Consider the following 57,671-nt stretch of genomic DNA (forward strand, 5'->3'; position numbering starts at 1 on the left):
CGATACTGCATTTGGTCCCCAGCTGCCGTAACCATATCCGCCTGTCGATTCTGGGCCAACATTAGCAGGTGATACTGCCTGATGTCCCCAACCGTAATTGCCATAACCGCCAAGAGCTACAGGCATCATGCCAGGCGGGCATATCGAAGGGCCAATGTTCGACGGACCAATGTTCGATGGACCAATGTTCGACGGACCGATGTTCGACGGACCGATGTTCGACGGGCCGATGTTCGATGGACCAATGTTCGATGGACCAATGTTCGATGGACCAATGTTCGATGGACCAATGTTCGACGGACCAATGTTCGACGGGCCGATGTTCGACGGACCGATGTTTGAATTTGCAACTGGCATAATTCCGTTGCCGTAGCCATACCCCGTATGGACTGGCGAAACATGCTCACCGTGACCATATCCATAATTGCCAAAAATCGGACTCGTGTTAGAAGAAGCTTCTATAGCCGGAATGTTACTTTGTTTGAACAAGTCGACACTTGGCTTCAGCTCTTTCTGGATCGGCAGCGCTTTTTTACCAGCCTTTTCTGCTTTTTCAGCCTTAAGAGGCTTTTCAACCGGAAGCGGCTTATTTGGCTTTACTGCAGCCGGTTGAGGAGCTGGAATGTTAGCGGGTTCCACAGGCTTCACAATAGGAGCTGTCGGTTTTTTATCTATAACCGGACCTGTAGGCTGCTTGATCGGAGCAACCGGGGCAACTTGCGCTGGCGCTATTGGTGCCGTATTCGTTTTCCCTTGAATCGGACCGGTCGGCTTTTTACCGCCCACCAAGTTTTGAACGCCCTGCACGATTGACATCGGATGCAGCGGATGATGAGCTGAACCGGTGCCTGCGGCCGGCAATTCAACCGATGCATGGCCTGCTTTCGGAATGTTGACGATCTCGCCGGTCAGCAGCACATTCGGATTTTTCAGCTGCGGGTTGGCTTTGATCATATCAGCCAGCGGCACACCCCATGCTTTGGACAGCTTCCAGAGCGTATCGCCTTGCTTCACGACATGCTGATGCATAATGTCCCCAACACCTCCGCCATGCGAGGACGGAATTTTCAGCTTCGTACCAACGTCCAGTGCATCCGGGTTCGTTATCGTTGGATTCAGTTTCAAAATCTCTTCAATCGACACATTATGTTTCTGGCTAATAAAATACAATGTATCGCCTTGCTTCACGACATAAATTTTCACTCGCCGAAAACCTCCTGTCACGTTCTTTGTACCACAGTCAAGGCTAATGCCCCGCTAATCATTACATCCTATGCAGAACATGGGCAGGTGTCTCCAACTTATTCGAAAAAAAATAGCTGAATCTTCGTAAATACGAAAAAATACAAAAATATGGCTTGCATCTTCATAAAAAAAGGCACCCCGCGCACAGCGGAGCACCTTCTCATATATTTCATCGGTTTATTGCAGCAACATGTAAAAGTACATTTTGAGCAAAAATGGCTGCTAGCTCAACTGCTCATACGTAAAGCTTGGGTAACTGCCGAGAATGCGAACCTGGCAGCCCAGCGCCTCAATCTCCTCAAGCGCCGATGGCAGCAGCACCGTATCCAGTGCCATGTCGATATCGATGTAAAAATAATACGTACCGAGCTGCCGTTTTGTTGGACGGGACTCGATTTTGGATAAGTTGATTTTCCGCCAAGCGAACGCAGACAGCACCCGGTGAAGCGCACCCGGAAAATCATCGGGCAGCGTAATCAGAATACTCGTCTTCCGTGTAGCCGATTCCCTTGCCGTGAACGGTTCGTTGCCGACAAGCAGAAAACGGGTAAAGTTATTGTTATGGTCGGTAATTTCACTGGCAAGCACATCGAGCTGCTGATTCGCAGCCGCCGTTGCCGTGCCGATAGCCGCCCAGCCGTTCTCGGGATTGTCGCGAACAATGCGGACTCCCTCGGAGGTGCTGCCTACCGTCTCCTTCTCTGCCTGCGGCATCTCCGCACGCAGAAACTGAAGACATTGGGCGATTGCAACCGGATGGCTGAACACTTTTTTGATTTTGCTCAAATCGAGCTCGCCATCCGCACCGGTCAACTCAGAACGTCGGCCGATCAAATTTTGAATAGACGGGTACACCCACTCCGCCTGAATCGGCAAATCAACCTCATGCACGAGCCAATCCATATGCAGGCTGACCGAGCCCTCGATCGTGTTCTCGATCGGAATAATGCTGTATTGACTAACGTTATTGACCGTAGACAGGAACACGTCAGCGATCAAACGATGATGATTCCAAGTTACCTTTTCATTGCCGAACAGCTTTTTCGCCGCTTCATCGGAGACGGAGCCCGCTGGCAATAGCGCGATGCTCGTATTCATTGAACAACCTCTCCTTTAATTCGCGACATTAACGTCGTTCCGTCATTTACACTGTCGGCATTCGTTTCCTCAACTCGAACTTCCGTCCCTGACACAGACGGCTTCAGCCACATCGTCTCTGCCGACACGCCTTCGCGCTGCAGCGTCTCCACCAGAAAACGCTCCAGCTCCGCTTTGCGCGGGCTGTCCGCTTCCACGAACGCGATCAGCGTCGGTCCAGCTCCGCTGAGCGCAGCACCAAGCGCGCCATTATCGGCAGCGCACTCCAAAATAGCCGTCATGCCGGGAATAAGCGCTGCCCGGTAAGGCTGGTGCAGCCGATCGCGCATCGCATGACGGATCAGACCAAGCTCGCCGCTAGCCAAAGCGGCGACGAGCAGTGAACTGCGGCCGACGTTGAAGACAGCGTCGGCCATACTTACTTGAGAAGGCAGCGCATGGCGTGCCTTCTCTGTGGACAATTGAAACGCTGGAATAGCAACCAGCGTCTCCAGCTTCGGATGCGGAGCAAGCCGTACATAATCGGCTTGCTCGCCATCCCAGGCAGAGACAACGATGCCGCCGAATAGAGAAGCGCCAACGTTGTCGGGATGTCCTTCAAGTGAAGTCGCGATTTGAAAAAGCTTGTCTTCGCTTAACGGACTGCCGATTAGCGCATTAGCCGCAACCAAAGACCCGACGATTGCAGACGCGCTGCTGCCAAGACCTCTCGTTAACGGAATTTCGCTGTACATTTCAATATGAAGCTCAGGCATTTGCACGCCCGCTTCCTTGAACACCAGCTGTGCCACTTTATAGAGCAGATTGGTTTTATCAGTTGGCAGTCCTTGCATCTGCTCGCCATGCAGGCGGAACGTCGTTTCTTTCGCCGGCGACATCTCGATCCATGCATAGAGGGAGAGTGCCATGCCCAATGTATCAAAGCCGGGACCCAGGTTAGCTGTGCTTGCCGGCACTTTTACTAATACTCGTTTCATAGCGGGTAAAGCTCCTTTTGCCTCGATTAGATTTGTATTAGCCTTCTACGCGATAGACGCTCTTCACCTTGCGGATCACATCAAGCGATTCAAATTTCTGCAGCACTTTATTGATGGCCGCTTTGTTCGCATCATGCGTAATCACGATAATTTCGGCTTCCGGATTCGATGGGTTTGGCTGCTGAAGAACGGACTCCAAGCTTACCTCGAAATCAGCGAACACTTGTGTAATACGGGCCAATACGCCCGCCCGGTCGTCTACATGCAGCAGCAGAAAATATTTCGAAGAAATTTGCTCGTCAGATTTCAGCTTTTTCTCCTTAAAGGCCACTACGCCTTGCTTGCCGTTCACGCCTAGCTTCAAGTTTTTAACAACGGCAACGAGGTCGGCTACAATGGACGTGGCTGTCGGCAGCTCGCCCGCTCCCGGACCGTAGAACATCGTCTCGCCTACCGCTTCGCCATACACATACACCGCGTTGTATACGCCGTTGACGGAAGCAATCGGATGAGATTTCTTCACCATAGTCGGCTGTACGCTAATGCTGAATTCATCATCCTGACGCTCCGCGATACCCAGAAGCTTCACTTCATAGCCAAGGCGCTTCGCATACAGAATGTCGTCTTTGCTCACTTTGGACATTCCCTGTACCGAAACATCGTTCAGATCCACGTTCGCGCGGAAGCCAAGCGTCGACAAAATCGTCATTTTACGGGCAGCATCCAGCCCTTCCACGTCGGAGGTTGGATCAGCTTCCGCGTAGCCAAGCTCCTGCGCCTCTTTCAGCACATCGTCATACGATGCGCCTTCTTGGCTCATTTTGGTCAAAATATAGTTGGTTGTACCGTTCACAATGCCCATAATTTTCGTAATGCGATCGGAAGAAAAGCCATCAATCAGCGTTCGAATAATCGGGATGCCTCCGGCAACGCTAGCTTCATAGAAAACGTCGCAGTTATGTTCATGCGCCTTCGCCAGAATCTCTTTGCCGTGCAGCGCCATTAAATCTTTGTTCGCCGTCACGACATGCTTGCCGCTGGCCAGCGCTTCCATAATATATTCCTTCGTATGTGCAATGCCGCCCATGACTTCAACGATAACGTCAATGTCGGGATGGTGGATAATTTCCCACGGATCCTCGGTCAGCTTAGACGAATCGATTGAAATGCTGCGCGCTTTATTTTTGTTATGAACGAGTACTTTCTCAATGACGATCGGGGATCCGACCTGACCTTGCAAATCCTCTTGATGTCCTTCCACGATCCGTACGACGCCGGTCCCAACCGTACCAAGACCAAGCAATCCAACTTTAACTGGCTTCATGACATTCCCTCCACAAATCAATCGTCTCGTATATTGTTTATTATTGCATTAACCCTGCCCGATTACGGAAGCTTTGCGCACCCCTTGCTGGCTGCGAATGACTTCGATGAGCGAGGATAGATCTCCCGTTACTTGCGAAATGTCGACCGAAATCACCACATTCGCGTAGCCTTGCAGCGGAATGCTCTGATTCATCGTCAACACGTTACCCTCAAGTCCCGCCACCAGGCTAAGTACCTTGGACAATACGCCCGACCGATGCTCCAAATCCATCGATATCGTGACGATGCGTTCCCGTTCAAGCTCATGCAGCGCGTATACGCCATCTTTATACTTATAAAAAGCGCTTCGGCTTAAGCCTACCCGCTCAACAGCCTCATGCACCGTGGCGGCTTCGCCCCGCCCGAGCATCTCTTTTACCTGGATCGTCTTCATAATCGCCTCAGGCAGCATATCTTCCCGAACGACATAATAACGTTGCGTCACTATTCGTCCTCCCTACAAAGACAAATGTTCTTCTATAATGGACATTATATCGGAATCTTTCCCCTGCGGCAATAGGTTTATTGCTTGCCTCTCTATAAATCCGCTACAGTGAGCTCTACCTTTTTCCCGCCTAAAATAGAAGCCCCTCATCCGCCCACAAACTAGTTTCAGCTGCGCTAACAGAGAAACAAAATGCAAAAGTGCATTTTGTTTGGCCTCAAAAGCTCCCAAATTACGCTCAAAATGCAAAAGTACATTTTAAAATCGTCAAAGTCGCCCCATTCATGCCTTTTAGACTAATCAGCCTGCACTTTTACATTTTGATGCGCTAAATCGTCGAAAATCAGGCTGACAAACTGTATTTTTACATTTTGAGGAAAGGCCGTGATATCTATATCAGTTGGAATGTTGCTAATCTGCCAACATACAAAAAAAGAGACGGCTTTTCGCCGTCTCCTTCAATGAAACCTTTAGCTGCCGTACACTTCAAAATTCCATAACGAGTATCCGAAAGCCGTTGCACGTTCTGTACCGTACATCCGAACATAACGTCCGCTGCCGTTAACCGTCAACTGCTCGGCTCCTCCGTTCCCATTTGTTGTAGCATATAAATCAGTCCACGTCGTGCCATTCGAAGATACCTGGATTTGATAGGATTTGGCGTGTGCAGTCTCCCATTCCAGCTTAACGCCCGTTATTTGACGGGATTGCCCCAGGTCGACCATAATCCACTGCGGATCGGCACCTGTTGCCGAACCCCAGCGAGTGCCCGGATCTCCGTCAAAAGCAGACACTGCTGCAAAAGGCTCCTGAACGGTCGATGCAGAAGCCGCTTTGTTAAGCGACAACAAAGTAGACGGTGCCGTTGTTGTTTGTCCATAAACCTCAACTTCATACAGCGAATAGCCGTAAATTGTTCCTCTTTCCGTCATATTGACGCGTACATACCGGCCGCTTCCGTTTACCGTCAATTCATCGATGCCTCCGTCACCGGTAGTCGTGGAATAAAGATCAGTCCACGTCGTGCCATTATCGGAAGCTTGAATTTGATACGACTTGCCAAACGCCGTTTCCCAATTCAGCTTCACTTTGCCGATCGGCTGTGACGTTCCGAGATCGATAGTCAGCCATTGCGGGTCAACCCCAGCCTCGGATGCCCATCTCGTTTCCGCGCTGCCGTCAACCGCATTAGCCCCTGCAAACGGCACCTGAGTCGAGGAAACCGTTACCGTCTTCCCTTGTCCAATATTAGTTCCAGGAGCTCCAGGACCTCCGCCTTCACCGCCTTCGCCTCCACCTCCACCTTCTTCCCCGCCTTCTCCAATTTCAGCCCAATCATCGGAAACGTTGGAATTAGTCAGTGGATTGACAGTGACGAGCGACTTAGCGCCCACGACTGCCATGCCCGTTGTGCCGCCGGAAGCATTTTTAAACGTTACCGTAACGGGTTGAGATGTCGGATTCCAGACGACAGCTTTATACGCATTTCCTTTTTTGTACACGGTTGCGCTGCTCCAGCCTGTTGCGTACACCTCTTTCGTACGCTCTTCAAGCGAAGCCATATTATGAACGAACCAATACGTATTGAAAATTTCATTTTTCTGCATCGTCGAAGCATTCCACTTGGCAATTACCGCTTGCGGATTGCTGAGTGCTTGAATCGGCCACACAATGTGCTGCCATTCCGTCTCCGGACCGCCATTATCCGTTACAAATCCGTTGTATAGCGATGCCGCTTTGCCCGGATTCAAGGCGTAGCTCGTTAAATATTCCGATGTCGGAAGCCAGTGGATCCCATAGATATGAACCGGCAATCCGCTGAAAAACGTTCCATAGAAATACGAAGAACCATACACTTGTCCAACCGATTTATGCGACCATTCCGGCAGCCAGTTGTCACCGTCATAGTTGAACCAGTATTGCTCAACGGCCTTTAATTCAGTCGTAAAGCCGTAGATCGACGCATCGCGGAATGCTGTATCACCGGTCAGCAAACTCCACATATATTGGCCTACCCAGCCAAACAACGATTCTCCGGCCGCTTCCTGATTGTTGCCGCTGTCGTTGTCTGCATACCCGCCGGCCCATGAATGGCCTTGATACGGGTCAAAGCTGCGGAAGAACGGATACTGCGAATCTGTACGGGACGGGTTCGCGTAATCGCGAATCAGATGATTAACCATTTCACCGTATTGCGTGCGGAAGCTGTCATCGAATGTGGCCAGCACCGCCGAAGCAAATACGAAATATCCATACGTAAAATGATGATCCGTAATGCCGCTATTCGCTCCAAATTCACTCGTCTTGTAGTATGTTGTGCCCCAATCCGAGTTGTAATAGAAGAAGTAGTCCGGCTCGCCTTGCGTATACGTATACCAGTCTTCCAATATCGTACGCATACGGGCCAAAAATTTATCCCGGTACGCCGTTTCTCCCATTTCGTTCGCAGCCAATACGCCCATAGCCAGCGGATGCAATCTCTTTCCTTGCCAGTAAGCATCTGCCGCCATCAGGTTGCCTGACGTTTCTTCATCTAGATTTTTCAAATACGAGACCATTTGCGTCCGGTTGTATTCCGGATTGTCCGGCTGTGTAAATTGCGGCACGATGCCATAGAACCGGTCAACGGTCGTAAAGGAATTGCCCTCTCTTACTTTAAGCGTACCGCGGATCGAAGGATACGTGAGCGCCGTAAGCGGCGAAGTCGTCACCTTCCATTGATGCGGGTAAAGTGCCAATAGCGTCTGATTCGAGAAACCTGTCCGCTTAAGCTCGGTCGTCACGTTGAAATTCGTTGTAACCAGCGAAGTCGTATCATTGTAGTCATAGCTCACTTGAGTTCCCGTTACGAACGCGTAAGCATGCTGGTAATAGTAATTCAAATCGGCGGCGGAAGGAAGCGAAGCTACCGATAAATAATTTTGACCGCTGCCCAGCTGAATTTTGATTTTAGCCCCTGCTTTCGTAAATACAGTGCCCGGAGGGGCGAAAATGCCGTATTCACGCGTTTGCGGCGTTCCGCTAGGACGGCCATCTGTATTTACAACCGTGACGCGCAGATGGTCGGTTGTAACGGTTGAGCCGTCAGCAGCAAGCACCGCTGCGCCGCTGGAATTGTATACGCCCGTAATGAGCGGCGAGTAAATTTCCGCCGAGCTCGGATCACTGAAGGTACTGTAGACATAAGGCGATCCTTTGACGATCGTCGTTTTCATTTTATCCGTGGCGTTATCGCTAATAACTGCATCAACGGACCAGTCGGTGTAGCCCGTTACGCGATTGGCCATTTTGGACGAATCGATATTGCCGGCCATGACGTACAGATCAGGATTGCCGTCTGCATTTACGGCTGAGCCGTCGCCGTTCATCCAGCCTGTGCCAGGGTTCAGAATACCAAGGCCTTGCGGGAAGTATTTCATTTTCAAAGGCAATGTAATGAGATAATCGCCAAAAGGCTTAATGAGCATCGACTGCCACCAGTCATTGGATTGAATCGGTGTATTGACATTCGAAGACTTGTAAGTCGGAAATTTCGGCTGCGGCATTTTAATATCATTGATTAAATAGCTGCCTTGTCCAACTTGAACAGTCGAAGGTGTCGGCAGCGACGGAATCGTATACGTCGGCTGCGGATGGCCCGGAATGTAATCATAAACCTCAAATTCCAGAAGCGAATAACCGAAGCTTGTCGCCCGCGCAATACCGTTCATTCGGACATAACGTCCGCTCGTATACACTTGAATGTCCTGCTTGCCGCCCGCGCCCTTCAACTCCCGGTAGACGGTTGTCCATTGCGAGCCGTTAGGTGAAACCTGAATATCAAAGGCGCGTCCTGCAGCAGCTTCCCAGTTGAGCACAATGCGCCCAATCGTGTGGGATGCTCCAAGGTCTACCGTAAACCATTCGTTATCCGTATGATTGGATCCCCACCGTGTTCCCGGATTGCCGTCGACGGCATTCGCAGGCAGTGTGGAGCCCGGCGGCAAGTAACCCGATTCCTCAAATGAGGAAGCCGTTACCGCCTTACCCTGTGCAATGTTAGGACCGTACTCCAACGGCGGTGTACCCGCGCCTCCTGTGCCGTAAATCTCCAGCTCCAGAATGGAGTAGCCATAAGCAGGCAAAGCCCGCTCCGTGCCGTAAATACGGACGTACCGGCCATTGCCGGATACCGGAATATCATCTATGCCGCCGTCTCCCGTCGTCGTACTGTACAGATCAGTCCAAGTCATCTCATTATTGGACACTTGGATTTTATAAGACTTGGCGTAAGCACCTTCCCACTGGATCTTGACCCGGTCAACGGCAGCAGCCGCCCCGAGATCGATATAAATCCATTGCGGATCTTCGCCCCACTTGCTTCCCCAACGCGTTCCGGTGCTGCCGTCTACGGCAAGATGGGCTGCGTTAGCACCCTCCACCGATGATGCATAGGCTGTCCGGTTTAATGACAACAGATAGGAGCCCGCGGCGTGAGCCTGCCTCTCCGTCAAGGCCGACACCAGCGTTAGCAAAAGAGCCGTAACTAGCAATTGTGCCAGCAGCCTCTTCCCCGCCGTTCGTTTTCTTTCACTCCAATAAACAGATTCCATTATTTCATTCCTCCCAAATTAGGTTTGGTTTGATGCGGTCCTGCGTTGCTGCAACGTTTTTTACAAAAGACACGCCTTCCCCGAAAAAATGACAATAAGTTTAAATCCCTCCTTTATTTAGTAAGCGCTTCCATGGTCTTCCGCTTCTTAGTATAAAAGCTTTGAAGTGTGTCAGGACATGCCGAGAATTTGCGTTTTATGCCAGAATATCGTCACAATTTTTCCCACCCCCTTTTTCGCACCGCGTGCGCCTCCCGGAACACGATGCGGAGTTCAACACAAAAAAAGCCTGGAAACGACGCACTGAGGCGTGTTCCAGACTTTTTGAACGGTACATTGCCGTTTAACCCAAATAATCATTTCCTTCAAAAAACTCAAAGGTGAAGTCGGCGATTTGCACCGTATCCCCATCCTTCGCGCCTTTTTTCCGAAGAGCCGCGTCAACGCCCATTTTACGCATAATTTGCGCAAAACGCATAATCGCGTCGTAAGAGTTCATATTCATACGCTTCAGATAGCCTTCGATCGATTTGCCTTCAACGACGTAAATTTCGTCTTCTCTGCGAATCGTAAACGATGAATCTTCGCGTTTCTCGAAGCTGAATACTTTCCGTTCCGCGACATCCTTCACTTCTTCGATATCTAGCTCCAGAGGTACGGTGTCCAGCGTATCTGCCGCTTTGTAAAGCAACTCTTGAATACCTTGCTTCGTGAGCGAGGAAATCGGTACGATGATATATTCCCGCTCGCCGCGAACCTCATCAAGCTGCTGCTTAAACAGCTCGAGATTGTCCGCCGCTTCCGGCATATCCATTTTGTTCGCAGCAATAATTTGCGGGCGGTCCTTCAGCTTCTCATTGTAGAGGCTAAGCTCCTCGTTGATCTTCTGCCAATCCTCGAAAGGATCGCGGCCTTCCGAGCCCGCCATATCAATAACGTGGATAATTACCCGCGTCCGCTCGACATGTCGAAGAAACTCGTGGCCAAGTCCCACGCCTTCGCTGGCCCCTTCAATAAGACCAGGCAAATCGGCCATTACGAAGCTTCGGTCATCACCAACGTCAACAACACCTAGATTAGGCGTAATCGTCGTAAAATGATAGGCGCCGATCTTCGGCTTCGCGCCGGATACGACCGACAGAAGCGTCGATTTCCCTACGCTTGGAAACCCGACAAGACCAACATCCGCCATTACCTTCAGCTCCAGAACGACCCAGCGCTCTTCGCCTTCTTCGCCGTTCTCGCAAATATCCGGCGCCGGATTGTTAATCGTAGCGAAGCGGGTATTGCCCCGTCCGCCGCGTCCGCCGCGGGCAACGATTATTTCTTGGCCATGGCGCGTCATGTCGGCGATAATTTGTTGCGTATCGTCATCGACAATAACAGTGCCCGGCGGAATCCGGACGATCATATCGTCTGCGCTGGCGCCATGCATGCTTTTTACTTTGCCCCGCTCACCGGCCGGACCTTTGAAATGCTTCTGGTAGCGAAAATCCATCAACGTGCGCAAACCTTCATCTACACGGAAAATAACGTTGCCGCCTTTTCCTCCGTCGCCGCCTGCTGGTCCGCCCTCAGGTACGTATTTCTCACGGCGGTAAGAGACGATGCCATTGCCCCCGTCGCCGCCTTTTACAAATATTTTCGCTTTATCGACAAACATGCTGTGCCTCCGTTCAAGCGCTCAATTCCGCCTTTAGCACAATTTTCTCCTGCGGACGGTCCAATTCGACCGGCTGCAGCAGCGCGCCTTCCAACTGCTTTTTTATTTGATCAGCCAAATGCTGTTCCCCGTTGATCTCGCCTGCATAATAGAAGGAAGCGTATAAGACGCCATCCTCGTTCCGCGTCAGCTCGATTGTCAAAACCGCTGCGTCTCCGTAGCCTGTTTTGACTGCCAGCCGATAGGCGCTAATTAGCTTGATCAGCGTATCTGCAATCGGCTGTCCACCATCGGGCCATTCATTCAACTGAATATTCTGCTCGTTTTTCACTTGCAATTGCAAGGAATTCGTAATGGTGCGGAACGATTGGATATAGCTGACCAGTGATGGAACCCCAAGCTTCGCAATGTTGCTCTCAGCTACCATTCTGTCCTTTATCTTCTCCACGTAGTCCGCGGTTCTATCCAGCTTCTGCATTCGGATATAGCCGTACAATACCTGCAAATCATTCATCCAGTCATGCCGGTGATGATTCAGCGTTCGAATACCGGACGCCTGCAGACTATGTATCGTTTGAGTCATCCGCTCGGAATGTCCTCTCCGTTCAGCCCATACCCATAAAACAGCGGCTCCCGTCAGCCAACCGAGAAATAGCGCAAGCAACCAATACTGATGAGGCCAAATAAGGACGGCGGCCGCTGGCAGCAATATGGATGCCGCAGCACACCGCTTCGCAATAGATAAGCGATCCATGTGTGATCCCACTTTCTGCTCGTTTCCTATATTATCCAGTATAGCATGATGGCGCCTTCCGCTGAAATAGTTGACCGGCAACTGCCGATTCAACGACTCTCTAGACTAACCCCGAAGCGCAAAAACAATCAAAAAAACCCGGCCTATCATTCAGGCCGGGCCACTTGCTGCTATTAGGCTTCTACTGCTGCGGCTACCGGAGCCAAGTCAACTGGATATACGCTCACTTTTTTGCGATCGCGTCCCCAACGCTCGAACTTAACGACGCCTTCCACTTTCGCGAACAACGTGTCATCTTTGCCGATACCCACATTGTTGCCTGGGTGAATTTTTGTTCCGCGTTGACGGAACAAAATGCTGCCCGCAGATACGACTTGACCGTCCGCACGTTTAGCGCCAAGGCGCTTCGATTGGCTGTCGCGACCGTTCTTTGTGGAACCTACACCTTTCTTCGAAGCGAAAAGCTGAAGATTCAGTTTCAACATGGTGTTTCCCTCCTTCATGAAAGAAGTTCGCCAATTACGACATTTCTGCCGTAAGATTCAGCGATTGTTGCCAGCATAACTGCCATAGCTTCCAGCAGCAGCTGAATTTTGTCGTCCGTCTCCCGATCGGGGTGCACCGGAATATCCGATGACAACCAGCCGTTCTTCATGGAGCACGGCAATTCGACTTGCGTCAACGCCTCAATGGCATTGACCGTACCGACCGAGACGGCCGATACGCCAGCACAGACAATGTCTTTGCCGGGCTTGGCATATTTCGCATGTCCTTCGACAGCGAAAGATATAATCCGTCTGTCAACGGCATTTCGTACAAATGTAACGTTTATCATCTAGAAATCCTCTTACGCTTGGATTTTCTCGATCGTTACTTTTGTGTACGGTTGACGATGACCTTGTTTGCGACGGTAGTTCTTTTTGGCTTTGTATTTGTATACGATGATCTTTTGGCCTCTGCCTTGTTTCTCGACTTTGCCGGAAACCGTAGCGCCAGAAACAACTGGAGCTCCAGTAACCAGACCGTCGCCTTTGGACACAGCCAAGACACGATCAAACGTTACGTTTTCGCCTGCGGTTTGGTCCAATTTCTCGATGTAGATAACATCGCCTTCTTGAACTTTGTATTGCTTGCCGCCAGTTTCGATGATTGCGAACATAGATAGTGCACCTCCTTATTGTCGAAGACTCGCCTGACCCAGGTGGCATGGACTTATGATCCACACGCTTGTACCCGACCGGAGCGGTATCTGCATATCTGTACTGTATAACAGCCTAATCAGACATACTAGAACATTCTAGCATAAAAGATAGTTTAGATCAACTATTGCCTGTTTTATCCGATCCCAACCGTTATCTTGCCGCTTCCCCCGCAAGCCTCACAGCGTACGGTCAACTGCTGCGTTGCGTTTTCCCTCGCTTTTTTACGTGTCAGCTCCAGCAAGCCAAGCCTTGTCCAGCCCAGAACGGCACATTTCGTCCGGTCCCGCTTCGCCCACTCTGACATGCGCGACATAACGCGCTCCCGGTTGCCCTCGTCCTCCATATCGATAAAATCAATAATGATGATTCCGCCGACGTCCCGGACGGCCAAAAGCCTCGCGATCTCATCCGCTGCTTCCATATTTGCCTTGAATACAGTGTCCTCCAAATCATTATCACCGGTGAATTTCCCCGTATTCACATCAATGACGGTCAGCGCTTCCGTTTCTTCCCATATGAGCAGTCCGCCACTCGAGAGCCTTATTCGCCTCTGAAAATCGGCATTTGCCTGCTCCGTTACTCCAAAAGCTTCGAATAACGGCTTATCAGGGGTACGCTCGTATAGTTTCAGGCGCTGCTCCAGCTGCGGCGTCATCTCCCGCAAAAGCGCCTGCAATTCGGAATGCCTCGACGAATCGTCAATCCACACCTCATCGATAGCATGTGTCATCGCATCTCTGACAATGCGCCGCAGCAGTCCTGCTTCACGATGCAGCTCGGAGGGCACCGGCGCCTTGGCAGCCCGCTCGGAAATACTGTTCCATTGCTGCCTGAGCTGCTCCACGTCTGCCGCAAGCGCCTGCTCGCTTTCGTCTTCTGCAGCGGTGCGCAAAATAATGCCTTCCTCGCCTTGGAGCAGCCGCTCTCCTATGAGCCTGAGTCTGGTCCGCTCGCTTTCCTTGCCCACTCTTTTGGACACGCCCACATAGCCGGCCGCCGGCATATAAACGAGCCATCTGCCAGGCAGGGTAAAATGTGTCGTTACCCTTGCGCCTTTCCCGCCAAGCGGTTCTTTCATCACCTGCACGATCAGCTCTTGTCCCGGCCGAACAAGCTGCTGAATGGCGGGTTTTTGCGCCGCTTGTTTTTCCAAATGCGGATGCAGCAAATCATCTATGTACAAAAAAGCATTTTTACTCAGTCCGATATCGACGAATGCCGCTTGCATGCCCGGAAGCACATTCACGACCCGCCCCTTATACACATTCCCGACTAACCCGCTATTCTCCGACCTCTCCATATAAAATTCAATTAAGCGCCCGTCCTCAAGCACCGCTGTCTGCAGCAGCTCTCCGTGTCCGTGCATTAACAATTGCTTCATTCCCCAACATCACCGCCATGCCTTTTTTTCTAATATTTTAACACATAACAATGACTTCGCGTTCGCCATAGAGTAGAAATATTCACAATCAGCCTCCAAAAAGCACTCCCTTGCTCCAATGGATGTAAGCTTACCTAGCACTGACCGAGGTACTGCTCATCTACTATTCGCTGTTTCATTCTTCGCTAGTGTCTGCTCTGCTGCTCTGCTGCTCTGTTGTTCTTCTGCTCTTTGTTCTGTTGCTCTTTGTTCTGTTGCTCTTTGTTCTGTTGCTCTTCGGTTTTAGTAAATGGAATTTTCTTCAATCATACTTACCTTACGAATTCAACTGCGCGAATGTTGCTCTCACCCCAAACTTAATTTAACTCTCGTTGCACACCAGCTTTTTCTACACTCACTTTGTCATTTCAGCGCAACCAATTCTCTATGCCAACCTTTCATTCACCACCACTATTCACTTTCACTATTGCTAGCTCCTCACTCGACATATCATTGCATCGCGCTACAGAACTCTCTATGACCAACTAACTTTCTTCTTTTCTTTTTCTTTTTCTTTTTCTCTATCTTTTTCTTCTTCTTTTTCATTTTCGTTTTCGTTTTCTTCTTCTTTTTCTCAATGCGGAAACCAGTTTCTCTAGGATTACCAGATTCAATATTCGCTCCCCCAGCTCAACGCTCGACTTACCACAGTCGCACCATGCGCCTTATTTCCTCCACTAACTTTCTCTCCAGCGAACCAGCTTCGCTATCTAGCGAAGCTAAACTCGCTACAGCAATCCCTATCGGCTGCGACGACAAAAAGAACGAACCTAATTTCGTTATCCGAGAACCTAGGTTCTCGAGTAGCGAAATTAGGTTCGCTCCACAATTTTTAGTCTTTATTAATTTCACTTTAGCGAAATTGCATTCTCTAAATAACGAACCTGCTTCGTTAAATCGAATTAACAAAAGCTATACAGTAAATTAGCATAATGAGCGGGTATTGACCTTCCCCACCAGACGGAGTAGTTTCGAGTTCAGGATGACTTTTCGATGGTTGCCTTTTCGATCGAGTTAGCGATCGTTATTCAACCAAGAACGGCAGCATGAACCGAAACTACGGAGTCCCATGAACCGAAACTACGGAGTCCGAACGGCAGCATGGACCGAAACTACGGAGTCACATGAACCGAAACTACGGAGTCCGCAACCACGCAGTCATATCAGCTCCATCACCGCCCGATGAGGGTCGCGCTCGGTCAAGTAGCGGTCGATGAGCCGCTCCTCCGGAACGACTCTGGCCCCTTGGCCGCCTGGATCCATCACGTAGACGAGATGGTATTGCTCCCGCCACAGCATACGCATAACCGAGCCGATCGGCTGCTTGCCGCTCACAAACAGCGGCCGCGCATAGGCGCCGCGCGCGGCTGCCCGGGCCGCGACCCGGTCGCGGTGCATCAAAAAACGTACGAATAAATAGGGAATGTTGCGGTAGTACGTCCAGTTAGTCAGCAGCAAGAAAATGCCGATCGCCAGCAGATTCAACTGAATGCCTCCGTTTGGCCGGAAAGCAATCAACAGCGAGAAAACAATCATCATTGCGCTTAGCGCGATGCTGATGCGGGCCGTCCATTTCATCATCGCAAAATAATTAAAGCCATAGCTGAAAGCCGCTTGCAGCAGCTTGCCCCCATCGAGCGGGTAGATCGGCAGCAGATTAAAAAGTCCAATCATCATATTGGCCTTCCATACGTACTCCGCCCATTCGGCATCCCACCAGCCAAGCTGGCCGCATCCCCATGCTGCCAGCCCCATCCATAAGTTTTGCAGCGGTCCAGCTATCGCCACCAGCGCTTCTTGGCCTGCAGGGAGCCCGCTTGCGTCATCGACTTCAACAACTCCGCCGAATGGCAGCAGCTTTACTTCCCGCACGGTCCAGCCGAAAGCCCTAGCTGTAATAACATGACCCGCTTCATGAACAAGTACGATCAGAAACAAAGTAAGAAGCTCTGAGAAAAAGCCGGTCGCGAGAGAGGCAATCATAACGAGCACAAACAGCGGATGAAACGACCAGCGGATGCCCAGCCATTTAATCAATCGGTATCACGCTCACTGGATCGATATAACGGTCATTTTGCTTCACTTTAAAATAAAGCAGGTTAGGCTCGTCCCCGCTCAATTCGCCCAGCGTACCGATTACGTCGCCCGCCTCTACCCAATCATTCACCTTCACACCCGCTGCCCCAAGCTTCGCATATATGCTCGTTCTTTGGTTCGCATGCTCAATTACAACCGTAACGCCCGTTTTGCTATCCTCCGTTACAAGCAGCACACGCCCCGTTTCAACAGCGGCGACCTTTTCTTTGGGCGTACCGGCAAGCTCAATCCCATCCAGCAGTTCAGCGAATGTCTTCACAAGCGCACCGTCAGGAAGCGGAGAAACGACCGGCAATTGCACAGCCCCCTCAGCAGATTGTGCCGGCTTCGTCTCGTCACCAAATATCGGAATGAAAGACGGCGCACCGGCAAAGGTCTGCTTGTACCACGCTGCTACGGCTGCAAAATCCATTTCCTCCGTCAAAGCAGCCTTCACGAAACCACGGCCTTCGATCGTCCAATCGGCATCATATTGGTACATCCCCCATATCCCTGCAAACAAAAGCGCCGCAGCGATAACCTTCCACTTCAGCTCATTGCGAAAACCATTCCAGCCGCCGCTATTCCAATTCTCATCCCGGTCCCGTTGGCTGCCGCCCCGGCCGCCCTCCTCTTCGACTCCCCAACCAAGCCAAGGAGTCGGATTGGTTTTCCATTGCCTCTCCGGGTCCAACTCATGCGTTATCCGTTCCTCCGCTCGAATCGGCCGTCCAACCGGCGGGCTCACCGGAAAATCTCCAATCCCAGACGTTCTATAATCACTCCGGTCATTTCTTGGCTGTACGGCTTGCTGCTGGAGCAATTGCTTAATTTTCTCCTGTCTACGCTGGCGTATACCGTCCTTCGCATTCATCGCAGTTCCTCCCTCTCCCCGGCATGCAGCGAACGTGCCTGCTGCGAGAGCTTGTTCATTTACTCATATCTATGAGCAGAATGAGACAAGTATTCGGGTGAGCTAAAGGGAAAAAGCAAAAAGCGTCCGCTCCTCCGTAAGAGGTGCGAACGCCCGTGATTAATCGGCAAGCTCGTATTTTTCCTGATGCGCTTTGATACTGAAAACAATACCGATCGAAATCATATTTAGAAGCAGCGATGTGCCGCCGTAGCTTATAAAAGGTAAGGTAATACCGGTAATCGGCATTAACCCGATCATCATCCCGATGTTCTGGAAAATTTGAAACACGAACATCGTCGCAATACCGATTACGATAAATGAAGCCTTTTGATCGTAACACTTGAAGGCGATGATAATCATCCTATATATAAGCAGGAAATACAATAGCAGCAGCACCGCTGAGCCCTGGAACCCGAATTCCTCCCCAACGACAACAAAAATTGAATCCGAATACGGATACGGGATAAATTTGCCCTTCAGCATATCACCCTGCATATAGCCGTCGCCGCTCAATCCCCCGGAGCCAATAGCGATTCTCGCGTTGACAGATTGATGCTTGTCGTCTTGTGACGCCTGCTCCGGATTTATGAATGTGTTGATCCGCTGGTACCAGTGCTTCTTTTTGTGAAGATCGAGATAGTCGTAAATTTGCGAGTTAAACGTATTGAATAGGGACACGAACAATATAACTGCGGCGATAACTGTCGCCATACCAACAAGCACATGCGTATATTTAACGTTGCCGATCCAGAGCATACCCAGAACGATAACTAAATAAATAATCGCATTGCCAAGGTCCGGCTGAATCATAACGAGCATGAACGGCAGAAAAGAAAATGCCGCTACCGGCACCAAATCTTTCGTGAACGTCAGCTTGTCGCCTTGCCGTCTGCCCATAATATAGGCGATGCCTATAATGATGATGATCTTCATAATTTCGGCCGGTTGAAACAAAAAACCCGGAAGCTGAAACCAGCCCTTGGCGCCGTTTATTTCCGAACCGAAAAAATAAACCAAAATCAGCAACGTTACACCAATGCCATACAGCACATGCCAGCCCTTCAGCAAAATGCGGTAATCGAAAACAGTCGCAATAATTGCGATGCAAAACCCGATTCCATAGTAGATAAGCGTCTTTACATCGTAGTTATGATACAAGGCGTTGTTATGCGTAGCACTGCGGACGAGAATCGTGCTGATAAACATCAGGCAGACGAGGATAGCAATAATGCCCCAGTCGATTTTTTTCAGTTTGTTAAGCACAAGGCAATCATCCTATTCCAAGAAACTTGCGGAACCGCTTGAAGGCGCCAGCTTTCTCATCGAGCAGCATCAAAGGAACCATATCGCCCAATATCCGGCGGGCAACGTTGCGATAGGCAATCGCCGCACGCGAAGAAGGATCCATAACCGTCGGCTCGCCAGCGTTGGCAGCCTTGATTACCTTCTCATCATCCGGTACGATACCGATCAAATCAACCGCCAATACTTGGCAAATCTCGTCGATATCCAACATATCTCCGGTTTTCACCATATTATTCCGAATCCGGTTAATAATAATTTTCGAAGCGATCTTCTCTTTATCGAGAAGTCCGATGACACGGTCAGCGTCACGAACTGCCGCATTCTCCGGTGTGGTCACAACGATTGCGCGGTCTGCACCTGCAATAGCGTTGCGGAAGCCTTGCTCGATGCCTGCCGGGCAATCAATGATGACATAATCGAAATCCTGCTTTAGCTCCAGGACGATTTGCTTCACTTGATCGGGCTGAACATCATTTTTATCCTTCGTCTGAGCGGCCGGGAGCATGTACAGCTCATCAAAGCGCTTATCTTTAATCAGCGCCTGATTCAACCGGCAACGACCATCGGCCACGTCGATCAGGTCATAAATAATACGGTTCTCAAGCCCCATGACAACATCCAGATTGCGCAAGCCGATATCCGTATCGACCATGCAAACTTTTTTGCCGAGCAGAGCGAGCGCCGTACCTAAATTTGCCGATGTCGTCGTCTTGCCGACTCCGCCTTTACCGGACGTAATTACGATTGCCTCTCCCATACGTTACACACCCCTCTTCACACTCTTCACATAATCGGATTATTGCGTAAACGGAACAGCTGCGTGATCTTGTCAATCTGCATGCTGCCGTCCTGCAAATAAGCGAATTCCATTGCGGCATCGCCGCTCATCCATTCCTCCGGCGGTCTGCTGATCACTTCCGCAATCCGCAGCTGCGTCGGGCGCATAAGCGAGGCGGCGATAATAACATCTGTCCGCCCTCCAACACCTGCATGGGCAACTCCCCTTAATGCGCCAAGCACATAAATATCGCCCGTGCATAAAATCGTGCCCCCGGGATTCACATCGCCTGTCAGCAGCAAATCTCCGTCATGCTCGACCATTTGCCCGGAACGGATCATGCCTGTGATGACACGGGGTCCGGTCGGGCCCTCTATTTTATCGGCCGGCTGCACTTCTGATTCGACCGATTGCACGATCAAATTTCCTTGTGCCCGGATTACCGAACGAATCCGCTCTTTATCTTCGTCGACGAGCTGCCTCGTCCCCAGCTTCACATGAACGTGAACCAAAGGCCCGGTCAACAGCTGCTGATGCGTTTTTTCAAGCTTGTATTGCAATTCATCCATTAAGACGGCGAACTCGCACTGGTCGTCGAGAAGGAAAACGAGACCTTCCTTTACGCCTTTTATCATGATATGCTGCTTCTCGGTCACGTCTGTCCCTCCCAACGTATTCCATTCTTTTCGCAACGCCCGAATTCCTGCTTATAGCCGTTTTTTTTATTCTTCTTCCTTTTCGGAACCGCGCGACCAATTACTCTCGCACAGCTTCCGGGCCGGCACATAGCAGACCAGAGCGAAGACCAGCTGCAGGAACAGACTTGGCAGAATGTGATCCAGAAGCGCCCAAGCATAAGATTCATTCGTAATGCGGAATGCCTTGTAAATAAAATAAACGAACGTGTCATTGACCAGACAAGCAAGGCCGATGACCGATAGAGCCGTCAGCAGCGTACTGCGTTTGCGCTCCAGCAGCAATCCGGCAAAATATCCGATAAGTCCCATAACAAAGGCATGTACGCCCATCAAATGTCCGAAAAAGACGACATCCTGCAGCATGCCGAAGCCAATTCCCAGCAGCAAGGCAGTATGGCGGCTGCTGTATAAAGAAGCATACATGACGAATACAAACGTAAAGTGAGGAACGATTCTTCCAGCCAAATCAATCGGTATAATCCAAGGCATAATCGTGCCTTCAATGATAAATAGCAGCAACATCACGCCGATGAGTCGATTGATGCTCATCCCGTTCATTCCGCGGCATCCTCGATATCTTGAACTTCAACGACAAAAACCTCGGTCAAATGGTCAAATTTTGCTGCGAGCTTAACCGATGCGGTATATGTAAGACCAAAATCGCCTACCTGCTTGTTCTCTACCGTACCGATGACCAGTCCACGCGGATATACATTGCCAAGTCCTGACGTAATGACGACATCGTCGACAATCATTTTGTCTTTCTCATCGATTTTCGTCATCATGAGACGATCCGTTTCTTGATTATAGCTGCTTATGATACCAAAAGAATCGATTTTGCCTAAAATTGTCGCTGCAATTAAATTGGAATTCGGAGATTTCTCGTCCAGCTCAGTAATTGGCATAACGGTACTCGTAAACGGGCGAACCTCACTAACAAGACCAATCAAGCCATCTACCGTCGTGACCGCCATATTTTTCTTAATGCCATTCTTGGAGCCCAGATTAATGACCATCGTCCGGTTGGATGTATCGTTATTCACTGCAACAACCTGTGCAATTCGATATTTATAATTGTACAGCTGTTCTTGTCGTTCCGTGAAATCCAACTCTTCTTTAAAACGCTTATTTTCCTGCTCGATGAAATTATAATTAATTTTGTCGCGCGCATAAGCGGCTGCCATCAGTTTCAGCTGTTCGTTTTCCTCATGAATCGTGCGCAAGTTTCGGATATCCTCAAAGAAGCCCGCTATAATTCCAGCGGGCTTGTAGAATAGACTCTGCGCAAAACCAACGGAATCGCCAAGAAACTTTTCTGGCATTGTCAGTTCTTTACGGTCGCTTAACGAAAAACCGATGACCGCAATGAACAGTATAAAGCCGAACATAAGCATGAACATCCGCTTATTTCTAAACAGCTTAAACAGCTCAATCACCTGCCTATTTCATTTACAATTCCGTTTGGCATTCGCTGCCAGATTATCGTCTCGAACGTGACGAGCTTCTGTTTTTGAACAAGTGAATATGGTCAAGCGAACGACCTGTCCCAATAGCTACGCAATCAAGCGGGTTGTCGGCTACGATTACAGGCATACCTGTCTCGCGAGCCAGCAGTTTGTCCAGATTGCGAAGCAGCGCTCCGCCACCCGTCAATACGATGCCGCGATCCATAATGTCTGCCGAAAGCTCCGGCGGGCATTTTTCAAGTGTGATTTTTACCGCATCAACTATAGCATTGACTGTATCCATCAACGCTTCTGTAACTTCCTCAGCCGTAATCGGCAACGTCTTCGGCAAGCCTGTCACAAGGTCACGGCCGCGAATTTCAATCGATTCAGGCGCATCAAGCGGCAACGCGGAGCCGATTTCCATTTTCAGCTGCTCCGACGTTCTTTCACCGATCATCAAATTGTAGAAGCGTTTGATATACTGGATGATCGATTCATCCATTTCATCGCCGGCTACACGGATGGAACGGCTCGTTACGATACCGCCCAGGGAAATAACAGCAACTTCAGTTGTACCGCCGCCAATATCGACAACCATGCTGCCTGTAGGCTCCCATACAGGGAGATCAGCGCCGATAGCCGCTGCGAAAGGCTCTTCAATCGTATAAGCTTCACGCGCGCCAGCTTGCTTTGCCGCATCCTCAACCGCGCGTTTCTCAACAGCTGTAATGCCGGAAGGAACACAAACCATAACGTTCGGGTGACGCGGGAAAAGCGACTTTTGCTTTTGTGCTGAACGAATGAAATATTTAATCATTGTAGCAGTCGTCTCGAAATCAGCGATTACGCCGTCTTTCATCGGACGTACAGCGCGAATGTTGCCCGGCGTTCTGCCGATCATTTTTTTCGCCTGCTCGCCTACTGCTTCAATTGTTTTTGTATCCGTACGAAGGGCCACAACCGACGGCTCCCTCACTACAATTCCTTTTCCTTTAACAAAAACCAGCGTGTTCGCCGTTCCTAAGTCGATACCCAGATCTTTCGAAAAACCACCAAACATGTTAATGCTCCCTTCTAATTGCGACAATCCCACTTATTATATTACAAATAACCTTGTTCCTTCAAACTGATAAACCTTCCATCTCCAATAACCAGATGATCCAGCACTTCAATGCCTACTAATTCCCCCGCTTCCATCAGACGCTTCGTTAGCGAGATATCTTCGGGGCTAGGCTGCGGATCGCCGCTTGGATGGTTATGAACGCAAATTAGAGATGCGCTGCTGCATTTGATCGCCGCGCGGAACACTTCCCGCGGATGGACAAGCGAGGCATTCAACGTGCCGATCGATAATGTTTCCCGGGCAATAATGTGGTTTTTCGTATTTAGAAACAAGCAGACGAAATGCTCCTTATTCAAGTAACGGAGATCCTCCATTACATAATCGGCGGCATCCTGAGGCTTGCGTACCGTGACCGTTTCGCCATGACGGCTGCGGGTAATTCGGCGTCCGAGCTCAATGCCCGCACGCAATTGCACCGCTTTAGCCGGTCCGATCCCTCTTATTCTCGTCAACTCGTCCATGCTCATATCAACCAAATTGCGTAAATTGCCGCATTCCTTCAAAATTTTTCCAGCCAAATGAACGGCCGATTCCCGCTTCGTACCCGTACGCAGCAGGATGGCTAGCAGTTCCGTATGGCTAAGTGCTTCGGCCCCATATCGCATCATGCGCTCTCTTGGACGTTCATCATGGGGGACATTGCGCAATAGCTCGCCTTGCGACTCCATGTCCATCCCTTCCCTCAACTCTTAATAACAATCGTTTTCAATCATACCTGTTAATTTCAATAGTTAGTTACTGCTGTCTCTTGCCGGACGTTTAGGATTCAAATACATCAATGCCGAATTCAAGAAGCATGTCCGACAAAAGCGATATCGGCAAACCGACGACGTTGAAATAGCAGCCTTCGATACGGTCGACATTCGCCGCCCCGTAACCTTGGATGCCGTATGCGCCAGCCTTGTCATCCGATTCTCCCGTTGCGATATATTTGAGGATTCTTTCATCGCCCAGCGGCTTCATATAGACCTTGGTCATACGATGCTTGACGACAGCCTGTCCATTCCCGGTCGGCAAACAGGCAACTCCCGTATAGACTTCATGGGAACGCCCTTGCAGTCTCTTCAACATCCCAAAGGCGTCATTGCGGTCCTTAGGCTTGCCGAGCACATCGCCGTCGACGACGACAATCGTATCAGCGCCGACGACGATGGAGGATGACTCCTCCTGCCTCTCGCTCAAAATCGCCGCTGTAGCCCGCGCTTTGCGCAGACTCAGCTGCTCCACGATATGCCCCGGGGTCCAATCCTCAGGCACAGACTCGTCAGCGTCAGAGGGCAAAATATAAACCGGCAAGGAAAGGCCCAGCGATGCGACCAGTTCCTTCCGGCGCGGAGACGACGATGCCAGCACGAGCTGACTAATCGGTTGCATTTGCACTTCGTTGGCATGTTTCGGTTTCAACTGTCCCGTTACTCTCCTTTATTGCTTACCGCATGGGCTAGCTGCCCGCTGCGGTTCATATTTTGCGATATAGCCAAATAGCTACGACAACTCCAATGATGCTAAGCAAGCTGATCTGAAGGTGGATGGAGAGATCCAGGCGGAGAGCGTAAAGATCGACGGCAGGAGACCAAGAGGTTTGAATGGTTTTGGTCAAAAAGGATAATCCGGATACCGGTTCAAGCCAGCGCGCAAGCAATGCGCCTGCCAGCAATCCGAGTACGAGGAAAAGCAATAAAATCCAGCCGTTTTTCTTCATGATTCAACGCCTCTCGCCATTAATTGACACCTGTTTCTATTATACTTAGGTTTGATTTTCATTACAATGCGCTGACAGACTCAAACCATTGCTTTTGTGTCAGAATCGTTTCCATCAAAGCGCTTTGAACAGCCTGCAAATGCGATTGTGACGGCTTTTTATCGTATTCCTCAAGTCCTTTGGCAGCGGAATTAAGGGATTGAATTAATTTTATGAGAAATGCCTGTCCTTCTTTGTCCTTTACTCCGGCTTCCATCGCCTTCACACTCTCCGTCCAGCTTTGGTGAGAAGCCGACCAAGCTTTAGATGCCGCCGGACTGAGCGAAGATAATTGCGGCTGTTCCAATTGCGTCAGTGTAAGCTTATCCAGCATCGATACCAGCTCGGCCGTCCGGCTGAGAAACGTCTCCGCCGCTGCGGCATCGCCGCTGAACGGAAATTGCTGCGGCACTTCAACGTCCACCTGTTTCACATAAAGCTCCATGCCGCTTAACAATTTGCCAAGAGAAACCGCCTGCGCACGGTCCCCAGCCAGCCCTGTGTAGGCTCTATAATCTGTACCTGTATAAAATCCTGCCGCCGCATTCCCGCGGCCCTGCAAATCGGCTATGGCCGCCTGGAGTCCCTCTGCATTGCTGAATACGCCGTATTGCAGCATATAGTAGGTTTGTACGGGGAGGGAAAGATTTGCAAAGGCGCTTCCTTTGCCCGTTACCTCTCCCGCTGCTACAGTTCCGTTGCCTGAGATTGTGCCATTCCCTTTGCCTGCCGAAGCTTTGCCCCCACCCTGTCCAGGGTCGACAATCGCTCCATCAACCGGTTTATTTGCACCGCCTGTGCCTTCACCAGGCCAGACTGGCGTACCCGTAAACAAATTAAGCAGCAAATAACCGAATAATGCCCCTGTTGCAAGTGCAGCCGCCACAGACAGAAAAACTTTCATCCAGGAAGGCGGAGCGGTATAGCGTTTGACCGTCCATTCATGCTTGCCCCCGGCATCAATGTGGTCGATTTCCTCTGGAAATTCTTCAGGGTAATAGACTGCACCTGATTGCGCATCTCCCTTACGCTCGATCTCCAGCTCCGGATTGGAAGGATCGATTGACGCATCATCCATAGCAGCTCTGCGATTTACCGCTTTAGGCTTGGCTGGCCGCTGCACAGCTTCCGATTGAATTTCTGGCATACGGCTTCGGTTTTCCCTGATTTTCGAATCGTCCGTATCGCGTATAAGCTGCTCAAGTGCGCCGACATCCTCTTGGAACGCTGTATTCCATGGCGTGAATTCCCCGCTCATGCTATAAGAATCATAGCTTTCTTTATAAATCGGAATCACTTTCGAAGCTGTCTTGGACGATGAAACCGCGGCTGGATGGCTGCTATCATTATCATCAGCAATCCAAGAATCAGGAACGCCTGCCTGCGCTCTTGCACCGTTCTTCTTCATCTCTTGGCGATCGCTATCGTTCAGTGGCTGCCCGCTGCGGTCAAAACGGTAGGTAATGCGGTTGTTAGATTTCATGTCAACTCTCTCCTTGTCCCATTCTTCTATTGCTAGTTTATGAGAGTGTTAAGAGAATTATGAACAGGAAACCGCCAGAGCTTTGCTGCAAAAAAAAGACGCCCTAACCGGCGTATTTCCGGTTGGGCATCCCTGTTTCTGTTATGCTTTTTCTTTCAACAATTTCGCAAGCGAATCGGCAACCTTCCAAATATCGCCGGCACCCATCGTAATAATGAGATCGCCCGGCGCAACTTTAGCCGTCAAATACTCCAACACTTCTTCCTTCGTCGGAATGTAGGTTGTATTCGCATTGCTGTTGCTTTGGATCAGCTCTACAAGCTTGCGTGAATTAACGCCTTCAATCTGCTGTTCACCGGCCGGTGAGTAGATATCGGTAATAACAACCTCATCTGCTTCCGGAAATGCCCGGCTAAATTGATCCAGCAGGAAAAACGTCCGTGTATAGCGCTGGGGCTGGAATACGGCAACAATACGCTTGCCGGTCGCTTTCGCTGCGCTGATTGTCGCCTGAATTTCCGTCGGATGATGCGCATAATCGTCAATAACGAGAATATCATTGATCTCGCCGAGCACTTGGAAACGGCGCTTCGCTCCCCGGAATTCATGAATGGCATCGGCAACTTCCTGGAACGGCAAGCCCGCTTCCAAACAGGTAATTATCGTCGCCATCGCATTATAAACATTATGTCTGCCCGGAACGGACAGGTTCACCGTACCAAGCTTAGTCCCGCCCTTGCTCATAACGAAAGTAACCTTGCGGTCGCCAAGCGTAATGTTCTCCGCCTTGTATTCCACATCGCCGTCAATACCGTACGTAATGAGCCGGCCGCGCGCGTCAGCGTCCAGCCGCGGCAATATTTCCATGACGTTCTCATCATCCGCGCATACGATCGCCTTGCCGTCTTCCTTAACCTGCGACAAAAATTGGACGTAAGCGGTTTTGAGCTTTTCGAAATCCCCGTCATAGTTTTCAAGATGATCCGGCTCGATATTCGTAACGATTGCAATGGCAGGATGATATTGAAGGAAAGAGCCATCGCTTTCATCCGCTTCAGCCACCACGTACTCGCCTTTTCCGGCTTTTGCGTTCGTGCCGACGTTGACAATCTCGCCGCCGATAATATAAGTAGGATCGGCCTTGCAAGATTCCATAACGAGCGCGATCATCGAGGAAGTCGTCGTCTTGCCGTGTGCACCGGCAACCGCCACTCCTTTGCCTGCATTCATCAGGCGAGCCAGCATCTGGGCGCGGTGCAGCACCGGAATGTTCAGAGCTTCCGCCGCCACCCGCTCTACGTTGTCTCTTGATAGAGCGGTCGAATAGACGACTAGATCAGCCCCGTTGATATGCTCCGGTTCATGACCGATATAGATTTGTGCTCCCTTGGCAGCGAGCTTCTCCGTCAATTCCTGACGGGCAACGTCTGATCCCGTTACGGTATAGCCCATTTCGAGCATGACGCGGGCTATTGCACTCATGCCATAGCCGCCGATTCCAATGAAATGAACATGTTCTGCTGTATTCAAAGACGGTTCACCAACCTTTTTCAGATTCCGAGTTGTACAGGATGCGGGAGCGAACGTCAGCGATTAAGTATAGCGATCCGGACACAACACCCAGGTCATCATCACCGGTCAATTGCTGCAGCTTGTCAAGCGCTGCCCGCCAATCCGGTTCCACGATGAGCTCAAAAGTTTGTGATTCGGACCGTTCGCTGCGAATCAGGTCAGCAAGCGAGCCGGCCTCGCATTTATTGCGGAAATCAGGCTCGGTCACGATAAGCGTATCCACTATTGGCAGTATATGCTTTATGACATCGCTATGATTCTTATTCTCCAGCATGCCCATCATTAGATGTAAACGATCATAGCGATAAGTCGTTTGCAAAGCCGAAACGAGCGTTTCCGCTCCTTCGGGATTATGAGCGCCATCAAGCAAAATACGCGGCGTACGGGATACCATTTCCAGGCGTCCAGGCCAGGCAGCAAGACGAAGTCCTTCTTCAAGCGCATCGTCGTCGACGATCAGCGCGTAATACTGGCGAAGCACCTCCAGCGTCATGACTGCCACGGCGGCGTTAGTCATTTGATGAGCACCGTTAAGCGAAATCGTCAGCTTCTCAATCGGACGGAAAAGTCCTTCAAAGCTGAAGCTCTGCTCATCCTCTTGAACAGACAGGCTATTGAATTTGAACTGCTCGCCCAGCAAATAGAGCGTGCTTTTCTTATCCGCCGCTGTCTGCTTCATTACTTCGACGAGCTCAGGCTGCGTAACCGCGCTGACCACCGGAACACCGGCTTTAATAATGCCGGCTTTCTCCTTGGCTACTTCAGTCAACGTGCCGCCAAGACGATCCATATGGTCATGGCCGACATTCGTGATGACGGAAATAACCGGCGTAACGATATTCGTGACGTCCAGGCGGCCGCCAAGGCCCGTCTCCCATACGACGTAATCCGGAAACTTAACCTTCGCGTAGAAGAGAATTGCAAGCGAGGTCGCCACTTCAAACATCGTCGGCGAGCCGAGCTCCGTTGCCGAAATCTCTTCCACAAACGGCTTTAACTCGTTCGCCAGCGCAAGCAGCGTCTCTTCTTCGATATCTTCGCCATTGTATTGGAACCGGTTCGTAAACTTCGTGATATAAGGAGAAGTAAACGTACCGACATCATAACCGCTTTTTATTAAAATGCTTGTCAAAAAAGCGCATGTGGAGCCTTTGCCGTTCGTACCTGCAATATGAATGAATTTCAGCCGGCGCTGCGGATTGCCCACAAGCTCCAGCAGCTTGGCAATACGTTCCAGACCGGGACGGATACCGAACGGGATCAGCCCGTTAATCCAATCAACAGCCTCGGCATAGGTGCGGAGCTCAGCGCCCTGCACCTCTTGTTTATGGTTATCGTTCATGGTTGTCTTTCCTTCTTCCATCTCGATTCATGAACCGCTAAGGCTTATATTAGCCGCGCAGCTCCGCTATTCTAGCCACCACTTTACTGCGTTTGTCTGCATAATCAGCCATTTTTGCCCGCTCTTCCTCAATGACCTTAGCTGGCGCCTTCGCTACGAAGCCTTCATTGCCGAGCTTCTTCTCGATACGCTCTACTTCATTGTTCAGAGTAGCAAGCTCTTTCTCCAACCGGGCGATTTCTTGCGAAATATCGAGTAAGCCAGCGAGCGGCAAGTACAGCTCTGCTCCCGTTACGATCGCAGTCATCGCTTTGTCCGGAGCTGCCAGAGACAGTCCGATTTCCAGCTTGGACGTACCGCAGAAACGGACGATAAACTCCTCATTGCGCTGCAGCAGCGCTTCTGCCGCCGCATCCGAAGGCTTGATCAGCAGCTCGATCTTTTTGCTCATCGGTACATTTACTTCCGCGCGAACGTTACGTACGGACCGGATAAGATCCATCAGCAGCTCCATCTCCTTGACAGCGTCAGGAGCTTCCAGCGCAGCCTCGTATACCGGCCATGGAGCAACCGTAATCGACTCGCCCTCGTGCGGAAGATGCTGCCAAATCTCTTCACTGATGAACGGCATGAACGGGTGAATCAGACGCTGCGTGCGGTCAAGCACATAAGCGAGCACGGATTGCGTTGCGCGTTTTTTCGCTTCATCGCTGCCGTACAGATTAAGTTTCGCGAACTCAATATACCAGTCGCAAAGGTCATCCCAGATGAAATTGTACAGCAGGCGGCCGGTTTCCCCGAAGTCGTAGCCATCGATCAGGCGGGTAACCTCGCGTACCGTCTCGTTCAGACGGTGAAGAATCCAGCGATCCGCAGTGCCCAGCTCTACATTAATGTTGATATCCTCGGCTTTGAAGCCTTCCAGATTCATCAGCGCAAACCGCGATGCGTTCCAGATTTTGTTCGCAAAGTTGCGGGCCTGCTCAACCTTCTCCCAGCGGAAACGCAAGTCCTGGCCTGGCGTACTGCCCGTCGAGATCATAAAGCGCATCGCGTCAGCGCCATATTTCTCAATCACTTCGAGCGGATCAACCCCGTTGCCAAGCGACTTGGACATTTTGCGGCCTTCGGAGTCGCGAACGAGACCATGCATCAATACATCCTTGAACGGAATTTGATCGGTAAACTCCAGACCCGTAAAGATCATGCGGGCAACCCAGAAGTAGATAATGTCATAGCCCGTTACAAGTACATTCGTAGGATAGAACCGTTTATAGTCCTCCGTTTGCTCTGGCCAGCCCAAAGTCGAGAACGGCCACAGTCCGGAGCTGAACCACGTATCGAGTACGTCGTTGTCTTGAGACAGATCGGAGCTGCCGCAAGACGGACAAGCCGTAATGTCTTCACGCGCCACATGCATTTCACCGCAAGCGCCGCAATACCAAGCCGGAATACGGTGGCCCCACCACAGCTGGCGGGAAATACACCAGTCGCGTACATTTTCGATCCATTGCAGATACGTTTTGTCGAACCGGTCCGGTACGAAATGAACCCCTTTGCCCGACTTCTGTACTTCAATGGCACGATCAGCAAGCGGCTTCATCGCCACAAACCATTGCGTGGACAAGTACGGTTCAATAACCGCGCCGCTCCGCTCGCTATGGCCAACCTGATGCACATGATCCTCAATGCGGACGCAAACGCCTTGCTCTTGCAAGTCCTTCACAAGCTGCTTGCGGCACTCGAAACGATCCAAGCCGGCATAAGGCCCTGCTTCTTCGTTCATAACACCTGTTTCGTCCATCACGATAATTTGCGGCAGGTCATGGCGCAGACCTACTTCAAAGTCATTCGGGTCATGGGCAGGCGTAATTTTTACCGCACCTGATCCGAATTCTTTTTCCGCATAATCATCGGCAATAATAGGAATCTCACGGCCGGTTATCGGCAATACGATCAGCTCGCCGATCATGTCGGCGTAACGCTCATCCTCTGGATTAACTGCAACCGCACTATCACCCAGCATCGTCTCTGGACGAGTCGTTGCTACCGTAATAAAGCCTTTGCCGTTCTTAAGCGGGTATTGCAGGTGATACAGATGGCCGTTCAGCTCTTTATATTCAACCTCAATATCCGACAGCGCGGTGCGTGCGGCCGGATCCCAGTTAATAATTTTTTTGCCGCGGTAAATCAGGCCTTTCTCGTAAAAGCTGACAAACACTTCACGAACTGCTTGGGACAATCCTTCATCGAGAGTAAACCGCTCGCGGGAGTAGTCAAGAGACAAGCCCATCTTCGCCCATTGATCGCGGATCGTATTGGCATACTGATCTTTCCACTCCCATACTTTCTCCAGGAAAGCTTCGCGTCCCAGATCATAACGGGTAATGCCTTGCTCGCGAAGCTTCTGCTCCACTTTCGTTTGCGTTGCGATACCCGCATGGTCCGTACCCGGAAGCCAAAGCGCGTCATAACCCTGCATCCGCTTGGTGCGAATGAGAATATCCTGCAGCGTGAAGTCCAGTGCATGGCCAATATGAAGCATTCCCGTTACGTTCGGCGGGGGAATAACAATCGTATACGGTTCCGCATCAGGACGGTTGCCCGCTTTGAAAAATTGTCCCTGCTTCCAAAAGTCATACCACTTTTGCTCAGCGGTTTTCGGATCGTAGGTCGTCGGCATTGCCGGCGTCGTTTGGTTGTCGGCCATTAATTTCCATCCTCCTAATTATAAAGGCTTTGCCAGGCAAAGCCGGCTTAACAAATTGAATCGTAAGCGGTGGTCCAAAACAGGCAAACATGCAAAAAAACCTTCCGCCCTTATAGCAAAGGACGAAAGGTTCAGCTTCCGTGGTACCACCTTTGTTCCGTGCAAAACTGCACACGGCACTCGAACAGATAACGGCTGTGGCCGGCTTGAATTGACGGTAGCCGTCTTGCCTATAGCTTCCCGGGTCGTTCAAGCAACTCCAGGGCGACTGGTAGCAGTAACTTCCTACGGAACCTCTCAGCGCTACGGCTCCGCTCTCTGATGGCTTGGCTGCTAGCTCTTCCCCTTCAACGTCGATAAAGATAGATATACAATATTCTACCCGAATCGACTATAGAAAGTCAACGTTCACAGCCTTTATTTCACGTTCGCTAACGGAGCTAATCCGTTAGTGACCGCCCATCATCATCTGCACTTCCGGTTTCTCCGCGCCATCCGCATCCGAACGCTTCGGCTTCGTCAAGAGGAAGCCGAACAAAACGCCGGCTACGCCGATGCAAGTTAGAATGAGGAATGTGTCGCCGTAAGCCGATGACATGACATCCAGCGGGTTCGTGCTAGTTGCCGCATAGTGTACACTACGGCGGGCAAGGATGGTAGCAAGGCCTGCTACGGCGAACGATGTCATAACCTGTTGAGCAGCGCCTGTCAGGGAAGTGACGCGGCTGACCAGCTCAGGAGGCGCTGATTGAATAATATGCGTGTTCAGCGGCATCATGGACAAGCCCATGCCTGCACCGAGCAAAATCAGCGGTACGATAAAGGAGCCAACGCCGGCTGTCGCCGAAATCGAGGAGAGCAGGAACGCTCCCACAGTGACGAAAGCAAGGCCCGTGATGACCAGCGGTCTTGCCCCAACTTTATCAAACAGCCTGCCGCCAATCGGCATGCAAATGGCTGCAGCAAGCGCCTGAGGCAGCAGGATCAAGCCTGTTTCCAAAGCCGAATAGCCTTTAGCCGTTTGCAGGAACAGCGGGAACAGGAACAATGTGCCGAACAGCGCAATTTGCGATACCCACTGCACGATAACACCGCGGGAGAAGTTGCCTGACTTGAACACCCGAAGCTCCAGCAGCGGCTGTTTGCGGCTCAATTCTACAATGATGAAGATGATAAGCGATACGCCGCCGACGATCAAGCCTGTAAGCGTCTTGGCGGAGCCCCAGTCGGAGCCGCCCTCGCTGACACCGTATGCCAGACCGGCAAAGGCCAGCGGTGCAAAAATCATACCGAGAATATCAAGCTGCGGTACGGATTGACGTTGAATGACCGGCAGCGTGCGAATGCCGATAATAACGGCTACAACGCCGATCGGCAGATTGATCAGGAAAATCCAGTGCCAGCTTACATATTCGACAAGCCAGCCGGACAGAACCGGACCAAGGGCCGGAGCGAGCAGCATCGGAATGCCGATCATCCCCATTACCGCACCTTGCTTGCCCGGAGGGCTGAGACGGTAAGTGAAGGCCATCGCGATTGGAGCGACCATACCGCCTCCAAGACCTTGAATAATACGGTATACGATCAATTGTTCAGCGGTAGTCGCCAATGCGCAAAGCGCAGAGCCGATTGTAAACAAAATGACTGATACTAGAAAAATTTGCTTGGCGCCGAAACGGTCGGACAGCCAGCCTGCTAACGGAATGACGGCGGATTGCGCCAAGGCATAACCGGTAACGGTCCATTGCACGAGTGTAAAGGATGCGCCGTTGAAGTCCTCACTCAGTTTGGGAAGCGCGACATTCATCGCCGTCCCGTCCAGGATTACCATGAACATCCCGACTATAATGGCGAGCAGTGGCGCGATAATCGAGCGAATCGACAGGTTCGCGCTGTTTGTTGTTGCTGACATGCTTCTCTTCTCCTCCCAAATGCTTTGTCTCACAGGCTTGCGCTCTGCGGCAAAGTTCTTATATCTATAAGCGCATGCCTTGACCTCTCCCCGCTGCAAATATACAATGTAGTTGTCGAGAGACAAGATTGCTTATGTTTGCGGACAATTGTCCGCTGTTCGATATTACCGGACAATTGTCCGCATGTCAATATACGAATACGCTATCAATCATTAAATAATTATTAACGCACTCAAAATGTTGAAAAGGAGGGTCATGCCCATGCCTGCAACTAGAAAGAAAAAGGACGCATTGGAAGTCAGCAAAACGATACTCCATACCGCAAAACAGTTGTTTGCCGAACATGGGGTCGAGTCTGTCAGTATGCATCAAGTAGCAAAGGCTGCCAATATCGGACAAGGAACGCTTTATCGCCGCTACGCTAATAAGTCAGATCTGTGCATGGATTTGATGAAAGACAATTTCTCGACATTTGCCGCGAACATTGACAAACTGCTTCACGATCAAAAAGATTCCCCTGTACAGGAGCGTTTCAATCTGACCGTCTTTCATTTAATGCGATTTTTTGATGATAAATTCGATTGGATCAGTGTGATTCAGATTCCGAGGCATTGCGAGCCGGATCAAGCGACATTTTTCAACTCACCGCCCTATATGTTTCTGTACGACACCTATCATTCGCTTCTGCTGGAAGCACAGGAAAAGCACGAGCTGATCGAGCTGGATATCGAATTTACGACGCATCTGCTCATTACCAGTTTCTCGCCGGAATCGTTTATGTATTTGAAAAAAATTAAAGGCTATCCTATCGAGAAAATTGCCGCTTGTTTTTGCCAAACATCCATTAATCCGCTATTTTTGCCAAAATAAAAGCGTCCGCCCTCTCTCCAAATGACGAGGAGACGGCAGACGCTTGACTTATACATACGCCGCACGTTACAGCTTTGGCGCTTTCGACCAGTCGGCAGCGAATTTTTCCATGCCTTGATCCGTCAAGGGATGTCTGGTCAGTTGTTCGATGACACTGAAAGGAATCGTCGCGATATGCGCGCCTGCCATTGCAACGCGGGTCACATGATCCGGGTGGCGAACCGATGCGGCAATAATTTGGGCATCCAGCTTGTGTATACGGAACAGCTCGGCAATCTTGGACACCAGCAGCACCCCGTCTTCAGAGATATCATCCAAGCGGCCTAGAAAAGGCGACACATACGTTGCACCTGCTCGAGCCGCAAGCAGCGCCTGGTTAACGGTGAATATGAGCGTAATATTCGTTTTAACTCCTTTTCTAGTCAGGTAGCGGCAAGCCTCCAAACCCGCCAGTGTCATCGGAAGCTTAATTGTAATTTTATTGTCGCCCTTGTTAATTTTGATTAACTCATTCGCCTCTGCAATCATTTCCTCCGCAGACAGCGCGTTTGGCGTCACTTCCGCAGACACTGATTCCACTTCCGGCACCAGCTGCAAAATTTCTGAAATGCGGTCTTCGAATTTGACACCTTCTTTCGCTACAAGCGAAGGATTTGTCGTTACGCCCGACAATACACCGATTTTATAAGCTTTCTGAATATCTCCGATATTTGCGGTATCGATGAAAAATTTCAAAATCATAACCTCCGTCGATTCATTTATCATATAAATTTAATCTCCAATTACCTGCAAGTGAATCGCAGCAATCCTCTAATAAGCATCTCCCATTAGACCGCCCGGCATCCCGCAACGACTGCTCTGGCAGCTAAAAAAGGCTTGCCCGCAATGCGGACAAGCCCTTTTTTATGAGGTTTGATTTAAGGAATGTACAAGAGCTGTCCTTCTGCAACCGCAGATTCGTTTAAGCCGTTGTACAGCAATATTTCCCGCGGATTCAAACTGTATCTGACGGCGATCGATTCCAACGTCTCATCCCGTTGAACGATACAAACGCGGATTTTGCGGAATTCCCGTTCATCGCTTTGTTTGCCGAGGAACAACGTTTTCCACTCAATCTCATCACCGGAATGAATAGACTTGGACGACTCAACCGCCTGCTGCGCCGCTACCTGCTCCGCTGCTTCCCTTGCTGCCTGTTCCCGTTTACTCGTTTGCAGCAGCGTCAGCAGACCGACATTAGCAGCCTGCTCCGGATCGGTAACCGGCTGCTTGCTGCCAAAGCCGATTCGCAGCTCCTGCTTCTCAGCTTCCTCGGCAATCTTCTGCTCGCCGCCGGCAAACCATTGCTCATCCCGTTCTTCATGCTCCCAAACGGCTGGCTCGCTCTCCTCTTCTGGGGCAAAATCCGCATCCGCTTGGGCATCGCTAATTACGTTCTCCTCTTCCGATTGCTGCTCGGAAGCGTAAGTAACTCCACGCTCCTCGGAATACGGCGAACCAAGCGCAGGAGACTGCGGCAAAGGCTGCTGATGCTGCGGCTGAGACTGAGGCTGAGGCTCAAACCATTGTGCAGCCGACCAGCCGGAGTCACGCGGAGACGCAGAAATTGTTACTGCAGCTTCGCTGTCTTCCTCCCGCTCATCGTAGACTGGCTCGTCAGCTTCCTCTTGGTCCTGCTCGTCTTCCTCGTCCTCGAAAGCTTCCTCATCATCCTCTTCCGAGCTTGAACCATAAAGCTCCTGCTGGGCTTGTAGTCTCGCCTGCAGCACCTGCTCATCGAAATCGGCCGTTTCCCGTTCATGAACAACGGTAATCGGCTCTTCCCGCCAAGCTTCTTCGGCTTCCGGCAGCGGCTCGACCAGAATGCCGCGGAGCGATAGAACACCCGTAATGTTAAGTGTTCTTGAGCTGAGCAGGTCAACGTCGAAGTTGTCGATCTCCACTGAAATTTCATCAAGACGGGATATTCGATTCAACGGCAGCGTAATTTCCACAGGAATCCAATGCTCCAGCGTTTGCAGCAAGGAAGCCTCTGCCTGTCCTCTGTAGACACCGGTCAAGAGCAGCTGTCCCTTCAGAACCGCATGATCGTCCTGCTCAATGACTTGAATACGGGGAACCAGCTCAATTTCCTCCAGCTCTTCAATGGCTGCTACTTCATCTGGTAAATGAATGCGTTCGTAAACGTCAAAACGCAATCCCTTCGATTGATCTGTCACGCTTTAGTCCTCCCTCCCTAATCTGAATGCTTGGGCTACTATTACATTCCCTATTATTTATATGGCAGGATTGGAAGGAGCATGACTATCATTTTGTACGGGAGCCCAGCTTGTCGCGCAGTGCCGCCAACCAAGACGGGGCTGGCGCCTTTGCCTCCACAGGCAAGCCGGTCCATGGATGAGGAAACAGCAATCTTTCCCCATGGAGCGCTTGATGCGGCAGCAGTGTGCCATCACCGCCATAAAGCCGGTCACCAACCAGCGGATGGCCGAGATGGCTCATATGGACCCGAATTTGATGCGTACGGCCAGTCTCCAGCTGGAGACGAACGACAGAAGCATTGCCTATTGTCTCTACCAGTTCGTAATGGGTGACCGCCTGCTCGCCGTTTGGTGATACCCTCCGGCGTGCAGTATGACGGTCTTTGCCAATAGGTGCATTAACCGTCCCTGAACGGGAAGACAGACGGCCATGAACGATGGCGATATAGCGTCTATCGATCCGCTTTGCCCGCATCGCTTCATCCAGCACCCATTGCGCCAAATCATTTTTCGAATAAAGTACGGGTCCCGACGTGTCGTCATCAAGCCGGTGAATATGGCGAACGGGCAAGAGATCATTGTTCGTCAGCATATGCAGAGCAGCAGCCTCATCCAGCGTACCGCTCTGACCAGGGTGAGATTCATGGACTGGCATGCCGGCCGGTTTCAAGAAAACCGCGCAAAAATCATCTTCATAGAGCAATTCAGGGGCAGACGTCCCCTGTGAGCCGAAGCGGTTTGCAGCCGCTTTCCGGTAAAGCGGATCGGCAGTCTCGTTGGCCACAGAAGGGAAAGCGAGCAGCTTCAGCCATTCGCCCTCCCACTGAATGCCTCCTACCGAGAACAGCCGATTAATCCATTTGGCAGGAAAAGGAGCGTAATCGACCAGCCATTGACGCATAGCATGGGGGCTTGTCCCCGATTGGGGAGCCTCCACGTTGGCCGCCGCAGCAAGATCTGACAGCCCGTCCTGATCTAACAATAGCCATTCCCTCTCTCTCCGATACGTCAGTCTCGGCATCATTGGCAAGCTTGCCTCCTTCCAGAAAAAAGCCAGCGGCTGAACGTGCTTACGTCCTCCGCTGGCTGTATAGGTTTGATTGCTTAAAGACGGCTGAAAGCCGTATCATGAGCGGCAATCGTCGCATCGATATCATCATCCGAGTGTACGCCGGAGACGAACATGCCCTCAAATTGCGAAGGCGCAATGCTGACACCAAGCTCCAGCATCGCAGCGAAATACGCTTTGAAGCGCTCCATATCCGATGTTTTGGCTGTATCGAAATTAATAACGACTTTGTCGGTGAAGAACGGGCACACCATCGAGCCTACGCGGTTGATTGTCGTCGCGATACCGTGTTTGGCCGCGTTCTGCTCAAACCCGCGCTGAAGACGTACCGCTTGACGCTCCAGCAATTCATAACGTTCAGGAGTCATCAGCTTCAGTGTCGTGTAGCCCGCCGCCATCGCAAGCGGATTGCCGGACAGCGTTCCAGCTTGATAGATCGGACCGCTTGGCGCGATCATTTCCATGATGTGGCGTTTACCGCCGTAAGCGCCAACCGGCAAGCCGCCGCCGATCACTTTGCCGAAGCAGGTCAAATCCGGGATAATGCCAAACAGCCCTTGCGCGCATTGGTAATGAACACGGAAACCGGTCATCACCTCGTCGAAAATAAGCAGGCTGCCGTATTGCTCCGTAATGTCGCGCAGTCCCTGCAGGAAGCCTGGCAGCGGCGGAACGACGCCCATGTTGCCGGCCACCGGCTCGACGATAATACAGGCGATTTGCTCACCGAATTTCTCGAATGCAACTTTAACCGAAGCCAGATCATTATACGGAACTGTAATCGTTTGGGAGGCTACACCCTCCGGAACACCCGGACTGTCCGGCAAACCAAGTGTCGCCACACCTGATCCCGCTTTAATGAGCAAGCTGTCTGCATGGCCGTGATAAGAGCCTTCGAACTTCAGGATCATGCTTCGTTTCGTATAGCCGCGGGCAAGGCGCAGTGCGCTCATCGTCGCTTCCGTGCCGGAATTGACCATGCGGACGATATCGACCGAAGGAACCCGCTCGCATACGAGCTCAGCCATCAGCGTCTCCAGCTCGGTTGGCGCGCCGAAGCTCGTTCCCTTCTCTGCTGTCCGTTTGATCGCCTCAATGACTTCCGGATGAGCATGCCCCATAATAAGCGGTCCCCATGAGCCGACGTAATCGATATAGCTATTGCCGTCGATGTCATAAACGCGGCTGCCTTCGCCCCGCTCCATATAGACTGGAGTAAGTCCAACCGATTTGAATGCCCGAACTGGACTGTTTACGCCCCCGGGAAGCACTTTTTTCGCCCGTTCAAACGCTTCTCTAGAACGAGTATCCTGTCTTCTGCCGATCGAATTATGGTCGCTCATCGATTATTCCTCTCCTCTAAGCCAGCGTGAAGCATCCTTCGCGTGGTAAGTGATAATCATGTCTGCGCCTGCGCGCTTCATCCCCGTCAATGTCTCCAGCACGACGTTTTTCTCATCGATCCAGCCGTTTGCCGACGCCGCTTTAACCATGGAATATTCTCCGCTTACGTTGTAAGCCACAACCGGCAGATCAAAGCTTTCCTTAAGCTGTCTAACCACATCAAGATAGGCAAGAGCAGGCTTAACCATCAGCATATCTGCGCCTTCTACGACGTCCGATTCCGCTTCGCGAAGCGCCTCACGCGAATTGGCAGGATCCATCTGATACGTTTTACGGTCGCCGAATTGCGGCGTCGAATGTGCCGCTTCACGAAACGGACCGTAAAAGGACGACGCATATTTTACAGAGTAGGACAGGATCGGAATATGCGTAAAACCTGCTTCATCCAGCCCGTCGCGAATCGCAGCTACGAAGCCGTCCATCATGTTGGAAGGAGCGATGACGTCAGCGCCCGCTTCCGCTTGGGATACCGCTGTCCGCACGAGAAGCGCCAGCGATAAGTCATTGTCGACCACAGCCGTCCCAGTCGCTTCGTGCACATGCACAACGCCGCAATGGCCGTGGTCGGTAAATTGGCACAGACAAGTATCAGCCATCACGATCAATTCCGGTGCCCAGCCCTTGATAGCGCGTGTCGCTTCCTGAACAATACCGTTTGGATCATAAGCGGAAGAACCCTCTGCATCCTTATGGTCCGGAACGCCAAACAGCATGATCGCTTGAATGCCCAGCGAGACGATATCCCGAATTTCTGCTTCCAAGAGATCCATCGACAGATGATAAACGCCAGGCATCGATCCAATCTCTTCCCGGATGTTGGTGCCATAAGTTACGAAAATCGGATAAATGAAATCATTTGCGGTCAATACCGTTTCCCGCATGAGGTTGCGCATGGCCGCCGATTGGCGCAGTCTGCGATGTCGAACGATAGGAAATGCCATAGTTATTCCTCCTCCAAATTTCTAGCCTTATTACTTTCCTTATATCTTGCCTTATATCGTATAGGCTGCAACATTTGCTGCAGCCTGAGAGAATTGATGATAATGCCGTTAATCACGCTTGCTTGCTTGATGCTGTGTCATAGCCTCAACCAATGAAGCGATCGTCGCCTCCTGCGGCTCAATCGTCACCTGAAGACCCGCAGCCGCAGCCGTCTGAGACGTCAGCGGACCAATGGATGCAATATCAACACCGGAGAGAGCAGCAACCGGATCATCGATGCCGTTTCGTCTTAAAATCTCCAATAGATTCGTCACCGTAGACGAGCTTGTGAACGCGACGACATGAATTTGCCGCTCGCGAATCCACTCCAGCGCCTGGTCGTCCTGCGTATCGGCCAAAGCCGTCTCATATACATCGGCTTGTACGGCCTGTACTCCGCGGGCTTCCAGCTCCCGGGGCAATACTTCGCGGGCCAGATCACCGCGCGGCAGCAAAGCGATCTGACCGGGCACAAGCTCACTTTCAAGCTGCTCCAGCAAACCTTCTGCCTGAAACTTGGCAGGCAGCTCTTCTACCGCAAGTCCCCGATCGGCAAGTGCCTCGGCTGTTTTTGGACCTACAGCAGTCATTCGGGCTTTGTTGAATCGGCGAATATCGATGCCGAATCTGCGCAGCCAACGGAAAAAATAATCGACACCGTTGACGCTTGTGAAACAAATCCAGTCGTAGCGCTCCGCTTGCTCCAATGCCTCCCGAAGGGCTTGTACCTTCGACGGCTCCGAGGGCTCTCGAATATCGATAACCGGATATTCGCACGGCTCGCCGCCCAGCTCCTCAATCCAATCAGCCAGCTCGCTTGCTTGCGATCTCGCTCGGGTGACCAGAACACGCACGCCAAATAGCGGCTTGCGTTCATACCACTGCAGCTTCTCGCGCTGCAGAACGACGTCGCCAACGACAATGACAGCCGGCGGCTGAAAGTTCGCTTCCTTCACGATACGTTCAATCGATTCCAGCGTACCGACGATCGTCCGCTGTTCAACGCGCGTACCCCACCGGATCAAAGCGACTGGTGTATCGGCTTTTTTGCCATGCCGGATTAACTGCTCGGCGATGTAGCCGATTTTGGCAACGCCCATCAGAAAAATGAGCGTGCCCGTCGCATTCGTCACTTTATCCCAGTGAATCGATTTATCCAGCTTATCGGGGCTTTCATGGCCCGTTACAATTGACAGGGAGGAAGCAAGGTCGCGATGCGTGACCGGAATACCTGCATAAGCAGGCACCGCTATCGCTGAGGTGATACCCGGTACAATTTCAAAGTCAATGCCGTTAGCCCTTAACAGCTCCGCTTCTTCGCCAACCCGTCCAAAAATCGTCGGGTCGCCGCCCTTCAGCCTCGTTACATCTTTGCCCTGCAGCGCCAAATCAACGAGGAGCTGGTTAATTTCCTCTTGCTTCATCGTATGCCGGTCGGGCAGTTTGCCGACGTAGATTTTTTCCGCACCCGGCTTTAAGTGGCGCAGCAAGCGCGGACTAGCCAGCCGGTCATAGACGACGACGTCGCTGCGCTTCAAGCATTCCAATCCGCGAACCGTAATAAGCTTGGGATCGCCAGGACCTGCCCCAACCAGATAGACGATCCCTTTGTCCCGTTCATCAGCTAAAGCCTTCTCTTCCCCATACCCCATCTGCTATCCCTCGATTTCCGCCAATATCCGGTCTGCGCCTCTTGCCGAGAGCGCCGCCGCAACATCCCGGCCCAATTGCTCGGGATCGCTGCCCCGCAGCATTTCCTTCAATAGCACAGAGCCGTCCGGCGTGCCGACTATGCCCGTAAGCTCCAGCTCCAAAGCCGCCGAATCCGTGCTCATCTGCCGTACCGTCGCATAAGCGCCGATCGGAATTTGGCAGCCGCCGTTCAAAGCGCCTAACAAGCTTCGTTCCGCCCGAATCACCAGCGAAGTCTCCTCGTCATTGTAAAGAGACAGCAACTCGCGAACAGCAGGATCTTCTACACGGCATTCAATGCCAAGTGCGCCCTGGCCGACAGCCGGAACGGATACGTCAACCGGAATCGTTGCTGATATCCGGTCTTCCCAGCCCATGCGTATCATGCCCGCCGTTGCCAATACGATCGCATCGAACCCTTCCGTCTCCAGCTTGCGGATACGGGAGTCGATGTTGCCGCGAACGGATTCCACCTGAAGATCGGGTCGGACATTCTTCAACTGGCAGGAGCGGCGAAGGCTGCTGGTGCCAACTCTAGCACCCTTCGGCAAATCATTGAGAGACGAGCCTTCCTTCATAATGAGACAATCACGCGGATCGACCCGCTTCGGAATCGCTCCGTTCATTAGTCCTTCCTGCAGCTCGTAGGGCATATCCTTCACGCAATGAACGGCAATGTCAATTTCACCATCCAGGAGCGCTTGTTCGATTTCTTTGACGAACAACCCTTTTCCGCCGACCTTAGAAAGCATCACATCGAGAATGCGATCGCCTTTCGTAACGATTTTGCGAATTTCAAAAGAATAACCAAGACCGTGCTTTTCACTAATACGCTTGAGCTCCTCAATTACTTGGCCAGTCTGCGTCAGCGCAAGCGCGCTTTGTCTTGTGCCTACTACGATCGTGCGCTGTCCGTTATTTGTCGTTTCCATTATGAAATCCCTCCGTTATCAACTTCTGAAGCCGTTCCAGCCAAGCATCCAATTCATCATCGCCTTCTTGCATATGAGGCGCTTCTGCCGCAGCGAGCCGCAGCAGCTCATGCCGCTCATTCGGGTCTTCTACTACCGCCTTGGCCCGTTCTCTCAACCTTCGAAGCCTTTGAACAGCGGCTTCATATTCTTCTCCATAGGCTTGCTCCAGCTCGCCTTTTATTCTTGCAGCCAGCGCAGGACTTGCGCCGCTTGCCGATACCGCTAGCAGCAAATCCCCCCGGCGTACGACTGCAGGATTAGCAAAGGCAGAGCCGCTTGCATCATCGGCAATATTTACCCACGCCCCGGCACGTCTGCCATCGTCAGCAATTTCTTGATTTAATAAGGCTTCATCTGTAGCGGCGAATAGCAGCCGCGCTCCGCCAGCGTCTTCGGTTCGATAGGGCCTTGCATGCACCTGTATGGCTCCCTCATTGGCAAGAGCTTGCAAATGCGGCGTCAAGACCGGGCTAATAAGCACGACTCCATCGGCGCCCGCCTCCAGCAGCGCCAACGTCTTGCGCTCTGCAATACGTCCGCCGCCAACGATCACGATTTTTTCTCCGCGAAGCTGCAGCATCACTGGGTACATGGCAAGCCTCCCTATCTATTTCGCCGAGCAATTAGCTTTTGCTTTAATGAAAGGCCGATATAAAATTAGACAACAAATTAAGAATAAGGACGAAGAAAGCTAACACATGCAGCCGGGCAAGCTGAGTACCCGGACGGTTCAGCATCGCGCGCTGAACGACGTAAATGATATACATGACGAGTGCAGCGAAGGATGAGACAACCTTCCAGTCCAGCAACAAAGAAGTCTGACCCTCAATTAAAAGCAGCGTTACCGCTACAGACAACGACATCGCAAGCAGCGGCACCCCAATAATAATTGCACGGTCGGAATAACGCTCGATCGTATCCAGACTAGGAAACCTCCGCACATATTTCGACCAGCGCTTGTCCTTCAACTGCTGATGAAGAAATAGATACATGCCGGCAAAAATCGCCCCGACTGTAAGTGCTGCGTAGGCGCATAATATCAAGCTAATATGGACGAACAGCAGCTCACGCATCGTCGAGGATAGTGCCAAACGGGATTCTTCGCCAGGAAGACTATACATATTGAGAGCCAATACGGCAAAACCGACAATGTTAACCAAAAAGACGATAAACTCGATTTTGAAAAACCGGCTGATGACGAGCGATATGGTGACAAGCAGCCATGAAAAACCCAACCAGTATTCAAACGTAGAGATGGACGTCATCTCCAGATGATCAAAAATACGAATAACAAGAAAGACAGTTTGCAATATCCATACAAAAATAAGCAGCCCTGTTCCGATCCGTTTCGCTCTCCGGTTCGCGTCCATGAAATCGGAGAAGTAAAACAAAAGGCTCAGGGCGTACATATAAAGTATCGTGTCATACAGCCAATTTTGCGTTCCCATAAGCGCCTCCACGCTGCGCTCCCTTAAAACTGCGGAGCGCTCTACCTAGTGACGGACGCCAGCGATGGCGCAGCTCCGCGTACAGGCGCTTTGTTCTTCAGCGCTTCGGCCGCGGCTATCGTATCGTTCGCCGCTTGAAGCTCCGCTTGCTTCTCTGCAAGCTGCGCCTCCAGCGCAAATATTTTTACGAACATGTCCATCGCTTCGTCCGCATGCTTCTCACCGGCCATCTCTTTAATCCGTAAGATCGGATCCTGCATCATTTGATTAACGATGCTTTTCGTCAGCTTGCCGATGACCTTGAGCTCATGCTCATCCAGATCAGGCAGTTTGTTGCGCATGCTTGCCATCGTATCCTCATGAATATCGGCGGCTTTCGTCTGCAGGGCGCGAATGAGCGGAACGACGCCAAGCGTACGGTACCATTGGGCGAAAACTTCGAGTTCAGCTTCAATCATCGTCTCGATCTTCGCTGCTTCCACACGGCGATGCTCCAAGTTGCTCTCCACGATGCCCTCCAGATCGTCGATATCGTATAGAAATACATTTTCCACTGCAGCGATAGCCGGATCCAAATCTCGAGGCACCGCAATATCGATCATGAACAACGGCTTCGATTTGCGCCGTTTCATTGCAGCAGCTACCGCAGACCGGTCTAGCACATAGCCGTCAGCTCCAGTAGAGCTGATTACAATGTCAGCTTCATGCAGCTTGGCAGCCGCTTCCTCCATTGAGTAAGGAATGCCGTTGAACTTGTCCGCCAATTGGGCTGCGCGCTCAAAGGTACGGTTGACAACGATAACCTGAGTGGCCCCGTTGGCATACAGATGCTTAGCCGTCAGCTCGCCAGTCTCGCCCGCTCCGATAATCATAACGGTTTTCTTGTTGAACTGTCCGAAGATTCGTTTGCCCAACTCCACCGCGGCATAGCTTACCGATACGGCCGATTCACCGATTGTCGTAACCGAATGAGCTTTCTTCGCCATCGTAATCGATTGCTTGAACAGCATATTAAAGAGCGTGCCCGTCGTCTTCTCTTGCTGGGCAAGCGCAAACGCATCCTTTACCTGACCGAGAATCTGCGTCTCGCCGATCACCATGGAATCCAGCCCGCTCGTTACCCGGAACAAGTGCTCGATCGCCTTATCATCCTCATACATATAGAGATGATTCGTAAAGTGCTGCCTCGGCAGCTTGAACCATTGCTCCATAAAGCTGCGGATATAATGGCCGCATAAATGATGGCGATCGACTACTGCATACAGCTCGGTACGATTGCAGGTCGCCACAATGACACATTCCATAATGCTGCTAGTCTGCTTAAGCTGCTTCAACGCTTGTTGCATTTCTTTTTCCGCGATGGCGAACCTCTCCCTTACTTCTACGGGAGCCGTCCGATAGTTCAGTCCGACTACGATAATGTGCATGCGCGATCACCTGCCTTTCCTTTTATATATCATACGAATAATAAGCGAATTTCATTAACACAACGTTTGTCAACAGTAATTATAGCATAGTTCGACAAGCATATTGGATGCATTTATGAATAATGTTTGAAAAACTGATTCTCATTATTCCCATTTCGCACAAAGAAATAACCATGGACGATTCCCCGCCGTATAAGGCGCAGTTCGTCTATGGTTATTCGATATCCGTCATTGCGAGCTATTAGACAAGCTCGGTTTGTTTCATTGTTGGTTCTTCGACTTGCAATTCGCCCATGCCGCGAACAAGCTTCTTGGCATGCGTCTTGGTTGGTTTCAGCACCGCAATCATATAATCGATCGCAAGCTGCGGATCCACGGTTTCACCACAGGTGTAACAATCAAGAGCGGCAAATCCTCTCTCCGGATACGTGTGAATCGAGAGATGACTCTCCGACAGCAGAACGAGTACCGTTGCTCCTTGAGGCTCAAATTGCTTCGATTGCACAGACATTACGGTTGCACCGCATGCTTCAGCAGCCTCCACCATTTGGGCTTGCAAAAATTCAGCGTTGTTCAGCAGATCAAAATCTACACCCCAAGCATCAACAGCAACGTGTCTTCCGAAAGTTGAATATTCCATCTTCCGGTTCCCCCTTCCTAGGAATAAAATGTTTAAAAAATTTCATCCGCTAGGACCTACGTCATTCACTTCCCGAGGGTATAATCTCTCGCAACATCTGAGTGAATCCTGGTTCCTATTTTGACTAGAACAGTGTTTTCAACGAGATTAAAAATAACATCTATTGGGCGGAAATGCAACTGCTTTTTTGGATAAGGATTGATTTGGATAATACCGCCCCGATGCCCGTTTATAACGTATGAAGACCGGGGCGAAACGGTACCCGTATCCGTAATTAACCCGCCATTAAATTTTTAGTATCATCCGGGCTGTATACCGAAATGTGGTCCACCTTGTTCGTCGATGCCGGGATGACAAATTTCAGCTGATATTGCTTGTTTACGTTATACGTGTAAATATGATCGTCGCCGTTAACGGTAGCCTCGTCCGCTTTGCCGAGGGCAGCTTCGATATTTTTCAGCGTGAGGCTGTGCAAGTCCTTCGAATAGGATCTGACATCAAATACAACCATGCCTTTGTTGTATCCGAACGTAATGCCCCGCTTCTTATATTCGGCATACATGCCTTTGCCCGCGGAGTCGTTGTGGTCTGCTTTGCCCCATACTTTCTCGATATCGTCGTAAAGCGAAGTGTGAGCCGCGTAGCTGCAGCCTGGAACCTTGCCTTCCTTCGCTAATTCGAAAATCTTACCGACTGCAATCTTGGATTCATCTTTCCCGCCGTTCGTCTGACCGCTCTGCGGTTTGCTCGTCGGCTTGCTTCCGGTCTGCACGCCATTCCCGCCACCGTTGTTGTTATTGCCGTTGTTAGCCGGAGGCGAAGTCACCTCGGTAACTGGCGGCTGAGTTGCCGATCCGCCTGGCGCGTTCGTTGGCTGATTGCCCCCGCTCCCTGCACTGTTATTGCCGCTGCAAGCTGACAGAGCTAATGCCAATATGGCGGTTCCACCAAAAACCGCTAATTTTTTTGTATAGTTCCGAGTCTGTTTGTTCATCTGCTGCATCTCCTTTAAAATTCTAAGTTGTCGTACTTCATCGGCAGCGTGATACTGTCATGAAATTGGACTGCTTTTTTGCGCAAAAGGTTGCAGTTTCCCTTATTATAATATTGTCCACATCGTGGAAAATGAAACAGAGGGCCGGCAGCTGCAACCACAAAAAAAGAGCCGCATCGTATGCGGCCCCTTCTCTTCTATCTATTAGGCTTCCAGAACAAACAGCTTGCGCGTCTGCTTCTGCAGGCGATCGTCGATGTCGGCGATTTGCACCGGATCATTAGCCTGGTTGCGCAGGTCAAGCAGTTCGTTTATGGCGTTCTGAACGATCTCGATCTCCCGCTCGATTAGTCTGCTGCGGTACACTCTCTCCAACTGGCCGATCGTGTCCTTGTACTCGAACACGACTCTGGTGCCAGAGTCGGTGGACTCCAGTATGCGGCGAACATTCCCATTCGTATAGTGGTAGATCATCGTATAATGACTATAAATGCGATTGACAACCGCGTCTCCACGGAAAGCCGCTACAGCTTTGCGCATGGCATTTGTCAGCTTAGGATGAACAAGGCGGCAGGAAAGCACACACACGTACCGGTCCTGTTGACGTTCAAACGTCAACCTTACCTCTTCCCTCTCTGCTACGTCTTCGAGAACCATCTCCTGATTGCCGTTATCGAGCACCAGCACTTGAAGCTCAAGCTGTTGATCATCGAAAAAACGGACAAATTGGGACATCTCATCAATCGTTAGTTGCAGTTTGGCGTTTACATACTCTGTGGCTAGCCGCTGAGCCATAAAAATCTCCTCAATTCTTTGAATTGCACCTTGTGAACTTCTTGCATCCGTTTAAGTTTGCTTAAGTATATTATACGTGATAAGAGCGTTTTATTCCTGCCCTTCAGCCTCGATATTCCCCCATATTTCTGAGAAAACCGGAGAAAACCGCGAAGAGGTTTACCTTTTTTAATAAATTCTCAACATTCTGCTAGAAGTCGCTATGCTATCTCCCTTATGTGCCAATTGCTTCCGTAATGACCGCCCAAAGTTCGTCACGGCCAAGCCCCGTATCGGAGGAAAATTTGACGAAGTGATCACGCGGATCGACCTCAAGCGTTTCCTTGATTACTTTTAGATGCTTGTCCCATTTGCTCTTCGGAATTTTATCGGCTTTGGTCGCTACGATGCAAGTCGGAATGTTGAAATGCTTCAGCCAGTGGTACATCAGCACATCGTCCTTGGACGGCGCATGGCGGATGTCGATAATGAGCAATTGAAGCTTCAACTGCTCCCGGTCGCGGATATAAGTTTCAATCATTTGACCAAACTGCTCACGCTGCGTCTTGGATACTTTAGCATAGCCATAGCCCGGAAAATCGACGAAATAGACCATGTCATTCACCCGGTAATAGTTAAGCTGCTGGGTTTTGCCCGGCTGCGAGCTCGTTCTTGCCAAGTTTTTGCGCATAATCATTTTATTGATCAGCGATGATTTACCGACATTGGAACGCCCTGCCAGAGCAACCTCTGGCAAGGCGTCATCGGGGTATTGATGAGGCTGTACTGCACTTATAATAAAATCTGCTTGTGTAATCTTCATAATATCGGTGATCCTGCTTTCTCTTCCGTAGTAGCCGGCAGCAATGCATGCTGGAGCACTTCGTCCATATGGGCCACTGGAACAAAAGTCAGCTCGCTTCGCACGCTGTCCGGAATATCGCGCAGATCCCGCTCGTTTTCTTTCGGCATAAGCACTTTGGTGATGCCTGCGCGATGTGCCGCAAGCGATTTTTCCTTCAATCCGCCAATTGGCAGCACCCGGCCGCGAAGCGTAATTTCGCCCGTCATCGCGACTTCTTTCGATACCCGTCTTCCGGTTAACGCGGAGATAAGGGCCGTTGCCATTGTAATGCCTGCCGAAGGGCCATCCTTCGGAATTGCTCCCTCGGGAATGTGAATATGAATATCGTTCTTCTCATGGAAGGCCGGATCGATATTCAGCTCCAGCGATTTTGAGCGGGTAAAACTGAATGCGGCTTGCGCCGATTCTTTCATAACGTCTCCCAGCTTGCCCGTCAGCGTCAGCTTGCCGCTCCCCGGCATGACTGTAACCTCGATGACAAGCGTATCGCCGCCAACCTCGGTCCATGCAAGCCCAGTTACTGCGCCAACCTGGTCCTCGACCTCAGCCATTCCATAACGGAATCTGGCTGGTCCAAGCCATTCCTTCAGCAATTCCTCATCAACGACGAGAGCTGGCGCCAGTGTAGTTGCAGCGTTCTCCTCCTCCGAGGAGCCGAAGGCCGCTTCGAGCGTATTCAATATCGGATCATCCTGCTCAAACTCGGCAGCTCCGTCGAGGGCCTGTTCTGCATCAGCTTCGACAGCTGCTGTACGTTCCTGACTTCCATTCGCGACGATATGTTTAGCTGCTTTACGGCAGAGCGCTGCAATTTGCTGCTCCAAATTCCGCACGCCAGACTCCCTCGTATACTCACGAATAAGCTGCATCAGCACGTCTTCGCCCACTTCCAGCTGAGCTTCCGTCAGGCCGTGCTCTCTCTTCTGTTTAGGCAGCAAGTAGCGGCTGGCAATTTGCAGCTTTTCGAGTTCTGTATAGCCGGGAATATAGAGCACTTCCATCCGGTCCAGCAGCGGACGCGGAATGTTCTGCATCACATTGGCCGTCGTAATAAACATAACGTTGGATAAGTCAAAAGGCACTTCGACAAAATGATCGCTGAACGTGCTGTTCTGCTCAGGGTCCAGCACCTCAAGCAGCGCTGAAGACGGGTCGCCGCGGAAATCCATCGCCATCTTGTCGATCTCATCGAGCAAAAAGACCGGATTCAGTGAGCCTGCGGTTTTCATGCCTTGAATGATGCGTCCTGGCATTGCGCCGACATAGGTTCTGCGATGCCCGCGAATTTCTGCTTCATCGCGCACGCCGCCCAGCGAAATGCGGACAAACTTGCGGTCAAGCGATTTCGCAATCGAACGGGCAAGCGAGGTTTTGCCCACCCCCGGCGGGCCTACCAGACAAAGGATCGGGCCTTTCATCTTGCGGACAAGCTGCTGTACCGCCAAATATTCCAGCACGCGCTCCTTCGGCTTCTCCAAGCCGTAATGATCGTTATTCAGTATTTCTTCCGCTTTGGCGAGACTAAGGTCATCCTCCGTCAGCTTGTTCCAAGGCAGCGCCAGCAGCCAGTCGATGTAGTTGCGGATAACGCCGCCTTCGGCAGAGCTTGCTGGCATTTTCTCCAGCCGATCGATTTCTTTCTCGATTTTCTCCTTCACCGGCTCCGGAACACCTGCTTCGGCAAGCTGGCCGCGCAGCTCCTCGACTTCTCCGGCTCTGCCTTCCTTCTCGCCAAGCTCTTTCTGAATCGCCTTCATCTGCTCGCGCAAATAATATTCCTTCTGCGTCTTCTCCATCTGCTTCTTCACGCGTTGGCTGATCTTGCGCTCCAGCTCCAATACCTCGCGCTCGTTGTTAAGCAGATCGAGCAAACGCTCCAGACGTTCGCGAACGTCTACCGTCTCCAAAATATCCTGTTTATCTTTAATCTTTAAGGATAGATGGCTCGTAATGACGTCGGCCAAACGGCCCGGCTCATCGATGTCGGATACAGCAGCATGCGTCTCCGGCGTGACCTTCTTTGATAATGAGATGTAATGCTCGAATTGACTGAGCACGGACCGCATGAGCGCATCCACTTCCGGATCATCTGTCTCCTGCTCTGGCAATTCCTTAACCGACACCTCGTAGAACTCGTCATTGGCAACATAATCGACGACTTCCGCGCGGCTTACCCCTTCTACAAGCACCCGGATCGTACCGTTAGGCAGCTTCAACATTTGACGCACGCGAGCGATCGTTCCGATTCGGTAAATGTCCTCCTCGGTTGGCTCCTCGATATTGACTTCGGATTGCGAGCAAAGCAAAATCATATGATCGTCAATCATCGATTTTTCCAGCGCCCGCACCGACTTATCTCTGCCTACATCCAGATGGAGCACCATGCTGGGATATACGAGCAATCCCCTTAATGGGAGCAAGGGCAGTCGACGGGTTTTCGTTTTAGCGGATCCCAAACCAGCACCTCCAAAAATTCTGTCTACCCTATTTTATCATTCCGCGGAATCCGCCTGCAAATAGGGAACGCCCGTCGGGATAAAAAGGTCTGTTGCAACATGCGGTTCTACTTCTTCGACGGCTGGTTCGCCAACCGGGAATACGTAGTTGAACACTTCATCCACTCGATCGACCGGAATGACTTTCAAGCCTTGCAAATCAGCGAATATTGCCTGCCAGTTTTCCCGCGGGATAATCACGGTATCGGCTCCAGCCTGGAAGGCAGCCTCCACTTTCGCCAGTACGCCGCCAACCGGCTTCACATTGCCATGGATACCAACCTCGCCGGTCATCGCCAGCTTATTGTCGATCGGAATTTCGCGGATTGCGGATGCAATTGCCGTCGCCATCGCAATACCGGCGGAAGGACCGTCAATAGGCGTGCCGCCTGGGAAGTTAATATGCAGATCATAATCCTGCGGCTTCAAGCCGTAACGGCGAAGCATGGTCAGCACATTTTCCACGGAACCTTTCGCCATGCTTTTCCGGCGCAGCGTTCTTGTGCCTCCGCCCAGTTCTTCTTCGTCTACAACGCCAGTAATCGTAAATTGACCGCGGCCAGACGGCGCAGCGATTGCACTTACCTCGATTTCAAGCAGTGTTCCCATATTGGGTCCATAGACAGCCAGCCCATTGACGAATCCGATCTGCGGCGCAGCTGGCACCTTACGATCCGGACGCGGAGGGATTTGGCTGCTGTTGACGACCCATTCCACATCAGCCGCTGAGATAGAATCACGCTTCTCCGACAAGGCTACACCTGCCGCGAGCTGAATAACGTTCACAGCTTCCCGTCCGTTAGTTGCGTAACGTTCCACGACCGCAACCGCTTCTGGACAAGGCGCAAAGCCGATTTTTTTCACCGCATTCTGGGCGATCAACGAGATCTCTCCAGGCAGAAGCGGACGGAAGAATACTTCCATGCAGCGCGAGCGTATCGCCGGCGGCAAATCTTGAGGCGATCTCGTCGTTGCGCCAACAAGCCGAAAATCGGCAGGCAAGCCGTTTTGGAAAATATCGTGAATATACATCGGTATGTTCGCATCTTCCGAGTTATAATAGGCGCTCTCCAGAAATACTTTGCGATCCTCCAGCACCTTTAACAGCTTATTCATTTGAACCGGATGCAATTCCCCGATTTCATCAATAAAGAGAATGCCGCCATGTGCTTTCGTAACCGCGCCGGGCTTTGGCTGCGGGATGCCTGCAACCCCCATTGCCCCTGCTCCTTGATAGATCGGGTCATGGACCGAACCAATCAACGGATCGGCAATGCCCCGCTCATCAAAGCGGGCCGTCGTTGCGTCGATCTCGGTAAACTTCGCTTCCGGCAAGAAAGGAGAGGTCGGATTTTTCTTCGCTTCCTCGAGCACAACGCGAGCCGCTGCCGTCTTCCCGACACCGGGAGGCCCGTATATAATGACATGCTGCGGATTGGCGCTGCACAAAGCAGCCTTAAGCGCGCGCAAACCATCGGATTGCCCGACGATATCTTGCATCGCTTGCGGACGCGTTTTCTCAGCAAGCGGCTTCGTCAACGAAACGGAGCGCAGCTTTCTCAGCTTATCCATCTCCTTGCGCGATTCCCGGTCAACCGCCGAACGGTTCGTCTTCTGGTTCCGCAGCAAATTCCAGAAATAAAGCCCAATAACGACAGCAAAAAAAACTTGAATCAACATCAAAACAATACTTAAATTCATCGATTATCCGCTCCTCATAAAAAAGCTTTCATGTGCACGACGGCAATAGAGTTCGTAATTGCTAGTATTGCCTCCTCTATCCGGGAATAACCGCCAACGCCATTTTTTCCTTTTATGAAAACGAATAACTTGAATTTGCAAAAAAGAGACGTCCTCCTTCATCCGAAGATGACAGCAGAACGCCTCTCTCATGGATTAAGCGTGCGTATGATGCTTGCGGCCAGGAATTTCGCCCGTTTCCTCAAACACGCGCACAATCTCATCGATTTCTTTTTTCAATTCGTTAAGCAGTTCCGCTTCCGGCACTTTACGGATCATTTCCCCGTACCGGAAAAGCATGCCTTCGCCGCGTGCACCGGCGATGCCGATGTCGGCCTCCCGCGCTTCGCCAGGGCCGTTAACCGCACAGCCAAGAACAGAAACTTTGATCGGCACTTTGATTTTGGAGATATACTCCTCAACCTCGTTGGCGATCGAGAACAGATCGATGTCCAGACGGCCGCAGGTTGGGCAAGAAACGAGCGTCGCCGCATTCGTAATCAGCCCAAATGTCTTAAGCAGTTCACGTGCAACCTTGACTTCCTCAACCGGATCCGCACTGAGACTGATCCGAACAGTGTTGCCGATCCCAAGCGCCAGCAGCGCGCCGATGCCTGCCGAGCTCTTGATCGTACCGGTATGAAGTGTACCAGCTTCCGTGATACCGAGGTGAAGCGGATACTTGATTTGCTTGGCAGCCATGCTGTAAGCAGCAATCGCCATCGGCACGTCGGAAGCTTTCAACGATACGATGATATCGTGGAAGTCCAGCTCTTCAAGAATGCCGATATGGAACAATGCGCTCTCTACCATAGCTTCCGGTGTCGGATAACCGTATTTCTCCAGCAAATGGTTTTCCAGCGAGCCTGCGTTCACGCCAATCCGAATCGGAATGCCGCGTTCCTTGCACGCTTTAACGACTGCCTCGACCTTCTCGCGGCGGCCGATGTTGCCGGGATTGATACGCACTTTATCGATGCCGTTCTCAATGGCGGCAAGAGCAAGCCGGTAATCGAAATGAATATCCGCAACGAGCGGAATATGAATCCGTTTCTTGATTTCCTTAATGGCTTCCGCCGCTTCCTTGTTGTTCACCGTTACCCGAACAATCTGGCAGCCGGCTTCCTCAAGACGAAGAATTTCAGCGACCGTTGCTTCAACGTCAGCCGTCTTTGTCGTACACATGCTCTGGATGATGACTTCGTCGCTGCCGCCAATCGTCAAGTTCCCGACTTTGACCGGCACCGTATCTTTACGCGTATACATCATTGATCTCTCCCATGAACGTCAAATTCCACCCTAAAGCGTTAATTGCCTGCGGCATATGCCGCGCGCCTAGGGTGGACTTTTGACGGTAATGATTGTAGATTAGGCGCTTTCTTCCTTCTTCTTGCCTTTTTTGGCAGACAGCTCAGGCATGATTTTGTCCTGTACCGATTTCTCGGTAATGAGACAAGTGCTCACGTCGTCGCGGGAAGGCACCTCGTACATCACTTCAAGCATAATGCCCTCGATGATCGCACGCAAGCCACGAGCGCCGGTATTCCGCTTAATCGCTTCTTTCGCGATCGCTTCAAGCGCGGCAGGCTCGAAATCGAGCTTGACGTTGTCCATCTCCAGCAGTTTTTGATATTGCTTCACGAGCGCGTTTTTCGGCTCGGAGAGAATGCGCATGAGCGCTTCCTCGTCAAGCGGCTCCAGCGTAGAAATAACTGGAAGACGGCCAACGAATTCCGGAATGAGGCCAAATTTCAGCAAATCCTCCGGCAGTACCATCGACAGGTATTCACCTGGCTTCAGATCCTTCGTCAACTCACCGTTCGAGTTAAAGCCGATAACTTTTTTGCCGATACGGCGTTTGATCAACTGCTCCAGCCCGTCGAACGCGCCGCCGCAAATGAACAAAATGTTGGTCGTATCGATTTGAATAAACTCTTGATGCGGATGCTTGCGCCCGCCTTGCGGTGGAACCGAGGCAACCGTACCTTCGAGAATTTTGAGCAGCGCTTGCTGCACGCCTTCACCCGAAACGTCGCGGGTAATCGAAGGGTTTTCGGATTTGCGGGCTACTTTATCGATCTCGTCAATATAAATAATGCCGCGCTCCGCTTTCTCAACATCATAATCGGCAGCTTGAATCAGCTTGAGCAAAATGTTCTCGACGTCTTCGCCGACATAACCGGCTTCCGTGAGCGACGTTGCGTCTGCAATTGCAAACGGCACGTTCAAAATTTTGGCCATTGTCTGTGCAAGAAGCGTCTTACCCGAGCCCGTAGGACCTACGAGCAAAATATTGCTCTTTTGAAGCTCAACGTCTTCGATCTTGCTTCCCGAATTAACCCGTTTGTAGTGGTTATATACCGCTACGGACAGCGATTTCTTCGCAAATTCTTGACCAATTACATACGAATCCAGAATAGCGCGAATGTCCTTCGGTTTCGGAATATCTTTCAGATCAAGCTCTTCCTCATGGCCGAGTTCCTCTTCCACGATTTCCGTGCAAAGCTCGATACATTCATCGCATATATATACGCCGGGACCGGCAACCAACTTGCGAACTTGCTCCTGCGATTTGCCGCAGAACGAGCATTTCAATTGGCCCTTTTCGTCATTGAATTTAAACATGGTATCACCCCTTCAATTAAATCGATACCGGAGATGTAATCACCTTGTCGATCAAACCGTAATTCAACGCTTCCTCTGCGCTCAAAAAGTTGTCGCGATCGGTATCGCGTTCGATTTTTTCGTACGGCTGGCCGGTACGCTCTACGTAAATTTGGTTCAGCTTTTCTTTCGTTTTCAAAATCCAGTCGGCGTGGATTTTAATATCCGACGCTTGACCGCGAACGCCGCCGAGCGGCTGGTGAATCATAACTTCCGCGTTCGGAAGCGCAAAACGTTTGCCTTTAGCGCCTGCCGTCAACAGCAGGGAGCCCATGCTTGCCGCCATGCCCATGCAAATCGTCGACACGTCCGGCTTAATATATTGCATCGTATCAAAAATGCCCATGCCGGCTGTTACACTGCCGCCCGGGGAATTAATGTACAGATGAATGTCTTTCTCTGGGTCGTCGGCCGCCAGGAAAAGCAACTGCGCGATAATGGAGTTTGCTACGTCATCATCAATGGCGCTCCCGAGAAAAATGATGCGGTCCTTCAACAGACGCGAGTAAATATCGTATGACCGTTCCCCGCGATTTGTTTGTTCGACTACAATCGGTACCAGATTCATGCGACCAACCTCTTTTCGTTTTATGACTTTTTAAACAAAGCTATTGTAACACGTTGGAGAGGCAATGTCATTTTTCCAATACTACAGTATACGGCACTGCACGCTCGATATGTACGGAGAACAATCTCCATTTCAACCACAATATGTTATGTAGGGTGAAAATAAGGCACGAATCTTATAACGATCACGTGCCTTATCCTCTTTAAAACTTATATTTAGTTAAGCTTTAAGCCTAATTTGGCTTAAGCCGTTTTGCTGCTGTCGAGCAGCAATTTGATTGTTTTACGCAGTTCAACATCTTCTTTCAAGCTGTCAAGGCTGCCGTTTTGAGCGAAAATCGTACGCAGCTCTTCCGCAGGGCGGTTGTAAGCTGTCGACAGGTTTTCAAGCTCTTCCGTTACGTCAGCATCAGTTGCTTCAATGCCTTCTGCTTTCGCAATTGCGCTCAGAACAAGGTTGTTGCGGACGCGTTTCTCAGCGTCAGAACGCATTTGCTCACGCAATACGGACTCGTCTTGGCCGGAGAACTGGTAGTACAGCTCCATGTTCATACCTTGCATGCGAAGACGGTTTTCGAAATCTTTCAGCATGAAGTCAACTTCCGTTACGATCATCGGCTCAGGAATTTCAACTTCTGCCAGCTCGGAAGCTTTTGCTACGACCGCGTTCTCGCGAGCTTGCTCAGCTTCTTTGGACTTGCTTTCTTTCAGCTTAACGATCAGGTCCTGCTTGTACTCTTCAAGCGTATCGAACTCGCTAACGTCTTTGGCGAACTCGTCGTCAAGAGCCGGCAATGTTTTGCGCTTGATTTCATGCAGCTTCACTTTGAACACGGCAGCTTTGCCGGCCAGGTTTTCTGCATGGTACTCTTCAGGGAACGTTACTTCTACGTCTTTGAAGTCGCCGATTTGCAAGCCAATGAGTTGATCTTCGAAGCCT

49 protein-coding genes (1 of these 49 running past the window's edge) are annotated in these 57,671 nt (G+C 51.0%); 1 reads left to right on the top strand and 48 read right to left on the bottom strand.

Features of this window, described 5'->3' with window-relative positions; all coding sequences use genetic code 11:
* The 28 genes from IEX98_RS16355 to IEX98_RS16490 all read right to left on the bottom strand — a co-directional run.
* Window positions 1–1,203 (bottom strand): LysM peptidoglycan-binding domain-containing protein (locus IEX98_RS16355; RefSeq protein ID WP_188890301.1); only part of this gene is annotated, 1,203 nt, incomplete at its 3' end.
* A gap of 264 nt (window positions 1,204–1,467) precedes the next feature.
* Complete coding sequence (gene pheA / locus IEX98_RS16360) at window positions 1,468–2,343, bottom strand: prephenate dehydratase (RefSeq protein WP_188890302.1); 876 nt, start codon at window positions 2,341–2,343, stop codon at window positions 1,468–1,470.
* Complete coding sequence (gene thrB / locus IEX98_RS16365) at window positions 2,340–3,320, bottom strand: homoserine kinase (protein ID WP_188890303.1); 981 nt, start codon at window positions 3,318–3,320, stop codon at window positions 2,340–2,342. Before thrB ends, pheA begins: the two co-directional genes overlap by 4 nt.
* Window positions 3,321–3,357: 37 nt before the next feature.
* Window positions 3,358–4,644: a homoserine dehydrogenase gene (locus IEX98_RS16370; RefSeq protein ID WP_188890304.1), complete on the bottom strand. Its 1,287-nt coding sequence runs from the start codon at window positions 4,642–4,644 to the stop codon at window positions 3,358–3,360.
* A 48-nt stretch (window positions 4,645–4,692) separates the two neighbouring features.
* Complete coding sequence (locus IEX98_RS16375; RefSeq protein ID WP_188890305.1) at window positions 4,693–5,130, bottom strand: ACT domain-containing protein; 438 nt, start codon at window positions 5,128–5,130, stop codon at window positions 4,693–4,695.
* 470 nt (window positions 5,131–5,600) lie between these two features.
* Window positions 5,601–9,722: a galactose-binding domain-containing protein gene (locus IEX98_RS16380; protein ID WP_188890306.1), complete on the bottom strand. Its 4,122-nt coding sequence runs from the start codon at window positions 9,720–9,722 to the stop codon at window positions 5,601–5,603.
* A gap of 343 nt (window positions 9,723–10,065) precedes the next feature.
* The gene (gene obgE / locus IEX98_RS16385; RefSeq protein ID WP_188890307.1) at window positions 10,066–11,385 is read right to left on the bottom strand and encodes a GTPase ObgE; all 1,320 of its coding nucleotides are present in this window, start codon (window positions 11,383–11,385) and stop codon (window positions 10,066–10,068) included.
* A 13-nt stretch (window positions 11,386–11,398) separates the two neighbouring features.
* On the bottom strand, window positions 11,399–12,139 hold the full coding sequence (locus tag IEX98_RS16390; RefSeq protein WP_229692228.1) for a Spo0B domain-containing protein: 741 nt from the start codon (window positions 12,137–12,139) through the stop codon (window positions 11,399–11,401).
* 173 nt (window positions 12,140–12,312) lie between these two features.
* Window positions 12,313–12,624, bottom strand: a complete 312-nt coding sequence (gene rpmA / locus IEX98_RS16395) for a 50S ribosomal protein L27 (protein ID WP_042164730.1) — start codon at window positions 12,622–12,624, stop codon at window positions 12,313–12,315.
* A 14-nt stretch (window positions 12,625–12,638) separates the two neighbouring features.
* On the bottom strand, window positions 12,639–12,974 hold the full coding sequence (locus IEX98_RS16400) for a ribosomal-processing cysteine protease Prp (RefSeq protein WP_188890308.1): 336 nt from the start codon (window positions 12,972–12,974) through the stop codon (window positions 12,639–12,641).
* 12 nt (window positions 12,975–12,986) lie between these two features.
* A complete protein-coding gene (gene rplU / locus IEX98_RS16405) occupies window positions 12,987–13,298 on the bottom strand; it encodes a 50S ribosomal protein L21 (protein WP_188890309.1) in 312 nt (103 codons plus the stop codon).
* Between the two features lie 176 nt (window positions 13,299–13,474).
* Window positions 13,475–14,722 (bottom strand): Rne/Rng family ribonuclease, encoded by a 1,248-nt coding sequence (locus tag IEX98_RS16410; RefSeq protein ID WP_229692229.1) that lies wholly within the window; start codon window positions 14,720–14,722, stop codon window positions 13,475–13,477.
* 1,197 nt (window positions 14,723–15,919) lie between these two features.
* Window positions 15,920–16,798, bottom strand: coding sequence for a M50 family metallopeptidase (locus tag IEX98_RS16415; RefSeq protein ID WP_188890310.1), 879 nt, complete (start codon window positions 16,796–16,798; stop codon window positions 15,920–15,922).
* A complete protein-coding gene (locus IEX98_RS16420) occupies window positions 16,791–17,711 on the bottom strand; it encodes a M23 family metallopeptidase (protein WP_188890311.1) in 921 nt (306 codons plus the stop codon). Before IEX98_RS16420 ends, IEX98_RS16415 begins: the two co-directional genes overlap by 8 nt.
* Window positions 17,712–17,870: 159 nt before the next feature.
* On the bottom strand, window positions 17,871–19,016 hold the full coding sequence (locus tag IEX98_RS16425; protein WP_188890312.1) for an FtsW/RodA/SpoVE family cell cycle protein: 1,146 nt from the start codon (window positions 19,014–19,016) through the stop codon (window positions 17,871–17,873).
* A gap of 7 nt (window positions 19,017–19,023) precedes the next feature.
* On the bottom strand, window positions 19,024–19,815 hold the full coding sequence (gene minD, locus IEX98_RS16430) for a septum site-determining protein MinD (RefSeq protein WP_042164744.1): 792 nt from the start codon (window positions 19,813–19,815) through the stop codon (window positions 19,024–19,026).
* A 26-nt stretch (window positions 19,816–19,841) separates the two neighbouring features.
* Window positions 19,842–20,492 (bottom strand): septum site-determining protein MinC, encoded by a 651-nt coding sequence (locus IEX98_RS16435; protein ID WP_374705357.1) that lies wholly within the window; start codon window positions 20,490–20,492, stop codon window positions 19,842–19,844.
* Between the two features lie 66 nt (window positions 20,493–20,558).
* A complete protein-coding gene (gene mreD, locus IEX98_RS16440) occupies window positions 20,559–21,092 on the bottom strand; it encodes a rod shape-determining protein MreD (protein ID WP_229692230.1) in 534 nt (177 codons plus the stop codon).
* Window positions 21,089–21,922 carry a rod shape-determining protein MreC gene (gene mreC / locus IEX98_RS16445; protein WP_229692231.1) on the bottom strand — a complete coding sequence of 278 codons (834 nt, stop codon included), beginning with the start codon at window positions 21,920–21,922 and terminating at the stop codon, window positions 21,089–21,091. Before mreC ends, mreD begins: the two co-directional genes overlap by 4 nt.
* 91 nt (window positions 21,923–22,013) lie before the next feature.
* Window positions 22,014–23,042: a rod shape-determining protein gene (locus IEX98_RS16450; RefSeq protein ID WP_188890313.1), complete on the bottom strand. Its 1,029-nt coding sequence runs from the start codon at window positions 23,040–23,042 to the stop codon at window positions 22,014–22,016.
* Window positions 23,043–23,083: 41 nt separating this feature from the next.
* The gene (radC, locus tag IEX98_RS16455; protein WP_188890536.1) at window positions 23,084–23,773 is read right to left on the bottom strand and encodes a RadC family protein; all 690 of its coding nucleotides are present in this window, start codon (window positions 23,771–23,773) and stop codon (window positions 23,084–23,086) included.
* A 91-nt stretch (window positions 23,774–23,864) separates the two neighbouring features.
* Window positions 23,865–24,479: a Maf family protein gene (locus IEX98_RS16460; RefSeq protein ID WP_188890537.1), complete on the bottom strand. Its 615-nt coding sequence runs from the start codon at window positions 24,477–24,479 to the stop codon at window positions 23,865–23,867.
* 85 nt (window positions 24,480–24,564) lie between these two features.
* Complete coding sequence (locus IEX98_RS16465) at window positions 24,565–24,807, bottom strand: DUF4321 domain-containing protein (protein ID WP_188890314.1); 243 nt, start codon at window positions 24,805–24,807, stop codon at window positions 24,565–24,567.
* 61 nt (window positions 24,808–24,868) lie between these two features.
* Entirely contained in the window at window positions 24,869–26,329 is a 1,461-nt protein-coding gene (locus IEX98_RS16470; RefSeq protein WP_188890315.1) for an SPOR domain-containing protein, read from the bottom strand.
* A 141-nt stretch (window positions 26,330–26,470) separates the two neighbouring features.
* Window positions 26,471–27,859 carry a UDP-N-acetylmuramate--L-alanine ligase gene (gene murC, locus IEX98_RS16475; protein WP_188890316.1) on the bottom strand — a complete coding sequence of 463 codons (1,389 nt, stop codon included), beginning with the start codon at window positions 27,857–27,859 and terminating at the stop codon, window positions 26,471–26,473.
* A 7-nt stretch (window positions 27,860–27,866) separates the two neighbouring features.
* Window positions 27,867–29,243: a bifunctional folylpolyglutamate synthase/dihydrofolate synthase gene (locus IEX98_RS16480; RefSeq protein ID WP_188890317.1), complete on the bottom strand. Its 1,377-nt coding sequence runs from the start codon at window positions 29,241–29,243 to the stop codon at window positions 27,867–27,869.
* 49 nt (window positions 29,244–29,292) lie between these two features.
* Window positions 29,293–31,953, bottom strand: coding sequence for a valine--tRNA ligase (locus IEX98_RS16485; protein WP_188890318.1), 2,661 nt, complete (start codon window positions 31,951–31,953; stop codon window positions 29,293–29,295).
* 448 nt (window positions 31,954–32,401) lie between these two features.
* On the bottom strand, window positions 32,402–33,865 hold the full coding sequence (locus IEX98_RS16490) for an MDR family MFS transporter (RefSeq protein ID WP_188890319.1): 1,464 nt from the start codon (window positions 33,863–33,865) through the stop codon (window positions 32,402–32,404).
* Window positions 33,866–34,127: 262 nt separating this feature from the next.
* On the opposite strand from IEX98_RS16490, the gene IEX98_RS16495 reads away from it, so the two are divergent.
* Window positions 34,128–34,736, top strand: coding sequence for a TetR/AcrR family transcriptional regulator (locus IEX98_RS16495; protein WP_188890320.1), 609 nt, complete (start codon window positions 34,128–34,130; stop codon window positions 34,734–34,736).
* Window positions 34,737–34,802: 66 nt separating this feature from the next.
* On the opposite strand, the gene fsa is transcribed toward IEX98_RS16495, so the two are convergent.
* The 20 genes from fsa to tig all read right to left on the bottom strand — a co-directional run.
* The gene (gene fsa / locus IEX98_RS16500; protein WP_188890538.1) at window positions 34,803–35,471 is read right to left on the bottom strand and encodes a fructose-6-phosphate aldolase; all 669 of its coding nucleotides are present in this window, start codon (window positions 35,469–35,471) and stop codon (window positions 34,803–34,805) included.
* Window positions 35,472–35,653: 182 nt separating this feature from the next.
* Complete coding sequence (locus IEX98_RS16505; RefSeq protein WP_188890321.1) at window positions 35,654–36,955, bottom strand: LysM peptidoglycan-binding domain-containing protein; 1,302 nt, start codon at window positions 36,953–36,955, stop codon at window positions 35,654–35,656.
* Window positions 36,956–37,043: 88 nt separating this feature from the next.
* Entirely contained in the window at window positions 37,044–38,021 is a 978-nt protein-coding gene (locus tag IEX98_RS16510; RefSeq protein ID WP_229692232.1) for an RluA family pseudouridine synthase, read from the bottom strand.
* 80 nt (window positions 38,022–38,101) lie between these two features.
* Window positions 38,102–39,409: a glutamate-1-semialdehyde 2,1-aminomutase gene (hemL, locus tag IEX98_RS16515; RefSeq protein WP_188890322.1), complete on the bottom strand. Its 1,308-nt coding sequence runs from the start codon at window positions 39,407–39,409 to the stop codon at window positions 38,102–38,104.
* Window positions 39,410–39,412: 3 nt separating this feature from the next.
* Complete coding sequence (gene hemB / locus IEX98_RS16520) at window positions 39,413–40,411, bottom strand: porphobilinogen synthase (protein ID WP_188890323.1); 999 nt, start codon at window positions 40,409–40,411, stop codon at window positions 39,413–39,415.
* A gap of 108 nt (window positions 40,412–40,519) precedes the next feature.
* Window positions 40,520–42,103, bottom strand: coding sequence for a uroporphyrinogen-III C-methyltransferase (cobA, locus tag IEX98_RS16525; protein ID WP_188890324.1), 1,584 nt, complete (start codon window positions 42,101–42,103; stop codon window positions 40,520–40,522).
* A 3-nt stretch (window positions 42,104–42,106) separates the two neighbouring features.
* Window positions 42,107–43,075, bottom strand: coding sequence for a hydroxymethylbilane synthase (hemC, locus tag IEX98_RS16530; RefSeq protein WP_188890325.1), 969 nt, complete (start codon window positions 43,073–43,075; stop codon window positions 42,107–42,109).
* Window positions 43,059–43,709 carry a precorrin-2 dehydrogenase/sirohydrochlorin ferrochelatase family protein gene (locus IEX98_RS16535; protein WP_188890326.1) on the bottom strand — a complete coding sequence of 217 codons (651 nt, stop codon included), beginning with the start codon at window positions 43,707–43,709 and terminating at the stop codon, window positions 43,059–43,061. Before IEX98_RS16535 ends, hemC begins: the two co-directional genes overlap by 17 nt.
* A gap of 43 nt (window positions 43,710–43,752) precedes the next feature.
* Complete coding sequence (locus tag IEX98_RS16540) at window positions 43,753–44,565, bottom strand: cytochrome C assembly family protein (protein WP_188890327.1); 813 nt, start codon at window positions 44,563–44,565, stop codon at window positions 43,753–43,755.
* A 41-nt stretch (window positions 44,566–44,606) separates the two neighbouring features.
* The gene (hemA, locus tag IEX98_RS16545) at window positions 44,607–45,992 is read right to left on the bottom strand and encodes a glutamyl-tRNA reductase (protein WP_188890328.1); all 1,386 of its coding nucleotides are present in this window, start codon (window positions 45,990–45,992) and stop codon (window positions 44,607–44,609) included.
* Between the two features lie 241 nt (window positions 45,993–46,233).
* A complete protein-coding gene (gene speD, locus IEX98_RS16550; protein WP_188890329.1) occupies window positions 46,234–46,632 on the bottom strand; it encodes an adenosylmethionine decarboxylase in 399 nt (132 codons plus the stop codon).
* A gap of 274 nt (window positions 46,633–46,906) precedes the next feature.
* Window positions 46,907–47,626, bottom strand: a complete 720-nt coding sequence (locus tag IEX98_RS16555; protein ID WP_188890330.1) for a YjgB family protein — start codon at window positions 47,624–47,626, stop codon at window positions 46,907–46,909.
* 204 nt (window positions 47,627–47,830) lie between these two features.
* On the bottom strand, window positions 47,831–48,421 hold the full coding sequence (locus IEX98_RS16560) for a non-ribosomal peptide synthetase module (RefSeq protein ID WP_188890331.1): 591 nt from the start codon (window positions 48,419–48,421) through the stop codon (window positions 47,831–47,833).
* A 214-nt stretch (window positions 48,422–48,635) separates the two neighbouring features.
* Complete coding sequence (yihA, locus tag IEX98_RS16565) at window positions 48,636–49,223, bottom strand: ribosome biogenesis GTP-binding protein YihA/YsxC (protein ID WP_188890332.1); 588 nt, start codon at window positions 49,221–49,223, stop codon at window positions 48,636–48,638.
* Window positions 49,220–51,721, bottom strand: a complete 2,502-nt coding sequence (gene lon, locus IEX98_RS16570) for an endopeptidase La (RefSeq protein ID WP_188890333.1) — start codon at window positions 51,719–51,721, stop codon at window positions 49,220–49,222. The genes yihA and lon overlap by 4 nt, the downstream gene beginning before the upstream one ends.
* A gap of 36 nt (window positions 51,722–51,757) precedes the next feature.
* Window positions 51,758–53,461: an ATP-dependent protease LonB gene (gene lonB, locus IEX98_RS16575; protein WP_188890334.1), complete on the bottom strand. Its 1,704-nt coding sequence runs from the start codon at window positions 53,459–53,461 to the stop codon at window positions 51,758–51,760.
* A gap of 195 nt (window positions 53,462–53,656) precedes the next feature.
* Window positions 53,657–54,766: a flavodoxin-dependent (E)-4-hydroxy-3-methylbut-2-enyl-diphosphate synthase gene (gene ispG, locus IEX98_RS16580; RefSeq protein ID WP_042164884.1), complete on the bottom strand. Its 1,110-nt coding sequence runs from the start codon at window positions 54,764–54,766 to the stop codon at window positions 53,657–53,659.
* 102 nt (window positions 54,767–54,868) lie between these two features.
* Entirely contained in the window at window positions 54,869–56,125 is a 1,257-nt protein-coding gene (gene clpX / locus IEX98_RS16585; protein ID WP_188890335.1) for an ATP-dependent protease ATP-binding subunit ClpX, read from the bottom strand.
* A gap of 16 nt (window positions 56,126–56,141) precedes the next feature.
* Window positions 56,142–56,732, bottom strand: coding sequence for an ATP-dependent Clp endopeptidase proteolytic subunit ClpP (gene clpP / locus IEX98_RS16590; protein ID WP_042164887.1), 591 nt, complete (start codon window positions 56,730–56,732; stop codon window positions 56,142–56,144).
* Window positions 56,733–56,974: 242 nt separating this feature from the next.
* Window positions 56,975–57,671, bottom strand: partial view of a trigger factor gene (tig, locus tag IEX98_RS16595; RefSeq protein ID WP_188890336.1) — the 3' portion only. Its footprint extends 593 nt past the window's final position; only the last 697 of its 1,290 coding nucleotides appear in the window; its start codon lies beyond the right edge, outside the window; the stop codon is at window positions 56,975–56,977.

The sequence above is a fragment of the Paenibacillus radicis (ex Gao et al. 2016) genome (assembly GCF_014641555.1).
Lineage (GTDB): Bacteria > Bacillota > Bacilli > Paenibacillales > Paenibacillaceae > Pristimantibacillus > Pristimantibacillus radicis.

What these genes read in the sequence shown, in the direction of transcription:
- cobA (WP_188890324.1), bottom strand. Translation starts at nt 42,103, where the DNA reads ATGGGGTATGGGGAAGAGAAGGCTTTAGCTGATGAACGGGACAAAGGG.
- IEX98_RS16420 (WP_188890311.1), bottom strand. Translation starts at nt 17,711, where the DNA reads ATGAATGCGAAGGACGGTATACGCCAGCGTAGACAGGAGAAAATTAAG.
- radC (WP_188890536.1), bottom strand. Translation starts at nt 23,773, where the DNA reads ATGGAGTCGCAAGGCGAGCTATTGCGCAATGTCCCCCATGATGAACGT.
- IEX98_RS16555 (WP_188890330.1), bottom strand. Translation starts at nt 47,626, where the DNA reads ATGAACAAACAGACTCGGAACTATACAAAAAAATTAGCGGTTTTTGGT.
- ispG (WP_042164884.1), bottom strand. Translation starts at nt 54,766, where the DNA reads ATGTATACGCGTAAAGATACGGTGCCGGTCAAAGTCGGGAACTTGACG.
- clpX (WP_188890335.1), bottom strand. Translation starts at nt 56,125, where the DNA reads ATGTTTAAATTCAATGACGAAAAGGGCCAATTGAAATGCTCGTTCTGC.
- IEX98_RS16490 (WP_188890319.1), bottom strand. Translation starts at nt 33,865, where the DNA reads ATGTCAGCAACAACAAACAGCGCGAACCTGTCGATTCGCTCGATTATC.
- minD (WP_042164744.1), bottom strand. Translation starts at nt 19,815, where the DNA reads ATGGGAGAGGCAATCGTAATTACGTCCGGTAAAGGCGGAGTCGGCAAG.
- hemB (WP_188890323.1), bottom strand. Translation starts at nt 40,411, where the DNA reads ATGGCATTTCCTATCGTTCGACATCGCAGACTGCGCCAATCGGCGGCC.
- clpP (WP_042164887.1), bottom strand. Translation starts at nt 56,732, where the DNA reads ATGAATCTGGTACCGATTGTAGTCGAACAAACAAATCGCGGGGAACGG.
- IEX98_RS16380 (WP_188890306.1), bottom strand. Translation starts at nt 9,722, where the DNA reads ATGGAATCTGTTTATTGGAGTGAAAGAAAACGAACGGCGGGGAAGAGG.
- mreD (WP_229692230.1), bottom strand. Translation starts at nt 21,092, where the DNA reads ATGAACGGGATGAGCATCAATCGACTCATCGGCGTGATGTTGCTGCTA.
- IEX98_RS16510 (WP_229692232.1), bottom strand. Translation starts at nt 38,021, where the DNA reads ATGATGCCGAGACTGACGTATCGGAGAGAGAGGGAATGGCTATTGTTA.
- IEX98_RS16470 (WP_188890315.1), bottom strand. Translation starts at nt 26,329, where the DNA reads ATGAAATCTAACAACCGCATTACCTACCGTTTTGACCGCAGCGGGCAG.
- pheA (WP_188890302.1), bottom strand. Translation starts at nt 2,343, where the DNA reads ATGAATACGAGCATCGCGCTATTGCCAGCGGGCTCCGTCTCCGATGAA.
- IEX98_RS16480 (WP_188890317.1), bottom strand. Translation starts at nt 29,243, where the DNA reads ATGAACGATAACCATAAACAAGAGGTGCAGGGCGCTGAGCTCCGCACC.
- IEX98_RS16410 (WP_229692229.1), bottom strand. Translation starts at nt 14,722, where the DNA reads ATGAAGCAATTGTTAATGCACGGACACGGAGAGCTGCTGCAGACAGCG.
- mreC (WP_229692231.1), bottom strand. Translation starts at nt 21,922, where the DNA reads ATGTTCGGCTTTATACTGTTCATTGCGGTCATCGGTTTTTCGTTAAGC.
- IEX98_RS16460 (WP_188890537.1), bottom strand. Translation starts at nt 24,479, where the DNA reads ATGCAACCGATTAGTCAGCTCGTGCTGGCATCGTCGTCTCCGCGCCGG.
- IEX98_RS16560 (WP_188890331.1), bottom strand. Translation starts at nt 48,421, where the DNA reads ATGGCTCAGCGGCTAGCCACAGAGTATGTAAACGCCAAACTGCAACTA.
- IEX98_RS16465 (WP_188890314.1), bottom strand. Translation starts at nt 24,807, where the DNA reads ATGAAGAAAAACGGCTGGATTTTATTGCTTTTCCTCGTACTCGGATTG.
- yihA (WP_188890332.1), bottom strand. Translation starts at nt 49,223, where the DNA reads ATGAAGATTACACAAGCAGATTTTATTATAAGTGCAGTACAGCCTCAT.
- IEX98_RS16450 (WP_188890313.1), bottom strand. Translation starts at nt 23,042, where the DNA reads ATGTTTGGTGGTTTTTCGAAAGATCTGGGTATCGACTTAGGAACGGCG.
- lonB (WP_188890334.1), bottom strand. Translation starts at nt 53,461, where the DNA reads ATGAATTTAAGTATTGTTTTGATGTTGATTCAAGTTTTTTTTGCTGTC.
- IEX98_RS16390 (WP_229692228.1), bottom strand. Translation starts at nt 12,139, where the DNA reads ATGGATCGCTTATCTATTGCGAAGCGGTGTGCTGCGGCATCCATATTG.
- IEX98_RS16400 (WP_188890308.1), bottom strand. Translation starts at nt 12,974, where the DNA reads ATGATAAACGTTACATTTGTACGAAATGCCGTTGACAGACGGATTATA.
- hemL (WP_188890322.1), bottom strand. Translation starts at nt 39,409, where the DNA reads ATGAGCGACCATAATTCGATCGGCAGAAGACAGGATACTCGTTCTAGA.
- IEX98_RS16540 (WP_188890327.1), bottom strand. Translation starts at nt 44,565, where the DNA reads ATGGGAACGCAAAATTGGCTGTATGACACGATACTTTATATGTACGCC.
- rplU (WP_188890309.1), bottom strand. Translation starts at nt 13,298, where the DNA reads ATGTTCGCAATCATCGAAACTGGCGGCAAGCAATACAAAGTTCAAGAA.
- hemC (WP_188890325.1), bottom strand. Translation starts at nt 43,075, where the DNA reads ATGGAAACGACAAATAACGGACAGCGCACGATCGTAGTAGGCACAAGA.
- IEX98_RS16485 (WP_188890318.1), bottom strand. Translation starts at nt 31,953, where the DNA reads ATGGCCGACAACCAAACGACGCCGGCAATGCCGACGACCTACGATCCG.
- rpmA (WP_042164730.1), bottom strand. Translation starts at nt 12,624, where the DNA reads ATGTTGAAACTGAATCTTCAGCTTTTCGCTTCGAAGAAAGGTGTAGGT.
- thrB (WP_188890303.1), bottom strand. Translation starts at nt 3,320, where the DNA reads ATGAAACGAGTATTAGTAAAAGTGCCGGCAAGCACAGCTAACCTGGGT.
- IEX98_RS16535 (WP_188890326.1), bottom strand. Translation starts at nt 43,709, where the DNA reads ATGTACCCAGTGATGCTGCAGCTTCGCGGAGAAAAAATCGTGATCGTT.
- hemA (WP_188890328.1), bottom strand. Translation starts at nt 45,992, where the DNA reads ATGCACATTATCGTAGTCGGACTGAACTATCGGACGGCTCCCGTAGAA.
- speD (WP_188890329.1), bottom strand. Translation starts at nt 46,632, where the DNA reads ATGGAATATTCAACTTTCGGAAGACACGTTGCTGTTGATGCTTGGGGT.
- IEX98_RS16370 (WP_188890304.1), bottom strand. Translation starts at nt 4,644, where the DNA reads ATGAAGCCAGTTAAAGTTGGATTGCTTGGTCTTGGTACGGTTGGGACC.
- IEX98_RS16495 (WP_188890320.1), top strand. Translation starts at nt 34,128, where the DNA reads ATGCCTGCAACTAGAAAGAAAAAGGACGCATTGGAAGTCAGCAAAACG.
- obgE (WP_188890307.1), bottom strand. Translation starts at nt 11,385, where the DNA reads ATGTTTGTCGATAAAGCGAAAATATTTGTAAAAGGCGGCGACGGGGGC.